Annotated in this window: 58 protein-coding genes and 1 tRNA gene (1 of these 59 cut by a window edge); 14 read left to right on the top strand and 45 right to left on the bottom strand. The window is 58.9% G+C overall.

Annotated features, from left to right (window positions below; all coding sequences use genetic code 11):
- Nucleotides 1–52: 52 nt before the first annotated feature.
- From guaA to HBO19_RS21795, 4 genes are all read right to left on the bottom strand, one after another.
- Nucleotides 53–1630, bottom strand: coding sequence for a glutamine-hydrolyzing GMP synthase (guaA, locus tag HBO19_RS21810; protein ID WP_029298509.1), 1578 nt, complete (start codon nt 1628–1630; stop codon nt 53–55).
- 81 nt (nt 1631–1711) lie between these two features.
- Nucleotides 1712–3181: an IMP dehydrogenase gene (guaB, locus tag HBO19_RS21805; RefSeq protein ID WP_016977684.1), complete on the bottom strand. Its 1470-nt coding sequence runs from the start codon at nt 3179–3181 to the stop codon at nt 1712–1714.
- 186 nt (nt 3182–3367) lie between these two features.
- Entirely contained in the window at nt 3368–3916 is a 549-nt protein-coding gene (locus tag HBO19_RS21800) for a sugar ABC transporter ATPase (protein ID WP_169956685.1), read from the bottom strand.
- Between the two features lie 154 nt (nt 3917–4070).
- Entirely contained in the window at nt 4071–4838 is a 768-nt protein-coding gene (locus tag HBO19_RS21795; protein WP_170058295.1) for a sulfite exporter TauE/SafE family protein, read from the bottom strand.
- Nucleotides 4839–4937: 99 nt separating this feature from the next.
- Here HBO19_RS21795 and HBO19_RS21790 point away from each other — a divergent pair, with 99 nt between their 5' ends.
- From HBO19_RS21790 to leuA, 4 genes are all read left to right on the top strand, one after another.
- Nucleotides 4938–5828 carry a LysR family transcriptional regulator gene (locus HBO19_RS21790; protein WP_170058294.1) on the top strand — a complete coding sequence of 297 codons (891 nt, stop codon included), beginning with the start codon at nt 4938–4940 and terminating at the stop codon, nt 5826–5828.
- A gap of 30 nt (nt 5829–5858) precedes the next feature.
- On the top strand, nt 5859–7238 hold the full coding sequence (gene xseA, locus HBO19_RS21785; protein ID WP_169956692.1) for an exodeoxyribonuclease VII large subunit: 1380 nt from the start codon (nt 5859–5861) through the stop codon (nt 7236–7238).
- Between the two features lie 3 nt (nt 7239–7241).
- A complete protein-coding gene (locus tag HBO19_RS21780; protein ID WP_170042968.1) occupies nt 7242–8063 on the top strand; it encodes a M23 family metallopeptidase in 822 nt (273 codons plus the stop codon).
- A 382-nt stretch (nt 8064–8445) separates the two neighbouring features.
- Complete coding sequence (gene leuA / locus HBO19_RS21775) at nt 8446–10125, top strand: 2-isopropylmalate synthase (RefSeq protein WP_169956696.1); 1680 nt, start codon at nt 8446–8448, stop codon at nt 10123–10125.
- 174 nt (nt 10126–10299) lie between these two features.
- Here leuA and HBO19_RS21770 read toward each other — a convergent pair whose 3' ends face one another.
- The 21 genes from HBO19_RS21770 to trmJ form a co-directional block, all read right to left on the bottom strand.
- Complete coding sequence (locus HBO19_RS21770) at nt 10300–11091, bottom strand: amidohydrolase (RefSeq protein ID WP_170058293.1); 792 nt, start codon at nt 11089–11091, stop codon at nt 10300–10302.
- Nucleotides 11079–12227 (bottom strand): pyridoxal phosphate-dependent aminotransferase, encoded by a 1149-nt coding sequence (locus HBO19_RS21765; RefSeq protein ID WP_170058292.1) that lies wholly within the window; start codon nt 12225–12227, stop codon nt 11079–11081. The genes HBO19_RS21770 and HBO19_RS21765 overlap by 13 nt, the downstream gene beginning before the upstream one ends.
- Before the next feature lie 220 nt (nt 12228–12447).
- On the bottom strand, nt 12448–13917 hold the full coding sequence (der, locus tag HBO19_RS21760) for a ribosome biogenesis GTPase Der (protein WP_057437955.1): 1470 nt from the start codon (nt 13915–13917) through the stop codon (nt 12448–12450).
- 134 nt (nt 13918–14051) lie between these two features.
- The gene (gene bamB / locus HBO19_RS21755) at nt 14052–15203 is read right to left on the bottom strand and encodes an outer membrane protein assembly factor BamB (protein WP_032858293.1); all 1152 of its coding nucleotides are present in this window, start codon (nt 15201–15203) and stop codon (nt 14052–14054) included.
- Nucleotides 15196–15837 carry a tetratricopeptide repeat protein gene (locus HBO19_RS21750; protein ID WP_057437951.1) on the bottom strand — a complete coding sequence of 214 codons (642 nt, stop codon included), beginning with the start codon at nt 15835–15837 and terminating at the stop codon, nt 15196–15198. Before HBO19_RS21750 ends, bamB begins: the two co-directional genes overlap by 8 nt.
- 41 nt (nt 15838–15878) lie before the next feature.
- Nucleotides 15879–17168 (bottom strand): histidine--tRNA ligase, encoded by a 1290-nt coding sequence (hisS, locus tag HBO19_RS21745; protein ID WP_099169878.1) that lies wholly within the window; start codon nt 17166–17168, stop codon nt 15879–15881.
- A gap of 23 nt (nt 17169–17191) precedes the next feature.
- The gene (gene ispG / locus HBO19_RS21740; protein WP_057437947.1) at nt 17192–18301 is read right to left on the bottom strand and encodes a flavodoxin-dependent (E)-4-hydroxy-3-methylbut-2-enyl-diphosphate synthase; all 1110 of its coding nucleotides are present in this window, start codon (nt 18299–18301) and stop codon (nt 17192–17194) included.
- A gap of 2 nt (nt 18302–18303) precedes the next feature.
- On the bottom strand, nt 18304–19293 hold the full coding sequence (locus HBO19_RS21735) for a RodZ family helix-turn-helix domain-containing protein (protein WP_169956317.1): 990 nt from the start codon (nt 19291–19293) through the stop codon (nt 18304–18306).
- On the bottom strand, nt 19293–20051 hold the full coding sequence (gene pilW, locus HBO19_RS21730) for a type IV pilus biogenesis/stability protein PilW (protein ID WP_170058291.1): 759 nt from the start codon (nt 20049–20051) through the stop codon (nt 19293–19295). The genes HBO19_RS21735 and pilW overlap by 1 nt, the downstream gene beginning before the upstream one ends.
- Nucleotides 20052–20063: 12 nt before the next feature.
- Nucleotides 20064–21212, bottom strand: a complete 1149-nt coding sequence (gene rlmN, locus HBO19_RS21725; protein WP_169956313.1) for a 23S rRNA (adenine(2503)-C(2))-methyltransferase RlmN — start codon at nt 21210–21212, stop codon at nt 20064–20066.
- Nucleotides 21213–21241: 29 nt separating this feature from the next.
- The gene (ndk, locus tag HBO19_RS21720; protein WP_017846179.1) at nt 21242–21667 is read right to left on the bottom strand and encodes a nucleoside-diphosphate kinase; all 426 of its coding nucleotides are present in this window, start codon (nt 21665–21667) and stop codon (nt 21242–21244) included.
- A 91-nt stretch (nt 21668–21758) separates the two neighbouring features.
- The gene (gene iscX / locus HBO19_RS21715) at nt 21759–21959 is read right to left on the bottom strand and encodes a Fe-S cluster assembly protein IscX (protein ID WP_057437937.1); all 201 of its coding nucleotides are present in this window, start codon (nt 21957–21959) and stop codon (nt 21759–21761) included.
- A gap of 14 nt (nt 21960–21973) precedes the next feature.
- Entirely contained in the window at nt 21974–22315 is a 342-nt protein-coding gene (gene fdx / locus HBO19_RS21710; RefSeq protein ID WP_016977666.1) for an ISC system 2Fe-2S type ferredoxin, read from the bottom strand.
- Nucleotides 22316–22318: 3 nt separating this feature from the next.
- Entirely contained in the window at nt 22319–24181 is a 1863-nt protein-coding gene (hscA, locus tag HBO19_RS21705; RefSeq protein ID WP_170042972.1) for a Fe-S protein assembly chaperone HscA, read from the bottom strand.
- Nucleotides 24182–24232: 51 nt separating this feature from the next.
- A complete protein-coding gene (hscB, locus tag HBO19_RS21700) occupies nt 24233–24754 on the bottom strand; it encodes a co-chaperone HscB (RefSeq protein ID WP_169956309.1) in 522 nt (173 codons plus the stop codon).
- A gap of 8 nt (nt 24755–24762) precedes the next feature.
- Nucleotides 24763–25086 (bottom strand): iron-sulfur cluster assembly protein IscA, encoded by a 324-nt coding sequence (gene iscA / locus HBO19_RS21695; protein ID WP_010565230.1) that lies wholly within the window; start codon nt 25084–25086, stop codon nt 24763–24765.
- 28 nt (nt 25087–25114) lie between these two features.
- Nucleotides 25115–25501, bottom strand: coding sequence for a Fe-S cluster assembly scaffold IscU (gene iscU, locus HBO19_RS21690; protein ID WP_028617851.1), 387 nt, complete (start codon nt 25499–25501; stop codon nt 25115–25117).
- A 99-nt stretch (nt 25502–25600) separates the two neighbouring features.
- Nucleotides 25601–26815, bottom strand: a complete 1215-nt coding sequence (locus tag HBO19_RS21685) for an IscS subfamily cysteine desulfurase (protein WP_169956307.1) — start codon at nt 26813–26815, stop codon at nt 25601–25603.
- 50 nt (nt 26816–26865) lie between these two features.
- The gene (gene iscR / locus HBO19_RS21680; protein WP_003210305.1) at nt 26866–27357 is read right to left on the bottom strand and encodes a Fe-S cluster assembly transcriptional regulator IscR; all 492 of its coding nucleotides are present in this window, start codon (nt 27355–27357) and stop codon (nt 26866–26868) included.
- A 299-nt stretch (nt 27358–27656) separates the two neighbouring features.
- On the bottom strand, nt 27657–28442 hold the full coding sequence (gene cysE / locus HBO19_RS21675) for a serine O-acetyltransferase (protein WP_170058290.1): 786 nt from the start codon (nt 28440–28442) through the stop codon (nt 27657–27659).
- A 2-nt stretch (nt 28443–28444) separates the two neighbouring features.
- Nucleotides 28445–29215, bottom strand: coding sequence for a tRNA (cytosine(32)/uridine(32)-2'-O)-methyltransferase TrmJ (gene trmJ / locus HBO19_RS21670; protein WP_170058289.1), 771 nt, complete (start codon nt 29213–29215; stop codon nt 28445–28447).
- A 145-nt stretch (nt 29216–29360) separates the two neighbouring features.
- On the opposite strand from trmJ, the gene suhB reads away from it, so the two are divergent.
- Nucleotides 29361–30176: an inositol-phosphate phosphatase gene (gene suhB, locus HBO19_RS21665; protein ID WP_003175971.1), complete on the top strand. Its 816-nt coding sequence runs from the start codon at nt 29361–29363 to the stop codon at nt 30174–30176.
- A 183-nt stretch (nt 30177–30359) separates the two neighbouring features.
- Here the strand turns inward: suhB and HBO19_RS21660 are convergent, their stop codons facing one another.
- From HBO19_RS21660 to queA, 6 genes are all read right to left on the bottom strand, one after another.
- Nucleotides 30360–30902: a glycine zipper 2TM domain-containing protein gene (locus HBO19_RS21660; protein WP_029298576.1), complete on the bottom strand. Its 543-nt coding sequence runs from the start codon at nt 30900–30902 to the stop codon at nt 30360–30362.
- A gap of 123 nt (nt 30903–31025) precedes the next feature.
- Nucleotides 31026–31940, bottom strand: a complete 915-nt coding sequence (gene secF / locus HBO19_RS21655; RefSeq protein ID WP_169956302.1) for a protein translocase subunit SecF — start codon at nt 31938–31940, stop codon at nt 31026–31028.
- A 9-nt stretch (nt 31941–31949) separates the two neighbouring features.
- Nucleotides 31950–33818 carry a protein translocase subunit SecD gene (gene secD, locus HBO19_RS21650; protein WP_169956300.1) on the bottom strand — a complete coding sequence of 623 codons (1869 nt, stop codon included), beginning with the start codon at nt 33816–33818 and terminating at the stop codon, nt 31950–31952.
- A gap of 62 nt (nt 33819–33880) precedes the next feature.
- Complete coding sequence (gene yajC / locus HBO19_RS21645) at nt 33881–34219, bottom strand: preprotein translocase subunit YajC (protein WP_003175975.1); 339 nt, start codon at nt 34217–34219, stop codon at nt 33881–33883.
- A gap of 43 nt (nt 34220–34262) precedes the next feature.
- Complete coding sequence (gene tgt / locus HBO19_RS21640) at nt 34263–35378, bottom strand: tRNA guanosine(34) transglycosylase Tgt (protein ID WP_170058382.1); 1116 nt, start codon at nt 35376–35378, stop codon at nt 34263–34265.
- A 5-nt stretch (nt 35379–35383) separates the two neighbouring features.
- Entirely contained in the window at nt 35384–36433 is a 1050-nt protein-coding gene (gene queA / locus HBO19_RS21635; RefSeq protein ID WP_170042975.1) for a tRNA preQ1(34) S-adenosylmethionine ribosyltransferase-isomerase QueA, read from the bottom strand.
- Nucleotides 36434–36541: 108 nt separating this feature from the next.
- On the opposite strand from queA, the gene HBO19_RS21630 reads away from it, so the two are divergent.
- The 3 genes from HBO19_RS21630 to HBO19_RS21620 all read left to right on the top strand — a co-directional run bounded on the left by HBO19_RS21630 (nt 36542) and on the right by HBO19_RS21620 (nt 37456).
- Nucleotides 36542–36626: transfer RNA gene (locus HBO19_RS21630), tRNA-Leu, on the top strand.
- Between the two features lie 94 nt (nt 36627–36720).
- A complete protein-coding gene (locus HBO19_RS21625) occupies nt 36721–37050 on the top strand; it encodes a hypothetical protein (RefSeq protein ID WP_169956296.1) in 330 nt (109 codons plus the stop codon).
- Between the two features lie 34 nt (nt 37051–37084).
- Entirely contained in the window at nt 37085–37456 is a 372-nt protein-coding gene (locus tag HBO19_RS21620; RefSeq protein WP_169956294.1) for a PH domain-containing protein, read from the top strand.
- Nucleotides 37457–37696: 240 nt separating this feature from the next.
- On the opposite strand, the gene ribD is transcribed toward HBO19_RS21620, so the two are convergent.
- The 11 genes from ribD to HBO19_RS21565 all read right to left on the bottom strand — a co-directional run bounded on the left by ribD (nt 37697) and on the right by HBO19_RS21565 (nt 49442).
- Nucleotides 37697–38836: a bifunctional diaminohydroxyphosphoribosylaminopyrimidine deaminase/5-amino-6-(5-phosphoribosylamino)uracil reductase RibD gene (gene ribD, locus HBO19_RS21615; protein ID WP_169956292.1), complete on the bottom strand. Its 1140-nt coding sequence runs from the start codon at nt 38834–38836 to the stop codon at nt 37697–37699.
- Nucleotides 38837–38843: 7 nt separating this feature from the next.
- Nucleotides 38844–40736, bottom strand: coding sequence for an aminotransferase class I/II-fold pyridoxal phosphate-dependent enzyme (locus tag HBO19_RS21610; RefSeq protein WP_170042976.1), 1893 nt, complete (start codon nt 40734–40736; stop codon nt 38844–38846).
- A 99-nt stretch (nt 40737–40835) separates the two neighbouring features.
- Nucleotides 40836–41492: a LicD family protein gene (locus HBO19_RS21605; RefSeq protein WP_170042977.1), complete on the bottom strand. Its 657-nt coding sequence runs from the start codon at nt 41490–41492 to the stop codon at nt 40836–40838.
- The gene (locus HBO19_RS21600; RefSeq protein WP_170058288.1) at nt 41489–42436 is read right to left on the bottom strand and encodes a methyltransferase; all 948 of its coding nucleotides are present in this window, start codon (nt 42434–42436) and stop codon (nt 41489–41491) included. The genes HBO19_RS21605 and HBO19_RS21600 overlap by 4 nt, the downstream gene beginning before the upstream one ends.
- A gap of 21 nt (nt 42437–42457) precedes the next feature.
- Nucleotides 42458–43006, bottom strand: a complete 549-nt coding sequence (locus HBO19_RS21595; RefSeq protein WP_170058287.1) for an NAD(P)H-dependent oxidoreductase — start codon at nt 43004–43006, stop codon at nt 42458–42460.
- Nucleotides 43007–43027: 21 nt separating this feature from the next.
- Nucleotides 43028–44371: an MATE family efflux transporter gene (locus tag HBO19_RS21590; protein WP_170058286.1), complete on the bottom strand. Its 1344-nt coding sequence runs from the start codon at nt 44369–44371 to the stop codon at nt 43028–43030.
- Nucleotides 44372–44406: 35 nt separating this feature from the next.
- Nucleotides 44407–45411, bottom strand: coding sequence for an SUMF1/EgtB/PvdO family nonheme iron enzyme (locus HBO19_RS21585; protein WP_170042979.1), 1005 nt, complete (start codon nt 45409–45411; stop codon nt 44407–44409).
- A 29-nt stretch (nt 45412–45440) separates the two neighbouring features.
- Entirely contained in the window at nt 45441–47123 is a 1683-nt protein-coding gene (locus HBO19_RS21580) for a hypothetical protein (protein ID WP_170058285.1), read from the bottom strand.
- Nucleotides 47120–47740, bottom strand: coding sequence for a GTP cyclohydrolase II RibA (ribA, locus tag HBO19_RS21575; protein WP_169956276.1), 621 nt, complete (start codon nt 47738–47740; stop codon nt 47120–47122). Before ribA ends, HBO19_RS21580 begins: the two co-directional genes overlap by 4 nt.
- 180 nt (nt 47741–47920) lie before the next feature.
- Nucleotides 47921–48523 carry an acyl-homoserine-lactone synthase gene (locus tag HBO19_RS21570; RefSeq protein WP_170058284.1) on the bottom strand — a complete coding sequence of 201 codons (603 nt, stop codon included), beginning with the start codon at nt 48521–48523 and terminating at the stop codon, nt 47921–47923.
- A gap of 199 nt (nt 48524–48722) precedes the next feature.
- The gene (locus HBO19_RS21565) at nt 48723–49442 is read right to left on the bottom strand and encodes a LuxR family transcriptional regulator (RefSeq protein ID WP_170058283.1); all 720 of its coding nucleotides are present in this window, start codon (nt 49440–49442) and stop codon (nt 48723–48725) included.
- Between the two features lie 326 nt (nt 49443–49768).
- Between HBO19_RS21565 and HBO19_RS21560 the strand changes: the two genes are divergently transcribed.
- From HBO19_RS21560 to phnX, 5 genes are all read left to right on the top strand, one after another.
- Entirely contained in the window at nt 49769–50143 is a 375-nt protein-coding gene (locus HBO19_RS21560; protein ID WP_169956271.1) for a VOC family protein, read from the top strand.
- Between the two features lie 143 nt (nt 50144–50286).
- Nucleotides 50287–51378: an iron-containing alcohol dehydrogenase PsrA gene (gene psrA, locus HBO19_RS21555; RefSeq protein WP_170058282.1), complete on the top strand. Its 1092-nt coding sequence runs from the start codon at nt 50287–50289 to the stop codon at nt 51376–51378.
- Nucleotides 51379–51471: 93 nt separating this feature from the next.
- Entirely contained in the window at nt 51472–52767 is a 1296-nt protein-coding gene (locus HBO19_RS21550; protein WP_170058281.1) for an MFS transporter, read from the top strand.
- 22 nt (nt 52768–52789) lie between these two features.
- Nucleotides 52790–53662: a LysR substrate-binding domain-containing protein gene (locus HBO19_RS21545; protein WP_169956265.1), complete on the top strand. Its 873-nt coding sequence runs from the start codon at nt 52790–52792 to the stop codon at nt 53660–53662.
- Nucleotides 53663–53745: 83 nt separating this feature from the next.
- The gene (phnX, locus tag HBO19_RS21540) at nt 53746–54573 is read left to right on the top strand and encodes a phosphonoacetaldehyde hydrolase (RefSeq protein WP_170058280.1); all 828 of its coding nucleotides are present in this window, start codon (nt 53746–53748) and stop codon (nt 54571–54573) included.
- A gap of 63 nt (nt 54574–54636) precedes the next feature.
- Here phnX and HBO19_RS21535 read toward each other — a convergent pair whose 3' ends face one another.
- Both HBO19_RS21535 and HBO19_RS21530 read right to left on the bottom strand, forming a co-directional pair.
- Nucleotides 54637–55020, bottom strand: a complete 384-nt coding sequence (locus HBO19_RS21535) for a cytochrome c family protein (RefSeq protein ID WP_170058279.1) — start codon at nt 55018–55020, stop codon at nt 54637–54639.
- Between the two features lie 54 nt (nt 55021–55074).
- Nucleotides 55075–55635, bottom strand: a complete 561-nt coding sequence (locus HBO19_RS21530) for a hypothetical protein (RefSeq protein ID WP_169956259.1) — start codon at nt 55633–55635, stop codon at nt 55075–55077.
- A 174-nt stretch (nt 55636–55809) separates the two neighbouring features.
- Between HBO19_RS21530 and HBO19_RS21525 the strand changes: the two genes are divergently transcribed.
- Complete coding sequence (locus HBO19_RS21525) at nt 55810–56529, top strand: SDR family oxidoreductase (protein ID WP_170058278.1); 720 nt, start codon at nt 55810–55812, stop codon at nt 56527–56529.
- 17 nt (nt 56530–56546) lie between these two features.
- Here the strand turns inward: HBO19_RS21525 and HBO19_RS21520 are convergent, their stop codons facing one another.
- Nucleotides 56547–56787 carry the end of a hypothetical protein gene (locus tag HBO19_RS21520; RefSeq protein ID WP_170042985.1) on the bottom strand. The gene runs 692 nt beyond the window's last position, so only the last 241 of its 933 coding nucleotides appear in the window; its start codon lies off the right edge, out of view; it ends in the stop codon at nt 56547–56549.

Genomic DNA, 56787 nt, shown 5'->3' with positions numbered 1-56787 from the left:
GGGCTTGAGGGTACTTTTTGCTAGGGGGTGCCGGACAATGCCGGACGCCCAATCATTCCCACTCAATCGTCGCCGGCGGCTTGCTCGACACGTCATACGTCACGCGCGAGATGCCTTCGATTTCATTGATGATACGGCCGCTGACAGTCTCCAGCAGTTCGTACGGCAGGTGTGCCCAGCGGGCGGTCATGAAGTCGATGGTTTCTACGGCACGCAGGGCCACGACCCAGGCGTAGCGACGGCCATCGCCAACCACGCCAACCGATTTCACCGGCTGGAACACGACGAAGGCCTGGCTGACTTTGTGGTACCAGTCGGCCTTGCGCAGTTCTTCGATGAAGATGTGGTCGGCGCGACGCAGCAGGTCGGCGTATTCCTTCTTCACTTCACCGAGGATGCGCACGCCCAGGCCCGGGCCCGGGAATGGGTGGCGGTAGACCATGTCGTACGGCAGGCCCAGTTCCAGGCCCAGGCGACGGACTTCGTCCTTGAACAGTTCGCGCAGCGGTTCTACCAGCTTGAGGTTCATTTCCTCAGGCAGGCCACCCACGTTGTGGTGGGACTTGATCACGTGGGCCTTGCCGCTCTTGGCGCCGGCCGACTCGATCACGTCGGGGTAGATGGTGCCCTGGGCGAGGTACTTGATGTTGTCCAGTTTGTTGGACTGGGCATCGAAGACGTCGATGAAGGTGCGGCCGATGATCTTGCGCTTCTTCTCCGGGTCGGACTCGCCGGCCAGGTTGTTCAAGAACTGATCTTCGGCGTTGGCGCGGATCACCTTGACGCCCATGTTCTCGGCGAACATGGCCATCACTTGCTCGCCTTCGTGCAGGCGCAGCAGGCCGTTGTCGACGAACACGCAGGTCAGTTGGTCACCGATAGCCTTGTGCAGCAGCGCAGCAACCACGGAGGAGTCAACGCCGCCGGAAAGGCCGAGCAGGACGTTGTCGGTACCGACCTGGGCGCGCACGTTGGCGATGGCGTCTTCAGCGATTTTAGACGGGGTCCACAGGGCTTCACACTCGCAGATGTCGAGGATGAAGCGCGACAGGATGCGCCCGCCTTGCTTGGTGTGAGTCACTTCCGGGTGGAACTGCACGCCGTAGTAACGACGCTCGTCGCTGAACATGCCGGCGATCGGGCAGCTCGGGGTGCTGGCCAGGATGTGGAAGTCTTCCGGCATCCGGGTGACCTTGTCACCGTGGCTCATCCAGACATCGAGGCCGAACAGGCCGTCGGCGTCGACGTGGTCTTCGATGCCGTCCAGCAGGCGGCTCTTGCCGACCACGTCGACACGGGCATAACCGAATTCACGCAGCTCGGAACCTTCAACCTTGCCGCCCAGTTGCTCGGCCATGGTCTGCATGCCGTAGCAGATACCAAATACCGGCACGCCCAGGTCGAATACCGCTTGTGGGCAGCGCGGGCTGTTGGCTTCGTGCACGGACTCGGGGCCACCGGCGAGGATGACGCCTTTAGGGGCGAATTCGCGGATCGCTTCGTCATCCATGTCGAACGGATGCAGTTCGCAGTACACGCCGATTTCACGCACGCGGCGGGCGATCAGCTGGGTGTACTGGGAACCGAAGTCGAGGATCAGGATGCGGTGGGCGTGAATGTCGAGGGCCATGAAGTCAGTCTCGTCTAATGAATCAGAAACAACTCGGGGCTGAAAGAACAGCCCCGGTTACTTAACGTTTTGCTGGAAGCCTCAACCTACGCGGTAGTTTGGCGCTTCCTTGGTGATCTGCACGTCGTGGACATGGGATTCAGCCATGCCGGCGCCGGTGATCCGTACGAACTCTGGCTTGGTGCGCATTTCTTCGATGTCGGCGCTGCCGGTGTAGCCCATCGAGGAACGCAGGCCGCCCATCAGTTGATGGATGATGGCGCTCAGGGTGCCCTTGTACGGCACACGGCCTTCGATGCCTTCCGGTACGAGCTTCTCGGCGCCTGCCGAGGAGTCCTGGAAGTAGCGGTCGGAAGAGCCTTGCGCCTGGGACATGGCGCCCAGCGAACCCATGCCACGGTAAGCCTTGTAGGAACGGCCCTGGAACAGTTCGATCTCGCCTGGCGCTTCTTCAGTGCCGGCAAACATCGAGCCCATCATCACGCAGGAAGCACCGGCCACGATGGCCTTGGACAGGTCACCGGAGAAACGGATGCCGCCGTCGGCGATCAACGGTACGCCAGTGCCTTCGAGGGCAGCGGCAACATTGGCGATGGCGCTGATTTGCGGCACGCCCACACCGGCGACGATCCGCGTGGTGCAGATCGAGCCAGGGCCGATACCGACCTTGACCGCGTCAGCGCCGGCTTCGGCCAGGGCCTTGGCGGCAGCGCCGGTGGCGATGTTGCCGCCGATCACCTGTACGTCAGGGAAGTTCTGCTTGACCCAGCGCACGCGGTCGATCACGCCCTTGGAGTGACCGTGGGCGGTGTCGACCACCACCACGTCAACCCCGGCAGCGACCAGGGCCGAAACGCGGTCGCCGGTGTCTTTACCGGTACCAACGGCGGCGCCAACGCGCAGACGACCTTGGTCATCCTTGCTGGCCAGCGGGTAAGCCTTGGCTTTTTCGATGTCGTTGACGGTCATCATGCCTTTGAGGGCGAATTTGTCGTCGACGATCAGCACGCGCTCGATGCGGTGCTTGTGCAGCAGTTCACGCACATCGTTCTTGTCGGCGCCTTCCTTGACAGTAACGAGGCGCTCTTTAGGCGTCATCACTTCACGGACGGTGACTTCAAGACGGTTTTCAAAGCGCACGTCACGGGAAGTGACGATGCCGACCAGGTCGCCATCGTGCAGCACTGGAACACCGGAGATGTTGTGCAGGCGGGTCAGGTCGAACAGGTCGCGCACGGTGGCGTCGGCTTCGATGGTGATCGGATCTTTCACCACGCCGGCTTCGTAACGCTTGACCTTGCGCACTTCGGCAGCTTGCTGCTCGATGGTCATGTTCTTGTGGATGATGCCGATGCCGCCTTCCTGAGCCATGGCGATTGCCAAACGGGCTTCAGTGACGGTGTCCATGGCAGCGGAAACCAGAGGAATATTCAGCTCGATGCCACGGGTTAGGCGGGTCTTGAGACTGACTTCGTTAGGAAGCACCTCGGAATAACCGGGCACTAGGAGAATGTCGTCGAATGTCAGAGCTTCTTGGCTGATACGCAGCATCGCGGGGGCTCCCGAGCGGGAAAATGGAAGCGCGTCATTATACTCAGACACCCCTCGGGCCTCAACGTAAAACTCTGACAAACTTGGTAATACTGATAGATGGGTAAAACCAGTCTCTGGTTTGGCGCACGGCCCAGGCTCCATCGCCGGCAAGCCGGCTCCTACAGGTAGGGGGCGGCAGTGGTTTTAGAGTTCGACTTTGACCCAACTGATTTTCTGATCGAGCCAATCGGCAAACTCGTCGATAAAGCTCTGCTTGAAGCCCGCTTCCGCCCAGTTGTTGAAGATAAAGCCCAGGTTGGAAAAGCCGCATTCCTGCAGGAACAGGAAACCGTTGATGTCATCTTCATGCCCACACAGCGGGCAGGTGAAGTTGTCGGTGTGGCCGGGCATCCAGTCTTCCAGGCTGTCGAACAGCGCTTCGCCAACTTCTTTAAGGCATTGCGGGCAGCCGGCTTCTTCGAGAAAACCCTTGGCGGGGGTATAGATGCAGCGTTTGTAGATGATTTCCAGGCCGTTGACCGGTTCGTTGAACGGCAGCGCCTCGGGGTGCAGCACCACCGCGCGGGCACCATCGGCCAGGGCATAGCCCATGCGGTTGCCGGTGCGCCCGCAGGTGGTCAGTTCTTCCTTGATGATGTTCTTGCGCACCAGCCAGCGCACGATGGCCCGGGCGCGGGGTTCGTGGACGGGCAAGGTGGAGATTTTCGGGACAAGGATGCTTTGGGAATTCATGGGAGTCCTGCGGTGTGGCGTCTGACGCCTTCGCGAGCAAGCCCGCTCCCATATTCGACTGCATTTCTCCTGTAGGAATGCAGTCGAATATGGGAGCGGGCTTGCTCGCGAAGAGGCCCTGAAGGCTGGCAGCTTAATCTCTGCCCCACACAGGTCAAGTACTCAAATACCGTCCAATCAAGGCAATGCCACTGGCCAGTACCAGCCACGTCACCAACCGCACAAACGCCTCGCGGGACATGCGCAGGGTCAATCGCCGCCCCGCCCACAGCCCCAGCGCCATCGCCGGCAGCAGGCACACGGCCAACATCAGCAGCGGCAACTCGGCATACACCCCGGCGATCAAAAACAGGCTCAGGCGTACCACCGTGCTCGCGCTGATCAACGCACTTTGGGTCGCTCGTGCCCCGTCCTTGGGCAGGCGGCTGTTCAGATAGATCGCATATAAAAAGCCGCCACTGCCAAACAAGGCACCAAACAGTCCGCCCACCACGCCCATCGGCACCGACCAGCCGGCAGCCAGGGCTGTGGGCTTGGCCCTTACCGTCAGGCTGTAGATGGCATAGGCGCTGATAAACAGGCCCATCAACAGCAGGAGCAGATCCGAATGCAGGTTGAGCAAGAAGATCACGCCGAGGGTGCAGCCAATCGCCATGCACGGCAGTAAGCGCAACAGCTCCGGCTTGACCACATCCCGCCGCGATTGCAGCAGGTTGCCAAAGGCCGCGACGAAATCCAGCAGCACCAGCAGCGGGATGATCTTCGACAGCGGCATAAACATAATCAGGATCGGCCCGGCCACCAGCGCCGTGCCAAAGCCGGCGATGCCAAACACGATATAAGCCAGGGCAATCCCCAGGCCGATTACCAGCCAGTCCACCGCCCCGAACGACCACTGCCCCATCAATTCAACCAGGCTCATGCAATATTCCTTGTCAGCGATGGCCCTCACTTTAGCCAAGCCGGTGAGTTGCGACTAATATCTTCCAGGCCCTCCACCCATCTCGAAAAGGCATGACTCGTGATTTCCACCCGGCAACTGCGTTACTTCGTTGAAATCGCCGAGAGCGGCAGCTTCAGCGCCGCCGCCGAGCGCCTGTTTGTCGCGCAATCGGCCCTCAGCCGGCAGATCAAGGAGCTGGAAATTATCCTGCACACCCCGCTGTTCGAACGCACTGCCCGCCAACCCAGGCTGACCGCCGCCGGCGAGGCGTTTTATCCACGGGCGCGCAACCTGCTGGGCGAGTTGCACAAGGCCAGTGAGCTGGCGACCCAGGTTGGCCACGGCCAGCTCGGCACCCTGCGCCTGAGCCACTCCAGCACGGTGCCGATGAGTGGACGTGTACTGCGCGGGATCAGCGCCTGGCTGGAACAGGGCCCCGGGGTGTCGCTGGATATCGTCAAACTGTCCTCTGAAGCGCAGTTGGAAGACATTGCCGAGGGTCGCCTGGAGGTCGGCCTGCTGCGCCTGCCGGTGCTGCGCCAGCGCGAGGGGGTACGCATCCTGCCTTTATATAAGGAGCCGCTACTGCTGGCAGTCCCGCCAGGCCATCCGTTGGCCCGGCATTCCTCGGCCATTGAGCTGGCGCAGTTACAGGACCAAGCCTTTATCTCGATCCCCCATCCGCAACGCGGCGGCCTGAGTTACCTGTCAGCCGAGTTGTGCATGCGCGCCGGATTTTTCCCCAAGGCGGCGCGGGTGATGTCGCGCAAGACCACCCAATTGCAACTGATCCAGGCGGGGTTTGGCATTGCCCTGCTGCCCGAGTCGATGCGCGATATCGCCCCGGCCAACATTCACTTCCTGCCCCTGGCCGACCCCGATTGCCACAGCACCGTGGCCCTGGCCTGTGCGCAGGCGCCGAGCGCGCTGGTTGCGCAGTTCTGTCAAACACTGGGCGAATGCCTATAAACTGCCGCCCATGACTAAAGATCGCCTCTCATGATTAAAGACCCGTTTGCCCGCCTGGGCCTGGACCGCGAAGTCCTGACTGTCAGCCAGCTCAACGGCCGCGCGCGGGTGTTGCTGGAGGACGTGTTCACCAATATCTGGGTCGAGGGCGAGATCTCCAACCTCGCCCGCCCGGCCTCCGGCCATGTGTATTTCACCCTCAAGGACAGTGGCGCGCAGGTGCGTTGTGCACTGTTTCGCAATAACGCTGCGCGGGTGCGCCAGGCGTTGAAGGATGGCCTGGCGGTCAAGGTGCGCGGCAAGGTCTCGCTGTTCGAGGGGCGTGGCGACTATCAGTTGATTCTCGACACTGTGGAGCCGGCCGGTGATGGTGCGCTGCGCCTGGCCTTCGATGCACTGAAGGAAAAACTCAGCGCCGAAGGCTTGTTCAGCGCCGAGCGCAAAGTGCCACTGCCGGCCCACCCGCGGCGCATCGGCATTATCAGCTCACCTACGGGCGCGGTGATTCGCGACATCATCAGTGTGTTCGGCCGCCGTGCGCCGAACGTGCAACTGACCCTGATCCCCACCGCCGTGCAGGGCCGCGAGGCCGTGGCGCAGATTGTCCGCGCCCTCAAGTTGGCCGATGCCCGTGGTTTTGATGCACTGATCCTGGCCCGTGGTGGTGGCTCGCTGGAAGACCTCTGGTGCTTCAACGAAGAAGCCGTGGCGCGGGCCATCGATGCCTGTGTCACGCCTATCGTCAGTGCCGTGGGTCATGAGACCGATGTGTCCATCAGCGACTTCGTGGCCGACGTACGCGCGCCCACGCCGTCGGCGGCTGCTGAGCTGCTGGCGCCGGATGCGAGCAACCTGGTGCGTCAGGTCGAAAGCCTGCATCGCCGGCTGGTGATGCTGATGCGCAATCGCCTGACCCACGACCGCCTGCGCCTGGAAGGCATGGCCCGGCGCCTGCGCCACCCCGGTGAGCGCCTGCGCCAGCAGGCCCAGCGCCTGGATGATCTGGATATGCGCCTGCGCCGCGCGTTCGAGCGCAGCCTCAATACCCGCCGCGAACGCCTGATCCGCCTGGAAACCCGCCTGGCCGGCCAGCATCCGGGGCGGCAACTGGCCCTGCTGCGCCAAAGGCTGGACAGCCTCGCCGAACGCCTGCCCCGGGCCATGCGCGAAGGCCTCAAGGCGCGCCGCCTGCAACTGCAAAGCCAGGTGCAGACGTTGCAGGTGGTCAGCCCGCTGGCGACCTTGGGCCGTGGCTACAGCATCCTGCTGGACGAGCGCGGCCAGGCCATTCGCAATGCCGCACAAACCCACACCGGCCAGCGCCTGACCGCGCGTCTCGGTGAAGGCCAATTGCAAGTGCGGGTGGAAGACAACCACCTGACACCCGTCACCCTTTCATTACTGGATTGATTGATGCCTCGTCTATTTAGCCTGTTGATGTTGCTGTGCCTGACCTTCAATGCCCACGCCGACAGCTACATCACCCGTACCCTGAACAAGCCGGTGCCTGGCGGTGTGGCCGTGGTCGACCTGGGCCCTGGAGCCGCCGCGCCGAAAGCCACTTACCAAGGCAAACCGGTGCTGGTGGTCAAGGAGCAGGACAACTGGCTGGCGATTGTCGGCATCCCGTTGACGGTCAAGCCCGGTAACGAGCGGATCAGCAGTGGCGGGCGCACCCTGCCGTTTATCGTTGGTTTCAAGAAGTATCCGGAACAGCGCATCACCCTGAAGAATAAAAGCCAGGTCAACCCTGAGCCGGCGCAACTCAAGCGCATCGAGGGCGAGTTGGCGGTGCAGCTCAAGGCTTACCGCAGCTTCAGCCCGAACCTGCCGAGCAACCTGGTGCTGGACAAGCCGGTGAATGGTCCGCTGTCGAGCAGGTTCGGCGTGCGCCGCTTCTTCAACGGTGAAGAGCGCAACCCGCACTCGGGCCTGGACTTCGCGGTGCCTGCCGGCACGCCGATCAAGACGCCGGCCAATGGCAAGGTGATCCTGGTGGGTAATTACTTCTTCAACGGCAACACGGTGTTCGTCGACCACGGCCAGGGCTTTATCAGCATGTTCTGCCATATGTCGAAGATTGACGTGAAGGTGGGCCAGCAATTGGTGCGAGGGGCGGTGGTCGGCAAGGTCGGGGCGACGGGCCGGGCGACCGGGCCGCATATGCATTGGAACATCAGCTTGAATGATGCGCGGGTGGATCCGGCGATCTTTATTGGCGCGTTCCAACCTTGATGTGATCGTTGAGCTTACTGGCGCCATCGCGGGCTTGCATGCGAGGGCGCCCGATCAGTCGCCACTGATTGCGCATCTGGAAACCCCAACGCAAATAGAACAAAGCCTCCCGACTTTTCCCACAATAAAATCTCGTTTCCTACAGCAATAGCAGAACTTCTCTCAATTTTTTCCGACTGCTTGCCATCTTTCACCCCGGCGGTTAGGGTTGAGCTTATGAAAACCTCTCACACCCTCATTCAGCTCCGCCAGCACCGCAGCCTGTGCCTCGTAAGCGCACGACTGCCAGGCTGAATCGATCTGCCTCGTCCCCGATTTGCATCCCTAATAAACGCTTTCTGGCAGGCCGCCTCTTCTCGGCCCTACAACAAGGATTCTTCTGATGAGCATGCTCAAAGACCCGTCTTCGAAATACCGCGCGTTCCCGACCATTGATATCCCGGACCGCACCTGGCCATCCAAGACCATCACCACCGCGCCGATCTGGTGCAGCTCCGACTTGCGCGACGGTAACCAGTCGCTGATCGAGCCCATGGATGCGGTGAAAAAACTGCGTTTCTGGAAAACCCTGGTCGCGGTGGGCGTGAAAGAGATCGAAGCCTCGTTCCCGGCCGCGTCGCAAACCGACTTCGACTTCGTGCGCACCCTGATCGAAGACAACCACATCCCCGAGGACACCACCATCCAGGTGCTGACCCAGGGCCGTGAAGACTTGATCGCCCGTACCTTCGAATCCCTGCGCGGTGCCAAGAAAGCCATCGTGCACTTGTACAACGCCACTTCGCCGTCGTTCCGCCGTATCGTGTTCAACCAGGACAAGGATGGGATCAAGGCCATCGCAGTCGACGCAGCCAAGCTGTTCGTCAAGTACGCTGCCCAGCAGCCGGAAACCCAGTGGACCTTCGAGTACTCCCCGGAGACCTTCAGCGCTACTGAACTGGAATTCGCCAAGGAAGTGTGTGACGCGGTGATCGAGGTGTGGAACCCGACGCCCGAGCACAAGATGATCCTCAACCTGCCGGCCACCGTGGAATGCGCCACGCCGAATATCTATGCCGACCAGATCGAGTGGTTCGGTCGCCATATCAACCGTCGTGACAGCGTGATCATCAGCCTGCACACCCACAACGACCGTGGCACCGGTGTTGCAGCGACCGAACTGGGCCTGATGGCCGGCGCCGATCGTGTCGAAGGCTGCCTGTTTGGCAACGGCGAGCGTACCGGTAACGTCGACCTCGTCACCGTGGCGTTGAACCTCTACACCCAGGGCGTGAACCCTGAGCTGGACTTCTCCGACATCGACGGCGTGCGCAAAGTGGTCGAGGAATGCAACCAGATCCCGGTCCACCCGCGTCACCCGTATGTTGGCGACCTGGTCCACACCGCATTCTCCGGCTCGCACCAGGACGCGATCCGCAAGGGCTTCGCCCAGCAGAAACCGGACACCTTGTGGGAAGTACCGTACTTGCCAATCGACCCGGCCGACATTGGCCGCAGCTACGAGGCAGTGATCCGCGTCAACAGCCAGTCGGGCAAGGGCGGCATCGCCTACTTGCTGGAGCAGGAATACGGCATCAGCTTGCCACGCCGCATGCAGATCGAGTTCAGCCAGGTGGTACAGGCCGAGACCGATCGCGTGGGCCTGGAAATGACCGCCGCGCAGATCCACGCATTGTTGCAGCGTGAATACCTGCAGGCCAACACCCCGTACGCGTTGGTCAGCCACCGCTTGCAGGAAGAGAACGGCAACAGCTCGGTAGAAGTTGAAGTGTCCGGCAAAGGTCAGGGCGAAACCAACCTGCGCTGGCACGGCAAGGGCAATGGCGCGCTGGAAGCGCTGGTGGCCGGCCTGCCGATTGGGGTCGAGATCATGGACTACAACGAGCACGCGATTGGCGCGGGTACTAACGCCAAGGCTGCCGCTTACATTGAACTGCGCGTGAACGGCGAGCGTCCGGTGCACGGTGTGGGGATTGATGAAAACATCACCACGGCCAGCTTCAAGGCAGTGTTCAGCGCGCTGAACCGTTCGTTGAGCCAGCTGGAAGCGAAAGCGGCGTAACTGCCTGCTGGAATGCAAAAGGCCCCTGGGTGAGAACCCAGGGGCCTTTTTTATTTGTGGTTGTGGTGGTGCTGATGGCCTTATCGCGGGCAAGCCCGCTCCCACATTTGCAATGCAGTACCCTGTGGGAGCGGGCTTGCCCGCGATAGCTACCTCACTGGCAACGGGCTCCTGTCAGACAAACTGAAAGCTATCGGCATCCAGATTCGCCGGAAACCGCGTGCGGTACTCCGCCAATTGCGCCGCCTCCAGGCACACCTGGAACACCCCGTCCGCCTCCCCCGCGCTCAGCAGGCTTTCACCCTGGAAGTCCAGGACCTGGCTGTCCCCGGTGTAGGCAAAACCCTTGCCATCCGTCCCCACCCGATTCACCGCCGCCACATAGCATAGGTTTTCGATGGCCCGGGCCGGCAACAGGCGGTTCCAGTGCTGGCGCCGCGCCCCCGGCCAGTTGGCGGTGTACAGCAGCAGGTCGGTGTCCTGGGCGTCCCGGCTCCACACCGGGAAGCGCAGGTCATAGCAGATCAGCGGGCGTATCCGCCAACCCTTGAGCTCGAACTGCACCTGACGCTCGCCAGGCGTGTAGTGATTGTGCTCGCCGGCCATGCGAAACAGGTGGCGCTTATCGTAGTGCAACACCTCACCGTCAGGCCGTGCCCACAATAGGCGGTTACGGTGGCTGCCATCAGCGGCCTGGATGATCACACTGCCGGTAATCACCGCGTCGTGCTTATGTGCCTGAGCCTTGAGCCATTCATGGGTCGGGCCGTTTTCGGCTTCGGCTAGCAGTTGGGATTCCATGGAAAAGCCGGTGGTGAACATTTCTGGCAGCACGATCAGGTCGGCGCCCGCGGCCTGCTCCAGCAGCAGCTCGAAATGCTCCAGGTTGGCCTGGCGGTCATGCCAGGCCAGGGTGGTCTGTACCAGGGCGATATTCAGGTCGGGTAAAGCACTTAGATCACGCATAGTTTCTCGGCTGCTTGGCGCAGCGTCTCCTCGCGTTTGGCAAAGCACAGGCGCACCAGGCGCTGGCCTTGGGGTGGGTTCTGGTAGAACACCGAGACCGGAATTGTCGCCACGCCATGCTCGCGGGTCATCCACAGCGACATGGCCACGTCATCCAGGTCCGGGCGAATCTGTGAGTAATCCACCAGTTGAAAGTAAGTACCGGCCACCCGCGTAAAACTGAAACGCGAGGGGGCCAGCAGATCGCAGAACAGGTCGCGCTTGGCCTGGTAAAAGGCTGGCAGTTCCTCGACATGTTCCGGGTGCTCGGCCATAAAGTCGGCCAGGGCGAACTGCAACGGCGTCACACCGCAGAAGCTGACGTATTGATGTACCTTGCGCAGCTCGGCGCTCAAGGCCGCTGGGGCCACCACGTAGCCGGTCTTCCAGCCGGTGACGTGGTAGGTCTTGCCAAAGGAGCTGACCACGAACGCGCGCTGATACAGCTCTTCGTGGGCCAGGACGCTGACGTGGGGCACGCCATCGAAAACCAGGTGTTCGTAGACTTCATCGCTGACTAGGTAGATATCGCGGTCGCGGATCAGCTCGGCCAATTGGTCCAGCTCGGCGCGGCTGATCAGGGCGCCGCTGGGGTTGTGCGGGGTGTTGAGGATGATCATCCGCGTACGCGACGACAGCGCCGCCTCGATCTGCTCGAAATCCAGGCTGAAGTCCGTCAGCCCCAACTGCACATGCACGCAACGCCCACCGGCCAGCTCCACCGCAGGTTCGTAGCTGTCGTAGCACGGGTCGAAGACAATCACTTCATCACCGCTGCGGATCACCGCCTGGATCGCACAGAAGATCGCCTGGGTGGCGCCGGGGGTGATGGTCACTTCGCTGTCGGGACTGACCTGCACGCCATAGCTGCGGGCGATCTTGGCCGCCACTTGCTGGCGCAGGGCCGGTAGGCCGGTCATTGGCGCGTATTGGTTATGGCCGCTGGCAACGTGTTTGCCCACCGCGTCGAGCAAGGCCTGGGGGCCATTGAAGTCGGGAAATCCCTGGGACAGGTTCAACGCGCCGGTTTCGGCAGCGAGTTGCGACATGGTGGTGAAAATGGTGGTGCCGACATTTGGCAGCTTGCTGGTGATCATTCGGTGGGCCCCTGGCGGTGAGTTACAAGTTGTAAGCTGCAAGCGCCGAAGGGTCAATCGTGAGGCACAAAAAAGGGCTCGTTCAGAGCCCCTTCTTGGGTAACGCCTAACTTACATAAGAGCTGGCTTGCCTGGGTTGGCGGTGGGTCAGTCAGCACATCGGTGTCTGACCTGTCGCTATCGCGGGCAAGCCCGCTCCCACACAAGCCTGCTCCCAGAGCTAGCGGCGATCTTTACGCTTTTTGTCAGCCTTCTTGTTGTGGCTCATCAAGCGACGTTTCTTGTTCACTTGGCGGTCAGTCAGGCTGTTCTTGTTGCCTTCGTACGGGTTTTCACCACCTTTGAACTCGATGCGGATCGGTGTACCGACCAGCTTCAGGACACGGCGGTAGGTGTTTTCCAGGTAACGCACGTAGGACTTGGGCACCTTCTCGATCTGGTTACCGTGGATCACGATAATCGGCGGGTTGGCACCACCCAAGTGGGCGTAACGCAGCTTGATCCGACGGTTGTTGACCATCGGTGGCGCGTGTTCGCCCACGGCGTCTTCGAGGATCTGGGTCAGGCGGTTGGTCGGCCAGCGGGTGACCGCCGACTTGAACGAGTTCTGTACCGACGCGTAGAGGTTGCCCACGCCAGTGCCGTGCAGCGCCGAGATAAAGTGGATATCGGCGAAGTCGACGAAGAACAACCGACGTTGCAGCTCGACCTTGACGAAGTCGCGCTCGCTCGGGGTCATGCCGTCCCATTTGTTGATCGCGATCACCAATGCCCGACCGGCCTCCAGGGCAAAGCCCAGCAGGTTGAGGTCGTGGTCGACCACGCCTTCGCGGGCGTCCATGACGAAGATCACCACGTTGGCGTCTTTGATCGCCTGCAGGGTTTTGACCACCGAGAACTTTTCAACTTCCTCGTGGATCTTGCCGCGCTTGCGCACACCGGCGGTGTCGATCAGCGTGTACTTCTCGTCGTTACGCTCGAACGGGATGTAGATACTGTCGCGGGTGGTGCCGGGCTGGTCATAGACGATTACCCGGTCTTCACCGAGCATGCGGTTGACCAGGGTCGACTTGCCCACGTTGGGGCGGCCGATGATGGCGATCTTGATCCCGTCTTTTTCACTCGGGCCAGGAATGCGCTTGGCTTCCTCGCCTTCGGCGACGATCTCTTCTTCACCTTCAACTTCTTCGGCGTCATCCTTGGGGAAGTCGCGCAGGGCGATTTCCAACATCTGGGTGATGCCGCGACCGTGGGCTCCGGCGACAGGAATCGCGTCACCCAGGCCCATCGGGCTGAATTCGGCACGGGCCGCCTCAGGATCGATGTTGTCGATCTTGTTGGCGATCAAATAGGAGCGCTTGTTACGCTTGCGCAAGTGCTCGCCGATCATTTGGTCGGCAGCGGTGTAGCCCGCGCGGGCGTCCACCAGGAACAACACGACATCGGCTTCTTCAATGGCCAGCAGCGACTGCTCGGCCATCTTTTCGTCCATGCCATGCTCGTCACCGGAGATACCACCGGTGTCGACAATAATGTAGGAGCGCCCTTGCCACTTTGCCTCACCGTATTGGCGATCACGGGTCAGACCGGACAAGTCGCCGACGATGGCGTCGCGAGTCCTGGTCAGGCGGTTGAACAAGGTGGACTTGCCGACGTTAGGTCGGCCCACCAGGGCGATTACGGGAACCATGCGGCTCTCCACTGCGTTATTTCAGAAAATACAAAAGCCGCTGCAAGGCAGCGGCTGGTGCTCGGGGCAACACCCGAAGGTGCCGCATGCCCTGCCGAAGCAGGGCCGCCTGGGGGTTACCCCAAGCATAGTTCTTACTTGATGGTCAGGGCTTCCAGCTTGCCGCTGTTACCAAACACATAAAGCATGTTGCCTACTACCAGCGGACGCGCACGCAGGCCGTCGCTGTCGATACGCTCACGGCCGACAAAGCGGCCATCCACCTGGCTCAGCAGGTGCAGGTAACCTTCCAGGTCGCCTACCGCTACATAGCTGGAGAATACTTCCGGAGCCGACAGTTGACGGCGAGCCAACGAGTCGTTGCTCCACAGGGCTGTGGTGGAACGTTCGTCGACGCTTTCAACGGTACCGGATGCCAGGCTCACGTAGACGCTGCCAAACCCTTGGGCGACACCGGCGTAGCTGGAAGCATCACGCTGCCAGAGGACACGACCGCTTTGCAGGTCCAGCGCCGCAACACGGCCCTGGTAAGTGGCGACGTACAGGGTTTCGCCCGACAGCAGCAAGCCGCCGTCGATGTCCACGACACGGTCCAGCTCGGAGCGACCTTGCGGAATGGCGACCCGCGATTCCCAGGCCGGCACGCCGTTCTGGGTATCCAGGGCGACCACTTTACCGGTCGAAAGACCTGCCAGCGCCAGGTTATTGGTCACAACCGGACCACTGGTACCGCGCAACGTCAACACCGCAGGGGTGCTGTCATACAGCCAGCGCTGCTCACCGGTGTTGGCGTCGAGGCCGATGACACGGTCATCCTGGGTCTGCACCACGACGATGTCGCCGTTGGTGGCAGGCGGTGCGAGGACTTCACTGGTCACGCGAGCGCGCCATTTCTCTTCACCGTTGCTCGAATCCAGGGCCACGACTTCGCCTTTCAGCGTGCCGATCATCACCATGCCGTAACCCACGCCGACGGCGCCGGAAACCGGGAGCTCGAGGTCTTTCTTCCACTTGACGTCGCCGTTCATGCGATCCATGGAGATCACCACGCCCGTCACGTCAGCGGCCACAATGTTGTCACCGTCGATTGCCGGTACCAGCATGTTGTAGGTGTCGCCCTGGCCGTCACCGATGGAGCGGCTCCACTGCTTTTGCAGGACCACTTCTTCCTTGAAGCTGGTCAGCTCGGCCGGAGGCAGTTCTTTTTTGCTGTTGCTGCTGCAACCCGCGGCCAAAACGGCCAGAGCCAGCAATGCTGCATGTTTCCAACGGATCACGTCACGCATCCCCTTTGGCCAAGTCGTCCAGCTTGATTTGTAAGCCACCGACCGCTGCTTCATCAGACAGCGCAGCCTTGGCTTTTTGGTACGCAGCATTGGCTTCGTCGGTACGACCCAATTGGACCAGCAGGTCGCCCTTGAGCTCTTCGCGAGTGGCTACAAATGCCTTGTCAGCATCGCCGTCGAGCAGTTTCAGTGCTTCGTCGGCTTTGTTCTGTGCGGCCAGGACCTGGGCCAGGCGCTGACGTGCGATTTCACCCAGGGTCGGGTTGCTCGGTTTGTCGGCGATGGCTTTGAGCTCGGAGGCTGCATCATCCAGCTTACCGGTATCGACCGCGACTTTCGCGACGAACAGGCTGCCGTATTGGGCGTAGGTGCTACCACCAAATTCGTTTTTCAGCTTGCCGGCCAGGTCCGCCACTTGGGCAGGATCAGGCTTGCCAGTGGGCGTCAGCGTGGTTTCCAGCAGTTGCTGATAGAGCATCGAGGCGCCTTGCGACTGATTGCCCTGATACTTCTGGAACGCCTGCCAACCGAACACCACCACCAGCGCCAGCAGGCCGCCAGTTACCAAGGGTTTGCCGTTACGCTGCCACCAGTCTTTGAACTCGGCCAGCTGATCATCTTCAGTACTCGACACCCCAATACTCCTTAATCGCTAAATTCGGCTGTTTGACAGCTTCAACCCTGCACGATGCAGGTGGCCAAGTGCGCGGCAAGCGCATCAAAGGCAATGCTTTGTTGTTCGCCCTGGCCACGCAGGGGTTTGACACTTACCACTTGCTGGGCCAGTTCATCGTCGCCCAGGATCAGCGCGTACAACGCGCCGCTCTTGTCGGCTTTCTTAAATTGGCTCTTGAAACTGCCAGCGCCGGCATTGACCAGCAGGCGCAGGCTCGGCAGTTGGTCGCGCAGCTGCTCGCTCAAGGCCAGGCCAGCCAATTCAGCTGCCTCGCCAAAAGCACACAGGTACACGTCCACCTGACGGGAAATTTCTTCAGGGATCTGCTCCAGGGTTTCCAGCAGCAGGATCAGCCGCTCGATGCCCATGGCAAAACCCACGCCCGTGGTCGGCTTGCCGCCCATCTGCTCGACCAGGCCGTCGTAGCGCCCACCGGCACACACGGTGCCCTGGGCGCCGAGCTTGTCGGTGACCCACTCGAACACGGTCTTGCTGTAGTAATCGAGGCCGCGCACCAACTTGGGGTTGATCACGTAGGGAATACCGGCCGCATCCAGGCGAGCCTTGAGGCCCTCGAAGTGGGTGCGGGATTCGTCATCCAGGTAGTCGGCCATTTTCGGCGCGTCGACCAGCACGGCCTGGGTGTCGGCGTTCTTGGTATCGAGGACGCGCAACGGGTTGGTCTTCAGGCGACGCTGGCTGTCTTCATCGAGCTTGTCCAGGTGGGCCGACAGGTACTCGACCAGGGCTTCACGGTAACGGCCACGGGACTCGCTGGTGCCCAGGCTGTTGAGCTCGAGCTTGACCGCGTCGCGGATGCCCAATTGGCCCCACAGGCGCCAGGTCAGCACGATCAACTCGGCGTCGATGTCCGGACCATCGAGGTTGAAGACTTCGCAACCGATCTGGTGGAATTGGCGATAACGGCCTTTTTGTGGGCGCTCGTGGCGGAACATCGGGCCGATGTACCACAGCTTCTGGGTCTGGCCACCACCGGTGATGCCATGCTCAAGCACAGCGCGCACGCACGCAGCGGTACCTTCCGGACGCAGGGTCAGGGAGTCGCCGTTGCGATCTTCGAAGGTGTACATCTCTTTTTCGACGATGTCGGTCACTTCACCGATGGAGCGTTTGAACAGCTCGGTGAACTCGACGATTGGCATGCGGATCTGCTTGTAACCGTAGTTATCCAGCAGGCGCGCGACCGTGCTCTCGAAATAGCGCCACAGGGGCGTCTGCTCGGGCAGGATGTCGTTCATGCCACGAATGGCTTGCAGAGACTTGCTCACATCAAATCCTTAAATTCGTTCGATCAGCCGCGAGCGATAAGCGCTGCGTCAGAGGCGACCTTCTCGGCCGCTTTCTCGCGGATCAGCCGTTCCAACTGATCCACCAGATTATCATTCGTCAATTTCTGCGACGGCTTGCCATCGATGTAAATCAGGTTCGGGGTACCGCCGGTCAGGCCCACATGCGCCTCCTTGGCCTCACCCGGCCCGTTGACCACGCAACCGATCACCGCGACATCCAGCGGCACCAGCAGGTCTTCCAGGCGTACTTCCAACTCGTTCATGGTTTTCACCACGTCGAAGTTCTGCCGCGAGCAACTCGGGCAGGCAATAAAATTGATGCCACGGGAGCGTAAATGCAGGGATTTGAGAATGTCGTAGCCGACTTTCACTTCCTCTACCGGGTCCGCCGCCAGGGAGATGCGAATGGTATCGCCAATCCCGTCGGCCAGCAGCATACCGAGACCCACCGCAGATTTCACTGTGCCTGAACGCAAACCACCGGCTTCGGTGATGCCCAGGTGCAACGGCTGCACGATTTCCTTGGCCAGCAGGCGGTAGGCTTCTACCGCCATGAACACGTCGGAAGCCTTTACGCTGACCTTGAAGTCCTGGAAATTCAGGCGCTCAAGGTGCTCAACGTGGCGCAGTGCAGACTCGACCAGGGCTGCCGGGGTAGGCTCGCCATATTTTTTTTGCAGGTCTTTTTCCAGGGAACCGGCGTTGACGCCGATACGGATCGGGATCCCGCGATCACGGGCCGCATCGACCACGGCACGCACGCGGTCTTCGCGACCGATGTTGCCCGGGTTGATCCGTAGGCAGTCGACACCCAGTTCGGCCACGCGCAACGCGATCTTGTAGTCGAAGTGGATATCGGCGACCAGTGGCACCTTGACCAATTGCTTGATGCGGCCAAACGCCTCGGCAGCGTCCATATCCGGCACGGAAACCCGCACGATATCGACGCCGGCGGCTTCCAAGCGGTTGATCTGGGCCACTGTGGCAGCCACATCATTGGTGTCGCTGTTGGTCATGCTCTGTACGGCGATGGGGGCATCGCCACCCACCGGCACCGAGCCGACCCAGATCTTGCGCGATACGCGACGTTTGATTGGAGATTCGCCGTGCATGACTATTGTCCCAACTTCAGGCGAGCGGTCTCGCCACTGGTGAACGGCGCCACGTCCACAGGCTGGCCGTTGTAGGCCACTTGCGCGCCACGGGCGAAGCCCAGACGCAGCGTCAAAGGAGGCTTGCCGACCTGATCAAGCGTATCTCCCTTACGCTTCAAAGCACTGAACAGGACCTTGCCATTGCCATCGGTGACTTGTGTCCAGCAGTCAGCGACGTAGGTAATCTGAAGACGGCCATCGCCCGCCACGCTGGCAGGCGCCTGGGCGGCAGGTGCGGCGACCGTTGGTGCGACGGGTGCGACCGGTGCCGGCACAACGGGGGCCTGGGCCGCAGTGGCCGGAACCTGACTTGCGGGCGCGGCTGGGGCCGCTGCAACGACGGCCGGGGCCGACTCGGTGCCGGCTTCGGCAGGCGGTTGGCCTGCTTGCAGGTCAAGATTGGTTTCAGCCGTGGCCTCGCCCTGGGCGACAGCCTGGTCTTCCGGCTCGTCCAGGGGGTGAATCTGGGTGGTGCCGTCGGCGCTTTCGACTTCGACGTGCTCCATAGCGTTGCTGATCAAGTCCTTGCTGCGCAGCGAGGTCTGGTCCTGCCACCAGACAAAACCACCACCGATCACCGCAATCAGCAACAACAGGCTGACAATTCGCAAAATCGTGTGGGAAACACGCACGGGCTCTTCAATACGACCAAGACCGTGTACGTTGCTGCCCTGGGAATCGGTACCGGTGAATTGGTCGAATTGCTGGACCAGGATGGCCTGATCGGTGCCCAGCAGCTTGGCGTAGGCACGGATATAACCGCGGGCGAAGGTATGCCCGGGCAGTTTGTCGAACGCGCCGTTTTCCAGGTTGCCCAGGGAAGTGGTGGTCAAATTGAGCTTGAGGGCCACTTCTTCGAGCGACCAACCATTGCTTTCGCGGGCCTGACGCAAGGTCTCGCCTGGGTTTACGCGATTAGCGGCTACAACTTCCGGGTGCGCGGCTTTCATCATTGCTCCGACAGGTATTGCTGATATTCCGGCGTACCGGGATAGAGTCGTTCTAGTTGCTGGCCAAAACGTGCGGCCTTGTCGCGTTCTTCATGAACTGTGGCCAGGCGCACACCAAGCAATAGACTACGTGCATTTTGCCCACTGAGCAGGCTAAAACGCTCGTAATAGTCACGTGCCGGCACATAATGCCTGTCTTCAAACGACAACTGGGCCATTTCAAGCAAGGCCCGTGGCTGGCGCTGGTTCAGGTGCAGGGCTTTTTCCAGTTGCCGGCGGGCGTCTTCACGTTGGCCAAGGCGCATGGAGGTCACTCCCAGGTTTTCGAAAACCCGCGAACGCTCAGGATATAGGGTATCAGTAGCTGCTTGCTGGAAATAACCGGCCGCGTGCTTATAACGCTCCTGCTGAAACAGGAAGCTGCCGTAGTTGTTAAGCAGGCGCGGATCATGGGGGCGAACCGCCAGGGCCTTCTGGAAATACTGGTCGGCCAGCTCGGGCTCGGCCTGGGCCTGGAACACCAGCGCTAGCGCAGCATTGGCGTCGGCATTCTGATTATCGAGGGCCAGGGCCTTTTGCAGCGGAACCTTGGCCTGCTCGCTCAAGCCCTGGCGCAAGTAACCCAACCCCAGCTGCACATAGGCAGCACGCGCTTCGTCGCGGCCCTTGCCAGTTTGCAGCGGGCTGTCAGAGCCCGATGAAACACAGCCAACCGAGAGGCTGGCAATAAGCAAAAGCAGCGCAAGGCGCAGGGGCATAGAGTTCCTCTCTCAGGTTCGTGTCGCGGCGTTCTGCGCCAGATCGCTGTCGGCGCTCAACTCGCGCACGGCGATATAACGCTCGCTACGACGGGTGCGATCCAGCACCTGTCCTACCAATTGACCACAGGCGGCGTCGATGTCTTCACCACGGGTGGTGCGCACAGTGACGTTGTAGCCTGCCTGGTGCAGTTGATCCTGGAAACGACGAATGGCGTTGTTGCTCGGCCGCTCGTAGCCAGAATGGGGAAACGGGTTGAACGGAATCAGGTTGATCTTGCACGGGGTGTTCTTAAGCAGTTCGATCATCTCGACCGCGTGTTCGACCTTGTCGTTGATGTCCTTGAGCATGGTGTACTCAATAGTCAGCACGCGCTTCTCGCCCAAGGTCGCCATATAACGCTGGCAAGATTCGAGCAGCATCTTAAGCGGATACTTCTTGTTGATCGGCACCAATTGGTTACGCAATGCGTCATTGGGCGCATGCAGCGACAACGCCAGGGAGACGTCGATGTGCTTGGCCAACTCATCGATCATCGGGACCACGCCGGAGGTCGACAGGGTCACACGGCGCTTGGAAATGCCGTAGCCCAGGTCGTCCATCATCAGATGCATGGCCGCAATCACGTTGTCGAAGTTCAGCAGCGGCTCACCCATGCCCATCATCACCACGTTGGTGATGGCACGGTCGACGGTTGCCGGTACGCTGCCAAAGGATTTGTTGGCAATCCACACCTGGCCGATGACTTCGGCGGCGGTGAGGTTGCTATTGAAGCCTTGCTTGCCGGTGGAGCAGAAACTGCAGTCCAGGGCACAGCCTGCCTGGGACGAAACGCACAAGGTGCCGCGTTTGCCCTGGGGAATGTAGACGGTCTCGACGCAACTGCCGGACGCCACGCGCACCACCCACTTACGGGTGCCATCGCTGGAGATGTCCTCGCTGACAACCTCGGGACCACGAACCTCGGCAATCGCCTTGAGCTTGTCGCGCAGGGCCTTGCTGACGTTCGTCATGGCGTCGAAATCGTCGACGCCAAAGTGGTGAATCCACTTCATTACCTGACCGGCACGGAAACGCTTCTCCCCGATTGAGTCGAAGAATTTTTCCATTTCCTGTTGAGTCAGACCCAGCAGGTTGGTTTTTACAGTCGATGTAGTCATGGATTCACCTTCACTCTTTAAGCCAATGCTTAGCGAGTGGTTACTTCAGTAGCTGCGAAGAAGTACGAAATTTCGCGAGCAGCAGCGGCTTCGGAGTCCGAACCGTGTACAGCGTTGGCGTCGATGGAGTCAGCGAAGTCAGCACGGATGGTGCCGGCAGCAGCTTCTTTAGGGTTGGTAGCGCCCATCAGCTCACGGTTCAGAGCGATAGCGTTTTCGCCTTCCAGAACCTGTACAACAACAGGACCGGAGATCATGAAGGCAACCAGGTCGCCGAAGAAGCCACGAGCGCTGTGCTCAGCGTAGAAGCCTTCAGCTTCAGCCTTGGACAGTTGCTTGAGTTTCGAAGCTACAACCTTCAGGCCGGCTTTTTCGAAACGAGTGGTGATCTCGCCGATGACGTTTTTTGCAACAGCGTCAGGCTTGATGATGGAGAAAGTACGTTGAACAGCCATGGTGTAACTCCAGAAACGGTAATTTGCGAAAAATTAAACCCGCGAATTATACGCGGGTTCTTGGGTATTGCCTAACTGCGTGAGGGAGGCTTCAGTCCTGTTCTTCTTTCCAGGCAGTCTGGATAGCTTCAAGAACCTTTTCACCGCCGCGATCCCGCTCGTCTTCGAACCCTGGCAAGGCCATGACCATGTCACGCAAAGCTACAAAGTTCACGGAATAGGGATCCGTATCCGGATGGCCATCGGCCAGCAGAATAGCGATCTCTTGCACATCAACCCATTTAAGACTCATGACACTTCCTTGAATCAATGCGGCGCTTCGGCCGCATGGTTGAGCGAATACTTCGGAATTTCGACGGTAAGGTCTTCTGTTCCCACCTTGGCCTGACAGCTCAGACGCGACGTCGGTTCCAGGCCCCACGCCCTATCAAGATAGTCCTCTTCCAGCTCATCGGCCTCTTCAAGGCTATTGAAACCTTCGCGGATAATGCAGTGACACGTGGTACAGGCGTTAACGCCACCACAAGCACTCTCGATCTCGATGTGGTTGTCGTGGGCAACTTCGAGAATGGACTTGCCGGTCTCAGCCTCCACGACCATACCGTCCGGGCAATGCTCGGCGTGTGGCAGAAAAATGACCTGCGGCATCAGTTATTCCTCGATTTCATTCAGGTTGCGTCCCGCCAGGGCGGCTTTCACCGTCTGGTTCATACGACGGGCGGCAAAGGCATCGGTTACTTGTGAAAGGCGCTTGGTCTGTTGTTCGATGGCATAGCCATCGGTGCCTTTCATCAATTGGGCCAGCTCCTGCATCTGCAGGTCGATGACCAGGCGTTCTTCAGCATCCAGCAGGCGCTCACCGTCCGCCTCAAGCGCGCCCTGCACCGCTTCAAGCAGACGCTGGGCATCGACTTGCTGCTCACGCAACACACGGGCGACCTTATCGTCACCGGCATACTGGAACGAATCCTTGAGCATCTTGGCGATTTCGCCGTCAGTCAGGCCGTAGGACGGCTTGACCTGAATGCTGGCCTCAACGCCCGAACCCAGTTCGCGTGCAGCTACGCTGAGCAGGCCGTCGGCGTCGACCTGGAAGGTCACGCGGATCTTCGCCGCACCCGCGACCATGGCCGGGATGCCGCGCAATTCAAAACGCGCCAGGGAGCGGCAGTCGCTGATCAGCTCGCGCTCGCCCTGCAGCACATGGATCATCATGGCCGTCTGGCCATCTTTGTAAGTAGTGAAGTCCTGGGCGCGGGCGACGGGAATGGTGGTGTTGCGCGGAATCACCTTCTCCATCAGGCCACCCATGGTTTCCAGGCCCAGGGACAACGGAATCACGTCGAGCAGCAACAATTCGCCACCGTCACGCTTGTTGCCAGCCAGGGTATCGGCCTGGATCGCAGCCCCAATGGCCACCACTTGATCCGGATCGATTTCGGTCAACGGCTGGCGGCCAAAGGCTTCAGCCACCGCTTCGCGAACCCGAGGCACACGAGTCGAGCCGCCAACCATGACCACCGCACCCACTTCTTCCAGCTCAATGCCGGAATCACGTACCGCACGACGACAGGCTTTCAGGCTGCGGGCAACCATTGGCTCGATCAGCGCATCGAAGGCGTCACGGGTCAGTTGGGCCGACCAGGAGCCGTAGGAAACTTCAACAGATGCGGCGTCGGTCAGGGCTTCCTTGGCGGCGCAGGCGGTTTGCAGCAGATTGCGCTGGGCGCCAGGATCCAAGTCGGCGGACAAGCCGGCGCTGGTGATAATCCAACCGGCGATGGCGTGGTCAAAGTCATCACCGCCCAGGGCACTGTCGCCACCGGTAGCCAGCACTTCAAACACACCGCCGGTCAGGCGCAGGATCGAAATATCAAAGGTGCCGCCGCCCAGGTCGTAAATCGCAACCAGGCCTTCAGCGTGCTGGTCCAGGCCGTATGCCACGGCGGCCGCAGTCGGCTCGTTGAGCAGGCGCAACACATTGAGGCCAGCGAGTTTCGCTGCATCCTTGGTGGCTTGGCGCTGAGCATCGTCGAAATAGGCAGGAACAGTGATTACCGCGCCAACCAATTCACCGCCCAAGGTGGTTTCTGCACGCTGGCGCAGCACCTTGAGGATATCGGCCGACACTTCCACCGGGCTTTTCGGCCCCTGGATAGTGTCGATGAACGGCATATGGGATTCGCCGCCGACAAAGCGATATGGCAGTTGGTCGCCCAATTGCTTGACGTCGGACAACCCACGACCCATCAAGCGCTTGACCGACAGCACGGTATTGAGCGGGTCGGTAGACGCCGCCAGTCGAGCGGACTCGCCCACTTCGGTGCGATCCGCGTGATAGCGCACCGCCGACGGCAGGATCACCTGGCCATCAGCATCGGGCAACGGCTCGGAGAGACCGCTGCGCAGTGCGGCGACCAGTGAATTGGTAGTACCCAAGTCGATGCCAACCGCCAGGCGACGCTGGTGCGGTTGAGGACTTTGGCCGGGTTCGGCGATCTGCAGTAGAGCCATGGTAATCAGGTCTTATCTGTCTATCAGGCGTGCAATCTGTGCAGCACTGGGTTAATCGTCGAGGCGCTCTTCTAGCTGGCGCACTTCGTAAGTGAGCTTGTCGAGGAACTGCATGCGCCGCATCAGGCGTTCGGCCTGCTCACGTTGCGCTGCATCGTCCCAACAGGCTGCGAAGCTTTCGTTGAGTGCATCCTGGGCCACTTTCAGACGCCGCTTGAAGACCGCGACGCCAGCCAGATCGGCCTCGTCCTGCAGGTCTTCGAGCTCTTCACGCCATTGCATCTGCTGCATCAGGAAATCAGGGTCATGGACCGTGACTTCCAGCGGCATTTCGCCACCACCCATGGCGAGCAGGTAACGCGCGCGCTTGGGGGGGCTTTTGAGCGTCTGATAGGCTTCGTTGAGGCTGGCTGACTGCTCCAGCGCCAGGCGCTGCTCACGCTCGGAAGCGTCGGCAAAGCGATCCGGATGCACCCCACGCGCCAATTCACGGTAGCGCGTGGCAAGCTGCTCGAGGTCCAGGCGAAAACTCGGCTGCAACTCGAATAAAGCGAAATGACAAGGAGTACCCACAAATAGCCTCAGATGTTGAAGCTTTCGCCGCAGCCACATTCACCGCGCACGTTAGGGTTGTTGAACTTGAAGCCTTCGTTCAACCCTTCCTTGACGAAATCGAGCTCGGTGCCGTCCAGGTAGGTCAGGCTTTTCGGGTCGATGATCACTTTCTCGCCGTGACTTTCGAACACCTGATCTTCCGCAACCACCTCGTCGACGAACTCCAGCACATAGGCAAGGCCGGAACAGCCTGTGGTGCGCACACCCAGACGAATCCCCTCACCTTTACCGCGCCCATCCAGGGAGCGTCGCACGTGCCGCGCAGCCGCTTCTGTCATGCTGATAGCCATCGTTGACTCCTTACTCGTCGCCAAATGCTTAGATCAAGCCTTTCTTCTGCTTGTAGTCGCGAACGGCCGCCTTGATGGCGTCCTCTGCAAGTACCGAGCAGTGAATTTTCACGGGCGGCAGGGCCAGCTCTTCAGCCAACTGGGTGTTGCTGATAGTGACAGCCTCATCCAGGGTCTTGCCTTTCATCCATTCGGTCGCCAGGGAACTGGAGGCGATGGCTGAACCGCAGCCGTAGGTCTTGAACTTGGCGTCTTCGATAACGCCAGCGTCGTTGACCTTGATCTGCAGGCGCATGACGTCGCCGCACGCCGGGGCGCCGACCATGCCGGTGCCCACATCAGGATCTTCCGCGTCCATCTTGCCGACGTTGCGCGGGTTTTCGTAGTGGTCGATGACCTTTTCGCTGTAAGCCATGGTACTGAATCCTCACTCATCAGGGCCGCTCTGGAACCCTGTAAAAACGCCTGCGTTTTCCGCCACGTTCCTACAGAGCTTGGGTGGCGGCTTCTATATTTAGTGTGCCGCCCACTCGATCTTGGAAATATCGACACCGTCTTTGTACATGTCCCACAGCGGCGACAGGGTGCGCAGCTTGGTGACCGCTTCGCAGACTTTCTGCGCTGCGTAGTCGACTTCTTCTTCGGTGGTGAAACGGCCGAACGTAAAGCGGATCGAGCTGTGTGCCAACTCGTCGTTGCGGCCCAGGGCACGCAGGACGTAGGACGGCTCGAGGGAGGCCGAGGTGCAGGCCGAACCGGACGAAACCGCCAGGTCCTTGAGCGCCATGATCAGCGACTCGCCTTCGACGTAGTTGAAGCTCAAATTCAGGTTGTGCGGTACACGGGCGGTCATGCTGCCGTTGATGTACAGCTCTTCAAGGTTCTCGACCTGCTTGTAGAAGCGATCGCTGAGGGCCTTGATGCGCACGTTTTCGCCAGCCATGTCTTCCTTGGCTACGCGGAAGGCTTCACCCATGCCGACGATCTGGTGGGTCGCCAGGGTGCCAGAACGCATGCCGCGCTCGTGACCGCCACCGTGCATGGTGGCTTCGATACGCACGCGAGGCTTGCGGCTCACGTACAGCGCACCAATGCCTTTAGGGCCGTAGGTCTTGTGGGCCGAGAACGACATCAGGTCGACTTTCAGCTTGGACAGGTCAATGTCGACCTTGCCGGTAGACTGGGCAGCATCGACATGCAGCAACACGCCTTTGGAGCGGGTCAGCTCGCCAATGGCGGCGATGTCGTTGATGGTGCCGATTTCGTTGTTCACGTGGATCACGGAAACCAGGATGGTGTCTTCACGCATCGCGGCTTCGATCATGGCCGGGGTGACGATACCGTCAGTGGTGGGCTCGAGGTAAGTCACCTCGAAACCTTCACGCTCCAGTTGGCGCATGGTGTCGAGGACAGCCTTGTGCTCAATCTTGGTGGTGATCAGGTGCTTGCCCTTGGTCGCGTAGAAATGCGCGGCGCCCTTGATTGCCAGGTTGTCGGACTCGGTGGCACCGGACGTCCAGACGATTTCACGCGGGTCGGCATTGACCAGGTCGGCGACCTGGCGACGAGCGTTTTCCACCGCCTCCTCGGCTTTCCAGCCGAAAACGTGGGAACGGGACGCCGGGTTGCCGAAGTTTCCGTCAACCAGCAGGCATTCGCTCATCTTTTGCGCGACACGCGGATCAACCGGGGTGGTCGCTGAGTAATCAAGGTAAATCGGCAATTTCATGGACTTTCTCCTAAATCAGGCTGGCTGGCGTGCCGTTAGCTCTTCGGCTGTCACTCGACGGCGGACGCTTCAATCTTGTCCAGACGCGGCGCCTTGGTATTGCATCGGCGCTGGTCCTGACGCTGGGCTACTTCCTGCACCTCACGGCGAGTCACAAGATCAGCCAAGCTGATACCGCTCAAAAACTCATGGATCTGCAGGCTCAGGTCACACCACAAGTGGTGCGTCAGGCAAGTGTCGCCGGCATGGCAATCACCCAGGCCCTGGCACTTGGTGGCATCGACGGATTCATTGACCGCATCGATCACCTGGGCAACCTGGATGCCCTGCATGTCGCGGGACAATTGATAACCGCCGCCCGGGCCACGCACACTGGAAACCAGGTTGCTGCGGCGCAACTTGGCGAACAGTTGCTCAAGATAAGACAGGGAAATGCCTTGGCGCTCGGAGATATCGGCCAGGGACACCGGCCCGTTTTGCGCGTGCAAGGCCAGATCGAGCATGGCGGTCACCGCGTATCGGCCTTTTGTAGTCAGTCTCATGGACAAGTACCAAGGTGTTTCAGAATGGGAGCAAGTATGCGATTCCCGAGTATTTAAGTCAACTATAAGACCTAGTACTTTAGTCAGGAATACCCGTAAAAAGGGCGCGCGAATCATAGCAGGGTGGGGTGGAATCGAACAGCAGGAACCTGGCGAGGGCCCAACCTCAAGACCAACGGAGGTCAAATGCTGGAGCGGGTTAGCCTGCGATGGCGGCGGATCAGCCGCCCATGGGGTGACTGGCAGACCGCTATCACCGGCAAGCCAGCTCCCACAGGGGACTTTATCAATCTTAAAACCTAACCCACCTTGGTGGCACCGGCCTCATCCTTGATCTCGGCGAAGTCTTCTTCGCGCAACTCAGGCAGATCTTTCGCACAGTAAGGACTACCCAGATCTTTCAACGCGCCGCACATGCCATCCAGCTTGCCGTCCACCGCCTGCAGGTGGTCGAGCAACTGGCCAATGGCGCGCGCCACCGGATCCGGCATGTCTTCGCTGACGCCATAAGCGTCGAAGCCGATCTTCTCGGCCATGGCCTTACGCTTGGCCTCCTGCTCAGTGCCGACTTCCGGCTTGACGATGATCCGCCCCGGAATCCCCACTACGGTTGCGCCTGGCGGCACAGCCTTGGTGACCACGGCATTGGAGCCAACCTTGGCACCGGCACCGACCGTAAACGGGCCCAGGACCTTGGCGCCCGCCCCGACCACCACACCATCTTCAAGGGTCGGGTGACGCTTGCCCTTGTTCCAGGTGGTGCCGCCCAGCGTCACGCCCTGGTACAGGGTCACGTCATCACCAATCTCGGCCGTCTCACCAATCACGATGCCCATGCCATGGTCGATGAAGAAGCGACGACCGACCTTGGCCCCCGGATGAATCTCGATCCCGGTCAGCCAGCGGCCAAAGTTCGACACCAGCCGCGCTAACCACTTCCAGCCCATGCCCCACAAGACGCCGGACAAGCGGTGAATCCAGATCGCATGCATGCCCGGGTAGCAGGTCAGCACTTCAAAGGCGTTGCGCGCCGCCGGGTCACGATGGAAAACACTTTGGATATCTTCTCGCAGACGCTCGAACATTTTTAATCCTTCCGCTTCAGAAGCTCGCCACGGGCCGCTTTCTGGGTCTCCGTGAGGATGCCACGCAATATATTCATCTCTGCCCGGCTGACCGAGCTACGTCCGTAAAGCCTTCGCAGGCGCGCCATCAAGTGCCTCGGTTTTTCCGGATCGAGGAATTCGATGGCCACCAGGGTTTGCTCCAAGTGCTCATAGAACCGTTCCAGCTCATCCATGGTGGCCAATTCGCCACTTTTGGTGGATGCAACCTCGTCCTTCTCCATTTTGCTCGGCTGGCCTTGTGCTGCCAGCCAGGCCATGCGCACTTCATAACTCAACACCTGCACCGCTGCCCCGAGGTTCAGCGAGCTGAATTCGGGGTCTGATGGGATGTGCACGTGATAATGACATCGCTGCAGCTCGTCATTGGTCAGGCCAGAGTCTTCACGACCAAACACCAAGGCGATTTCAGCGCCACCAGCCGCCTCTTCGACCACTTTGGCCCCGCATTCGCGGGGATCGAGCAGCGGCCAGGGGATGCGGCGGTCGCGGGCGCTGGTGCCAAGCACCAGATTGCAACCCACCAGGGCATCTTCCAGGGTGGCGACGACCTGGGCTTTTTCCAGAAGGTCATTGGCGCCGGAGGCACGAGCGTCGGCTTCGTGGTGCGGGAACACACGCGGCTCCACCAGCACCAGGCGCGTCAGCCCCATGTTTTTCATGGCCCGCGCCACCCCGCCGATATTGCCGGGGTGACTGGTATTGACGAGGACGACACGAATGTTTTGCAGCAAGGGAGGCGCTCGCGGACACGGGAAAGGGGAGCAAATCTTACAGAACAGCCTAAGGTTATGCCATGAAAGCGAACGTCGTCCTTCACCTGAAGAAAGTTTCTGCTAGAATGCTCGGCTTTCTTTAACAACCTTAGGTGACACATCCATGCAGCCCATGCTGAATATCGCGCTGCGCGCCGCCCGCAGCGCCAGTGAATTGATCTTCCGCTCCATCGAGCGCCTGGATACCATCAAGGTCGACGAAAAAGACGCCAAGGATTATGTATCCGAGGTGGATCGCGCCGCCGAACAGAAAATCATCGACGCCCTGCGCAAGGCCTACCCTACCCACGGCATCCTCGGTGAAGAAACCGGCCTGCACAAAGGTAGCGGCGAAGGCGAAGACTACCTGTGGATCATCGACCCACTGGATGGCACCACCAACTTCCTGCGCGGCATCCCGCACTTTGCCGTAAGCATTGCCTGCAAATACCGTGGCCGCCTGGAGCACGCCGTGGTCCTGGACCCGGTTCGCCAGGAAGAATTCACCGCCAGCCGTGGCCGTGGCGCCCAATTGAACGGTCGTCGCCTTCGCGTCAGCGGTCGCACCAGCCTGGACGGCGCCCTGCTGGGCACCGGTTTCCCGTTCCGTGACGACCAGATGGACAACCTGGAAAACTACCTGGGCATGTTCCGCGCCCTGGTTGGCCAGACCGCCGGCATCCGCCGCGCCGGTGCCGCCAGCCTGGACCTGGCGTATGTGGCCGCTGGTCGTTTTGATGCGTTCTGGGAGTCGGGCCTGTCCGAGTGGGACATGGCTGCAGGGGCCCTGCTGATTCAAGAAGCCGGCGGCCTGGTGAGCGACTTCACTGGTGGTCACGACTTCCTGGAGAAGGGTCACGTGGTTGCAGGCAACACCAAATGCTTCAAGGCAGTCCTGACGGCGATCCAGCCGCACCTGCCGGCTTCGCTGAAGCGCTAAGCGAGCGAGCACAAAAAAGCACCCTTAGGGGTGCTTTTTTTATGCCCGGGATTTGGCCAAGAACCAATGCCCACTGACCCCACTGTGGGAGCTGGTTTGCCGGCGATAGCGGTTGGCCAGCCAACTTGCTTAATACTGACCCGCCGCTATCGCCGGCAAGCCGGCTCCTACAGGATATGTCGGTTACTGCTGATTCTGGCCGAGGATCAGGCGACCCTCTTTATCCACTGGAATCTGGCTACCCGGATCACGCTCCATGCGCACCGATCCTTCCTTGCCATCCAGGTTGTAACGCACGTCATACCCGACCACCTTGTCGCTGATGTCGTTGACGGTGTTACAGCGAGTTTGCGTGGTGGTGTAGGTATCACGGTTCTGCATGCCTTCCTGAACCTTGTTACCGGCATAACCGCCACCCACTGCGCCGGCTACGGTGGCAATCTTCTTGCCAGTACCGCCGCCGATCTGGTTACCCAGCAGGCCGCCTGCCAGGGCGCCGACCACCGTGCCGGCGATTTGATGCTGATCCTGCACCGGACGCTGCCGGGTCACGGTGACGTCCTTGCAGACCTCACGGGGAGTTTTGATCTGGGTCTTGACCGGCTGCACCGCCAGCACTTGCGCATACTCAGGGCCGCTTTTTACCAGGCTGTAGGTGGCAACAGCACCCCCGGCAGTCACACCGACAGCACCCAATACCGCACCAACCAGTAACGACTTGTTCACGTGAACCTCCTGACCATCACAAGCGGACTGAAACGTCCGCGCTATACCCAGCCTTGGAGCAAAAAAAAAGGCGCGAGTTCAATACTCACGCCTTCTTTGCAACAGTGGATCAACAAACACCCATCAAGGGCGGTCGTCGACCTCCTTGTCGGTCGCAACAGGAGGAATCAGGTCTTCGCTGTTGAGGTTCAGCCAGATCAGCACCACGTTGGCGATGTAGATCGACGAGTAGGTTCCCGCCAGGACGCCGATAAACAGCGCCAGGGAGAAGCCCCACAGGTTGTCGCCACCGAAGATCATCAGCGCGGCAATCGCCAGCAAGGTGGAAATCGACGTCGCCATGGTGCGCAACAGGGTCTGGGTGGTGGAGATGTTGATGTTCTCGATCAACGTCGCCTTGCGCAGCACCCGGAAGTTCTCGCGAACCCGGTCGAATACCACGATGGTGTCGTTGAGGGAGTAACCAATGATCGCCAGCACCGCCGCCAATACCGTCAAATCGAAGGTGATCTGGAAGTACGCCAGGATACCCACGGTCACGATCACGTCGTGGATCAGCGAGACAATGGCCCCGACGCCGAACTTCCACTGAAAGCGGAACGCCAGGTAGACCATGATGCCGGCCAGCGCCATCAGCATGCCGAGGCCGCCCTGGTCGCGCAGCTCTTCACCTACCTGCGGGCCGACGAACTCGACGCGCTTGACCGAAGCCGGGTTATCGCCACCGACCTTGAGCAAGGCCTCGGCCACCTGGTGGCCCAGTTGCGGGTCTTCACCCGGCATCCGCACCAGCAGGTCGGTGGTCGCACCAAAGCTCTGCACGATCGCCTCGTGGTAACCGGCCTCGTTCAGTTGGGTACGCACCTTGGTGACATCGGCCGGCTTCTCGTAGGTCAGCTCGATGAGCGTACCGCCGGTGAAGTCCAGACCGTAGTTCAGGCCCTTATGGAACCAACTGAACAACGCCAGGACGGTAAGGAGCACAGTGACGCCGAACGCAACGTTGCGAACGCCCATGAAGTTGATTGTACGTAACATGGCAGCCCCTTAAATCCACAACTTCTTGAAGTCACGCCCGCCAAAGATCAGGTTGACCATTGCGCGGGTCACCATGATGGCCGTGAACATCGAGGTAAAGATACCGAGGGACATGGTCACCGCAAAACCCTTGACCGGGCCGGTGCCCATGGCAAAGAGAATCCCGCCGACCAGCAATGTGGTCAGGTTGGAGTCGAGAATCGCGGTAAATGCCCGGCCGAAACCTTCGTTGATTGCCCGTTGCACGCTCATGCCCGCCGCGATCTCTTCACGAATCCGCGAGAAGATCAGCACGTTGGCGTCCACCGCCATACCCATGGTGAGTACGATACCGGCGATACCCGGCAGGGTCAGTGTAGCCCCCAGCAGCGACATCAAGGCCAGCAGCAGCACCATGTTCACCGCCAGCGCAACCGTGGCAATGATGCCGAAGAAGCGATAGATGGCGATGATGAACAGCGAAACGAACAGCATGCCCCACAGGGAAGCGTCGATACCCTTGGTGATGTTGTCAGCACCCAGGCTCGGACCAATGGTGCGCTCCTCGGCGAAGTACATCGGTGCCGCCAGGCCACCGGCCCGCAGCAGCAATGCCAGCTCGGAGGACTCACCCTGGCCGTTCAGGCCGGTGATACGGAATTGAGCACCCAACGGCGACTGGATGGTCGCCAGGCTGATGATCTTCTTCTCTTCCTTGAAGGTCTGTACGGCTACGTCTTTCTCGACGCCATTGACCATTTGCTTGGTGTAGGTGGTCACCGGGCGTTGCTCGATGAAGATCACCGCCATGCTGCGACCGACGTTGCTGCGGGTGGCGCGGCTCATCAGTTCGCCACCATGACCATCCAGGCGGATGTTCACTTCAGGCGTGCCGTGCTCGCCAAAACCAGCCTTGGCATCCGTCACCTGGTCACCGGTGATGATCAGGCCACGCTCGATCTGCGCTGCTGGGCGATTGCCCTCGCGGAACTCGAACATTTCGGAAGTAGCCTTGGAAGCGCCCGGCTCGGCAGCCAGGCGGAACTCAAGGTTGGCGGTCTTACCGAGAATCCGCTTGGCTTCAGCGGTGTCCTGCACGCCTGGCAGCTCAACCACGATGCGGTTGGCGCCCTGGCGCTGGACCAGAGGCTCGGCCACACCCAGCTCGTTGACGCGGTTACGTACCGTGGTCAAGTTCTGCTTGATGGAGTATTCACGGATTTCCGCCAGCTTGGCCGGGGTCATCGCCAGACGCAGCACCGGCTGACCATTGAGGTCGGCAGGAACAATGTCGAAATCGTTAAAGCTTTTGCGAACCAGGGCGCGTGCCTGTTCACGGGTGGCTTCGTCAGCAAAGCCCAGCTGGATGGCACCGTTGAGCTGCGGCAGGCTGCGATACCGCAGGCGCTCTTTGCGCAGCAGGCTCTTCACATCGCCTTCGTAGACTTTCATGCGTGCATCGAGGGCTTTGTCCATGTCCACTTCCAACAGGAAGTGCACACCACCGGACAAGTCCAGGCCCAGCTTCATCGGGTGCGCGCCGAGGCTGCGCAGCCATTGCGGAGTGGTTTGTGCCAGGTTCAGTGCGACTACATAGTCATCACCCAATACCTTGCGCACAACATCCTTGGCCGGCAATTGGTCTTCTTGCTTGGCCAGGCGCAACAAACCGCCCTTGCCGTTGGGCGTCAGGCTGGAAGCCTTGACCGTCAAGCCGGCTTCGGTAAGCGCCTTGCTCGCGCGCTCGAGGTCGGCATCGGTCACTTGCAACGACGTGCTAGCGCCGCTGATCTGGATCGCCGGGTCATCTGGATAGAGATTGGGAGCGGAATAAATAAAACCGATCGCCAGCACCGCCAGGATCAGTACGTATTTCCACAGAGGGTATTTGTTCAGCATCACGCCGCCCGCTTATGACGCGGGGCGCCTTGCGCGCCCCGTCGATTGGTAAAAGTTGTTACTCAGATCGCTTTGAGCGTGCCTTTTGGCAGCGTGGCGGCGATGGCGCCTTTCTGGAACTTCATTTCAACGGTGTCGGAGACTTCCAGTACCACGAAAGCATCGGAAACCTTGGTGATCTTGCCAGCGATACCGCCGGTGGTGACCACTTCGTCGCCTTTTTGCAGGCTGCCCAGCAGGTTTTTCTGCTCTTTGGCGCGCTTGGCCTGTGGACGCCAGATCATCAGGTAGAAGATGACCAGGAAGCCGACCAGGAAAATCCACTCGAAACCACCGCCCATAGGACCGGCAGCGGCCGGTGCAGCGGCGTCAGCCATAGCGTTAGAGATAAAAAAGCTCATTTAGCACTCCAGTTGCAAATAGTGAATCTTAGGGTCGGGAAACTCAGTCCAAGGGCGGCACAAGCAGCCCGCGCTTGGCATAGAAGGCATCGACAAAGGCGGCCAATGTACCCTGTTGAATAGCCTCGCGCAAACCAGCCATCAGGACTTGGTAGTGACGCAAATTGTGGATGGTATTCAACATGCTACCCAGCATTTCCCCGCATTTGTCCAGATGGTGCAGATAAGCACGGGAGAAGTTCTGGCAGGTGTAGCAATCACAGGTGGGATCCAGCGGCGAATCATCATGGCGATGGAACGCGTTACGGATCTTCAGCACGCCTGTATCAATGAACAGATGCCCATTGCGGGCATTACGGGTTGGCATCACGCAATCGAACATGTCCACACCGCGGCGCACACCCTCTACGAGATCTTCTGGTTTGCCAACGCCCATAAGGTAACGAGGTTTGTCAGAAGGCATCAGGCCTGGCAGGTAGTCCAGCACCTTGATCATTTCGTGCTTGGGCTCGCCCACCGACAGGCCGCCAATGGCCAGGCCATCGAAGCCGATCTTGTCCAGGCCTTCGAGCGAGCGCTTGCGCAGGCTTTCGTGCATGCCGCCCTGGACGATGCCGAACAACGCGGCAGTGTTGTCGCCGTGGGCATTCTTCGAACGCTGGGCCCAGCGCAACGACAACTCCATGGAGATCCGCGCCACGTCTTCATCGGCCGGGTACGGCGTGCACTCGTCAAAAATCATCACAATGTCTGAGCCCAGGTCACGCTGGACCTGCATCGACTCTTCCGGGCCCATGAACACCTTGGAACCGTCCACCGGCGAGGCGAAGGTCACGCCCTCCTCCTTGATCTTGCGCATGGCGCCCAGGCTGAACACCTGGAAACCACCGGAGTCGGTGAGGATCGGGCCTTGCCACTTCATGAAGTCATGCAGGTCGCCATGCTTCTTGATCACTTCGGTGCCCGGGCGCAACCACAGGTGGAAGGTGTTGCCGAGGATGATCTCGGCGCCGGTGGCGACGATGTCACGCGGCAGCATGCCCTTGACCGTGCCGTAGGTGCCGACCGGCATGAACGCCGGGGTCTCCACGGTGCCACGGGGGAAGGTCAGGCGGCCGCGACGGGCTTTACCGTCAGTAGCCAACAATTCAAACGACATACGACTCATAGTTGTTCCTCTGGGCCGCGCGGCGCCGGATTACGGGTGATAAACATCGCATCACCGTAGCTGAAAAAACGGTACCCATTATCGATGGCGGCCTGATAGGCGGCCATGGTCTCGGGGTAACCGGCAAATGCCGACACCAGCATCAACAGCGTGGATTCCGGCAAATGGAAGTTGGTGACCAGGCAATCGACCACATGGAACGGCCGGCCTGGGTAGATAAAGATATCGGTGTCGCCACTGAACGGCTTGAGCACGCCATCGCGCGCGGCACTCTCCAGGGAACGCACGCTGGTGGTGCCCACCGCGACCACCCGCCCGCCACGCGCCTTGCACGCGTTGACCGCGTCCACCACGGCCTGGCTGACTTCCAGCCATTCGCTGTGCATATGGTGATCTTCGATGTTCTCCACACGCACCGGCTGAAACGTCCCGGCCCCCACGTGCAGGGTCACATAGGCCGTCTCGACACCCTTGGCGGCAATCGCCTCAAGCAGCGGCTGGTCAAAATGCAGCCCAGCCGTCGGCGCGGCGACGGCGCCGAGGCGCTCGGAGTAAACCGTCTGATAGCGCTCGCGGTCCGAATCTTCGTCGGGGCGGTCTATATAAGGAGGCAACGGCATATGGCCGACACGCTCCAGCAGCGGCAACACTTCTTCGGCAAACTTGAGTTCGAACAGCGCGTCATGGCGCGCCACCATCTCGGCCTCGCCACCGCCATCAATCAGAATGCTCGACCCCGGTTTCGGCGACTTGCTGGAGCGCACATGGGCCAGCACACGATGGCTGTCCAGCACCCGTTCCACGAGGATTTCCAGCTTGCCGCCGGAAGCCTTCTGGCCAAACAGCCGCGCCGGAATCACCCGGGTATTGTTGAAGACCATCAAGTCGCCTGGGCGTAAATGCTCAAGCAAATCAGTAAATTGACGGTGTGCAAGGGCACCGTTGACCCCGTCCAGGGTCAACAGTCGGCTGGCGCGACGCTCGGCCAAAGGGTGGCGAGCGATCAGCGAATCCGGCAGTTCAAAAGTAAAGTCAGCAACGCGCATGATGGGGTTCGTCTAGCAGGGCCGGGAAGTCTAGCGGAAATAGTGAAAATAGACCATGAAACGTGATTGACCAACGGTAATCACGTCTCTATACTTCGCCGCCATTGAGCCCTGATGGCGGAATTGGTAGACGCGGCGGATTCAAAATCCGTTTTCGAAAGGAGTGGGAGTTCGAGTCTCCCTCGGGGCACCATCTTAAAAAAAGACCTTGAAATTCAAGGTCTTTTTTTTCGCCTGCAGAAAAGTGATCATCTCCCCCCGCACCAGACAGTAGAGGCCCCAGGACCATGGAATTGACACTCGAAGCCGTTGCTCTGTTCGCCCTCAAGCTGGTGCATGAGACGGAAGATGGCAGCCCGATCCTGCGCGACGATCTGGTGATGGACGGGTACGAGCGGGAGGTGTTTGGGCTGTTGGTGCGCAGTGGCGACCTGGCAACTATCCAACGCAAGTTGGATGAATGCATGAAGTTGGCCTTGGAGACGTTGGGGGGTGCCAACACGGTAATGGGCCGCGAGTTGCAAAAGCTGGCGGCCCAAGTCCGGCAAGCCTCGACGCTGGAGGAACTAAAGCCCCCACTCGCCGCACTTAAGGACTACCTCAAGGCCATCTTGTAACGCACCCTCCCTGCCCCACCACAAGGACCGCCCAATGATCGACTTCAACAACAAAGGCTTCTTCAAGCTCAAGCAAAACAATGAATACGCCGAACGCGTTGCATCCATGCTGCTCGATGACGAACACGTGGTCGATGCCTACAAAGCCATGCGCGACGGTGTGGTGTTTACCACCAAGCGCATCATCGCTGTGAACGTGCAAGGCATCACCGGCAGCAAGAAGGACTTCACTTCCCTGCCGTACAAAAACATTGTCGCGTACTCGGTGGAAACCTCCGGCACGTTCGACCTGGATTCGGAGTTGGAGATCTACTTCTCGTCATTGGGCAAAGTGAAGTTCGAGTTCACGGGCAAGACCTCGATGGTGGAAATCTCCAGGCTGATTTCCAAGCACCTGCTGGGTTGATCGGCCGGTAAAACCAAGGTCTTTTTACCGCAAGCCGTGTGATTCAGCGGCTGTATGCCATCAAATGTGGGAGCTGGCTTGCCGGCACCCTAGAACTACCCGCCTACACCAACTCTCTCACCCAGCGCTCAATTCCTTCCTCCGTCAACCATACCGGACACTTGCCCTTGACCGCCAACACCTCGTTCCGTTGCTTCATTGAGGACGGTAAACAGTGCGTGCATGAGGCGTTCTATTACATCAATCCTGATGGCACGCCTTGTTATCCGGATGCAGCACTGCAGAACCCGCCGGCCGCGCAATCACACAAATATCATCCCCCAACGGTCTGACACTCGTGAATTCAAGCCTCACAGCTTCACCCAGTTTGTCGATCGGCCACTCCAACGCAGGCTTGGCAGTTGAACCCAGGAACTTGGCAGCAATATGGAATATGTACTCATCCACCAGGTTCAAACGCGCGAACGCCGCCACCAGCCGCGAGCCGGCCTCGATCAGTACCTCGTTGGCTCCACGGTTTGCCAAGGTCTTGAGCAATGCTTCAAGCGGCACCTGCCCGTCGACCGCGTCAAACATCAGTAACTCCTGGCCCTCGCCCGGATCGGTCAGCGAGGTCGAAGTGGTCGCCACCAACGTCGGGCCGGCGGTGAAAAAGGCAGCGTTCGGGGGCACTCGTCTTTGGCTGTCAATCAGCACACGCAGGGGCGGTCGCTCCATGGCCAGGCAAGCCTGGGACTCCTCCAACTGCAACTCGGCCTTACGTATCGTCAACCGCGCCTGATCCCGCAGCACCGTGTCCGCACCGGTGATGACGGCACTCGACTGCGCCCGCAGGCGCTGGGTTTCTGCCCGCGCCAGCGGCCCGGTAATCCATTGGCTTTCACCGCTGTGCATGGCGGTTCGGCCATCCAGGCTGACACCCATTTTCACCCGCACCAGTGGCAGGCCAGTGACCATTCGTTTGATAAACCCTCGATTGAGCTGCCGTGCCTGTTGCTCCAGCAGGCCAAACGCGACACTGATACCCGCAGCACGCAGGCGCCTGACGCCCTGGCCGGCAACCTGCGGATTGGGATCGACCATGGCGATAACCACCTGTTTCACCCCGGCGCTGATCAGTGCATCGGCGCAAGGCGCAGTGGCGCCAAAATGACAACAGGGCTCCAGCGTCACATAAGCCGTTGCGCCGGCAGCGGCGGCGCCTGCCTGGCGCAGGGCGTGCACTTCAGCATGGGCGTGCCCTGCCCGGACATGCCAGCCCTCGCCGACAATGCGCCCGTAATTGACGATGACGCACCCGACGCGCGGGTTGGGGCTGGTGGAATACAGTCCCAACTGCGCCAGCTCGATTGCCCTTTGCATGCACTCAATCGGGTTCATAGGGTCATCACTCGCTGAGCGCTGCATCTTGACTGAGGGCTGTGCGGGTCAGTTTGACGCCAGTTCGAACGCACAGTGTGTAGTCGTCCAGAAGCAATACATGTTTTAACGCGTCAATAAGCCTGTCGTTCTGCTCACGATTCCTGGAGGAAATGCGCAAGTATCGATCGGCGTCATCCATGACTTTTCCGCTGCATTCCTTAATGAAGATGCTGAAGTCATCAACCAGCAACGCAGCCAGTTCCGGGGCCGACGGGTAGCCCGGTTGCAAGCGGCACAACACAAAGTTGCTGGCCGTAGCGAATACCTCAAAGGCCTCGATTTCACGTAGCTGCGCAACCAGATCATCCGTCTCGCTGCGCACCTGGGCGCAACTGGCCGCATATTCTTTACGGTATTGCGGAAGGTTGAGCATGAACTCCTCGGCAAATCCGTTGATGTTCCAGATCGGCAGTTCCTTACGCAAAGCGTCCAACCAGTCCTGGTCCGCACTGGCCGCGTACCCCAGCCTCAGGCCGCCAATACCGAAGGTTTTGCTCATGCTCCTTAGTACGATGATTCTTGGCAAAACCAAGAGGTCGTGGAGCAACGATTGATCCCGTGCATCGCCGGAAAAATCAAGAAATGACTCGTCCACTATCAGATAGGGCGCCTGATCCCGGGTACGCCTATAGAGTTCCAGGATCGTATCCTTGGGAATAAGCCCGCCCGTGGGATTGTTCGGCGTCACCAACACAATCGCACTCGGCTTTTGTTGCTCAATGACGCGCAGCGTGTGCTCGATATCCAGCGCAAACTGATTTTGCGCAGTCAATCTGATCGTCGTAACACGCTCCACGGGGAAGGCATTGGCAAATTCATTGAACGAAGGTTCGAACACCAGCAAATTGCCGCCAAAGAGCCTGGGCATCAGACGAATGATTTCCGAGACACCGTTGGCAATCACCAGGTTTTCGGTAGGCACCCCCAGGAAGTCCGACAATAGCGGCAGGCTCGCACCCGCCGAGGCAGGATAGTTGAGGGCGATGTCAGCGAAGCGGTCAACCATCAGCTTCTTCAGCCCCGCAGGCGGGAAGTGCAGGTTGTAGATGAGGGCGTGGTCGGTCACAGGGAAGCGCCAATACCCCCCATGCTGGCTGGAAAGCAACGCATGCTTATGCTCGGAAAACTGATAAGACGCGATACGCAGGTCATATAAGTTATCTATTTCAATCCAGGTGCCCGGATCGACTTCAATTGCCTTGAACCCCATACCTTGCGTACACGCAGTTTTGAAAGTCACTTCGTAATAGTCATTCAACCGGTTGTTCCTGACGTTCCGTTCAAGTTCTCCGATCAAATAATTTTTGCAGAATTGGGCTGACAAGTAATAGATATTGGCCGTTTTGAGTGGCCTATCGGCGGTCAGATGATCATCAGCTTTGCTGCTACCAAACTGTCGGATAAGTCCATGGGCATCCACCTCGGCAAAGGTGCCTTCCATCAGTGGGGTAAGTGGTGAGACAACTGCCAGGCATTCGCGACCGCTTTGTGCGTCCAAAGCCGTAATCACCGAGGCACGAAAGAAAATATCGCCCTCCAGCAACGTGACCCCCTCCTCGCCTTCCAGTTCATGGGAGGCCAGATACAACGAATACAAATTATTGGTAGTGGCCCACTCTGCGTTTTCGATAAATCGCACGGTCACCGGCAACTCCAGCGCCGCGACAAAGGCCCGTATCTTCAGCCCCTTGTAGCCGATCACCACTACAACCTCCTGGTAACCCGCCTCGACGAGAATATTCAGTGCATTAGCCAGGATACTAAGGCCATTGACCTCAGTCAGTGGCTTGGGAGTAGAGTCAGAGGCTCGTCCAAGACGAGACCCCATGCCTGCGGCAAGGACAATAGCTTTTTTCATCACAGTTCACCTGTTGCAGAGCAAAAGCGAAGTAGCGAAACCTGTTGATTACCTAAAGGCGCCCTGTAACGCTGGACTATCAACAGGGACGGCCTGGGTTCAGGCTCGGGTTTTTACCGCACACCGAAAGTCACTCAGGGTCACTTTCTCGGTATCCAGATCAACTTCATACCGATGGTCAAACCCCTTTGCTGCATGGCTACTCCATTCGTTACCGTACGCACGCTCCAGATAGCGCCTGGAGGCCAATGCGTCAGGAGCCGGTAAATCGAGATGCCCAAAACGCATAGCGCCTCGGGAATGCCAATCCTCCACTGTCAGATACTCGCGGGGCCAATTAGCCAATGCCAGCTGACTGGTATAGCGAAGATACCCGTCCTGTTCGGACAACGGAAAGATGTCCACAGAGGGATATAAGTAATCGCGATTGTTCTCTTCCGGCGTGGAAATGCCCGCTGTCGAGAACACCTTATAACCGCCCCATAGTTCCCAAGGCTGTTGACTGAGGCGATAACCCCGTTCGGCAAATTGCTGTTCCAAAGAAAAAAACTTTTCGATATCGGCCTCGAGAATATAGAGATCAGCATCGTCGTCCCAAGGAATCAAACCGGTATGACGTACGCCCCCCAGCAAAGTACCCGCCGCCAGGCAATACTCGAGCCCATTGGCGGTAAAAATGTCATTAATCACTTCAAGTCCATCGTAGAGCTGATCGACAAACACCTGGGGGGTCTTTCCAAGTTTTTCTTGACTCATATCCCTTTCCTTTTGGCAGACAACGCGCGAGTGAAGACCGTAGTGGCTTGCTCTGAAACTATCTCGAAGCCCAACTCATCCAGAAGTTTCGCAAGTTGATCCCGGCCATAGACTCTCGCCCCACAATTAACCAGCATATCCAACGACATCAATGCGCCTACTTTCGTATCGGTATCGAACTCATTGATTACCAGCACACCGTTGTGTACCAGGCCATGACAGATATTCCCCAGAATCTGCTTCGCCTCGGTTTCGTCAAAGCCCATCAACAGTCGCGAAATAACAATACAATCGGCCTCTATCGGCAACTTCCCGAGCACGATGTCATGGGGTAGGAAGTTCACATCAAACTGTTTATAAGCACTCAGGGTCCCCCTGGCTATGTCCAGGGTTCTCGCAAAATCCACCAGCGTGTACTTAAGATCAGTCGCCGTTCCCAACACTTGTTCAATCAACAATCCTGGTCCGCTCCCCACATCCACGATATGCCGAGGGGCATGGGCTAGCAGCACTTGGGCCAAACGCACATTCATCTCGCCGACGCCCTGTTGCATGGCCACCGCAAAATTGCTCTGCCGGTCATAGGCAAACGACGTGGCCTGCCCCGGACGGAAGAAGTCCTCCGCCACCGACCAGTTCGACCAATGGTTGGCGTCCAGCAATAGCAAGTTGGCGATCGACCCCGCGGTATCCCGGCGCAACGTGGCCCGAAGATCCTGCGCAACGCTGTAGTGCATGCCTTGTTTGTTCAGGATGTTGAGTTGCACAAGGGTTTCCAGGAGGATCGTTGTAGACACACGATGCAATTCAAGCCGGGCAACGAGTTCATCAATCGTCAGGTCTTCCTGGCAAAGCTCTTCAAAAAGGCCTGCCTGTACCGCGAACATGACAGCACGAGCCGCCCTGAAGTTGAACACCAACTGGTGAAGTTCTTGTGGTTTCATAGTCGATCCAGCCCATAAGGATTACATGCCGTAGCTGATCGCCGCACCAACCCCCAACAGGGCAGCACGAACAACCGAAAGTTGGCGCGCGTACAACTCCAGCATTTGCACGCAGGCGCTGATACGCCGCCCCAGACCAGGATGAAGACTGCTGCTCATATCCGCCCCAAAGTTATGCACTTCACGAATAATCAGGTGATCCGGCATGTAGCAGATTTTTGTATTTTTATAAGTAGTGGCACGTAGATCCAGGACGGGGTAACTCCCCCCCATGCCGCTGGAAATTGAAACAATCAATGCCGGTTTGTGCGCCAGCACCGGGTACTCGCTGGAAACAAAAAACTCCTTGAGTACCGGCGGAGCCATGCCTGAGTGCTCCGGCGCGATAACAATGAAGGCCTCGGCCCTGCTTGCAAGTTCATCACTCTCAGGGCCGATGGGCTGTGTTGCCAAATTCAGGACTGTCGGTGTAAATACTGAATAGTCACGTAAATAATCTTCCAGGATTCTACTAACCCTCAAACTTTGCGAATCCATTCTTGGGCTACCAGCGATAATCAGCACTTCCATAGTCGCATCCGTCGGTAAATATCAAATAGTTTCCATCGGCCGGTGCTGCGTTTTCGACATGGGCAGGGAGCGCCGGGCGCCTCTAGCCACCCAGACAGCCAGCACGCCTCCCAGCAGATTCAACGCCAACAACATCAGCAGGGCCAGATTGAAATCGTTAAACAGATAACCCACCCAATAACAGCCTGTGTGAAGCAACAGGACATACACCGCATCAATCGCCATGGCGGTCCTGGCTCTTTCAATCGCTGGCAACCCATGAACGGCCAGGTACAGCATGCCTCTGCCGAATACCGTGATCGGGATGATCATCAAGTACGTCACTACAAAGGGCAGTGCATCTTCATATCCACCCAACATGAAACGCGCCACCGGCAGGGCAAATACAATGAACGGCAATGCCACGACGGTTTGCCACACCAGGACCAGTCCATAGCCGGACTTGAAAATCATCCCTACCTGGCCCTGCTGCTGTTGAACGAATGCCTTGCTCAGCAGCACCGTGGTGACCGCTGACAGACCCCACACGGGAATCATGATCAAGGGTTGCAGTTTTGAAATAACCCCCATGGTTGCAACTTCCGCGTCTCCCAGTTTAGAGATCAGATAAGTGGCCACGATTCCAGAAATGGGCCAGAAGGTTGCGGTGGAACTGGTCACCCAGGCCAATCGGGAAATGTTCGCGGCGGCCTTGATTATCTTGCCCACCCCCAGATTGCGGGGACCGGTGGCACGGGTTTTCCTGACGCCAAAGTAAATGCATACAAGTGCCCCGAAGGCCTGTGCCAGCCAGGCGGCATACACCGAACCGACCAGGCCAAATCCGTCGAAACCACCCACGCCAAACATCAGCAGTGGATCGAGCACAATGTTCATCAGGCAAACCACCGCAACCACGATGGCCTGGGTTTTGAACAATGACAGACCACGCAGGTATGCCGTGGAAATGGCAAACGTGAGGGTAATGATGAAGCCGTACAGCCAAGTCTTTAAATAGCCTTCGCTTTGCTCATAAATGGATTGCGCTGCCCCCATCGCTCCAAGCACTGCCTCAAGGTTCAGGCCCGCGCCCAATAGCACGACCCCATAGACCACGGCACCCATCAGCAGGCCAGGCAGCAACACATCGATAACGGTATTGCCCTCGGCCCTTTCCTGCCCTTTGGACACATGGACACTGATCGCCAGGGCAATGCCCATGGCAATCGTGTTCATCAACCACATGAAAGGGCTGGCCAGGCTTGCTGCCGTCAGAGACTCATGACCAAGGTGAGCGATGAACACCATGTCGATGGCATTCGCGATCATCAGGGCGCTGAACGACAACATGGTGTGCATGGCCTGGCTGTTGATATCTTTGCTCAACCGCCACAAGTCCTGGGCTCCGAACGCGCGCAGTCTCACTCGGCAACCACTCGAAAACCCACGGCATACAACGAGGCATAGGGGGTAATGCTCAGCCCGTGCCGCCGGGAAACCCGGCATAGATCGGCAAAACGGCCAAAACAACCGCCCCGGGTGATTCGATAGGTCGGCCGGCTCTCGGAAATCAAGTCGTCCATGACAAAAGGACCATTGGGATACGCGTCGTAATCATTCGATGTGTATTCCTCGACGTTCCCGCCCATGTCCATTAGGCCGAACGGCGATGCGCCCTGAGGGAAAACACCGACCGGCGTCGTGGATAACAGACCAAGCTCGGCGGTATTGGCGTTTTCGGTCCTGGCCTCGTTGCCCCATGGGTACTCAAACTCGCCGGCACCGGCGGCGTATTCCCATTGCGCCTCGTCAGGCAAGCGCACGGTCCTGCCGGTCCTGGCCGAAAGCCAGGCGCAGAACGCATCCGCCGCGCCCGCACTCACCGAGTACACCGGATGGTTGGCGTAGTGCAGAGGAAACGCCCGCAAAGGCCAGGAGGTCGGCACCTCAGCGTTGGGGCAATCCCGTAAAAACGCCAGGTACTCCAGGTTGGTCACCGGATACTTCGAAATATTGAAGCCCGCCAGGGACACCGTATGCCGAGGTACTTCCTTGAGAATCCAGTCGCGAATAACCCCCACATCGGCATATTCACGCACGACTGCATCGATTTTCGACTCATCGATACCAATATGTGCCTCGCCCGCAGGAATCGACACCAGATTATTCAGCGCGCCCGCGATGATCCGGGGATCGCCCTTGATCGCCAACTCCGTGCCCAATTGCAAACGCCGGGACAAGTCGGTCGACTCCTCGAAACTGCGCAGTAATGCTGCGGCTTCTGGCGTTTCCCGGAAACGGTTCATCCGCTCCAACGTTTCAAGCAACCCGGTTTGAGGTTGATAGACTGCAGGTTGTTCACAGGGATCGAGCGGTGATGTGACCGTACATTTCTCTGCCACAACTACTTTTTCTCGTGCATTCATTGTTATAAGTCCACGCTGAAAATTAAAGGTCAGCCAAGCTCGACGGCGTAAATACGCCCGTCATAGGACGACGCCAGGAAACGCTGTTTTTCGTCGTCCCAGGTGAGGGAGGAAATACCTGCCGCACTGACTTTTCGCACATTGCCCAACCACTCCCGGGCCGTGCAGTCGTAAACATCGACGGTGCCTCCATAACTGCCAGTGGCGATAAAGTTGCCGTCGTCGTTCGACGCGATGCACTTGATGGAGTGAGTGTGACGGCTGGGAATCGCCGCCCTCGGCTCACCCCATAACTTCAGGGTCAGATCCCGGGACACCGTGGCAACACCGCTTGCATAGGAACAGAGGTCATTCAATATGCCCTCATGGGCATGCGTGATCTTGTTGACCACTTCATAAGAGCGGATATCGGTTACGCCGATTTCACCATCGGCGCACCCGGTATAAAGGCAGTTGCCATGCAACGAGATGCCCTTGATCGCGTTTTCATGAATCTTGTGGCAGGACACAAACTCCAAGTGCCGATCGTTAACCTTGAAGATGATGATATCGCCGGAATAACTCCCCACCGCCAGGCGCTGCTCGCCATCCAACTCAAAGTTCACCCCGCAGTTGAGAGGGGCGTGATGGGCATAAGCCACACGGTTTTTCAGGACATCAAACACTTGTCCGGTCTGTCCGCCACATACCAGGACCGGTCCGGTCTTCACCACAAAATTGCACAGCGATTGTGGCCCGCCCATATCTTTGCCATCGGCCTTTAACAGACCCGCATCGCCAATACTGTAGATAACGCCTTCTGCCGCATGCACCGAGTTCAAGCTGGCCGAAGGGACAAAGCCCTCAAGGTCCCAATGGTTGCGGGCGATATCCCAAATGGCGAACGTAGAACCAAACGTCGCGAAATAGATTTTGTCGCGTCTTTGAAACTCCGCCGAGCGCGCCCAGATCTCCTTCGGATACTCAGAACGTTTCCACTCCACCAGAGTCTGCCCCTCGATCGACCACAGCACCGCGATCCCGTCATACCCCAGGCTCAGCAGACTATTGTCGAACTTTGACTTCACCAGCTTCTTGACGCTGGAGCGGTGCCCCTTATAGGTATTTACAACCGTATTACCATTGATGACCTGAAGTTCACCGTCATTATTGCCAACGATAAAGACCCCCGCCGAGAGCGTCACCAAGGCGTCCATATCGTGGCCTTCCGTCTCCTTGATCGCCAGGCACTCCCCGGTGGCCGCGTCCCAGGCACGAATGGTCCCATCGGTGCCGCAGGACAAAAGTTGCAGGCTGTCGGCTGTCCAATCGAAGCTCTCTACCAGGCCACTATGCCCTTGCATCTTGCAGATGAAACTTCCATCTTTGTGATGCACCGACAAACTACTGTCGTAAGAGCAACTGGCGATTTTCTCACCATCGGGAGAAAACTTGGCCTGCATGACGTCATCACTGTGGCTGGTCATGACACATTGCAATTTAAACTCAGGCACGCTCCAAAGCCGGGTCGAACCATCACTGCTCGCCGTCACCAACAGGCTGCCGTCAGGGGAAAAATCACAGTAGTTGGCCAAATGGTCATGCCAGCCGCGTTGCAGGGGTTGGCGTGTTTGTGCATTCCACAAAATTATCTGGTTATCGTAGCCTGCCGTTGCAATGTACTGTTGCTCAAACAGTGAGAGACCGCTGATAGGTGCCTGATGCTGAATCATTGAGTACCCCCTGCCTGGGCAGTGAACTGGTGATTGGTTACTTCTATTTTTGCTTTTATATAGCCTTCGTTATGCTTGCCAATATGCATGGCAGTGGACTTGACCTCGATAATTTCGATACCCAGGTTTCTTAGCTGCAACTCTTTTTCCGGGTTATTCGTAAGCAAGATTATTTTCGGGCAACCCAATGCTTGCAGCATCTGTGCAGCATCAAAGTAATCGCGCAAGTCATCGGCAAATCCGAGCATATTGTTGGCTTCATATGTATCCACACCTGAATGCTGCTGCAGTGCATAGGCCTCCAGCTTCTTATACAAACCGATGCCCCGGCCCTCCTGGCGCAGGTAAATCAAATACCCACCTACTTCGTTAATCAGGCGTAGTGACTCTGAAAGTTGGTCGCCACAATCACACTTCATGGAGTGAAAAATATCACCGGTCAAACACTCGGAATGCAATCTGACCAACGGCAACTTCTGACCGTCGGCCATGAACCCGCCCAGGCGAATAGCAATATGCTCAACAGGATCTTTCAAGTCATCGAATGAAATGAAAGTGGCAACCACTTCGCTGTCCAACATGAGTGGTATATCGACTTCCTTAATAATCGTAGCCATTTTATTGTTTCCCTGGACGACAGTTATTCGGCAAGGCGGTTCGCCCTGCAGCTTTTTATAGGAAGAGTACATTTACGAAGACAAACCAATCCGGGCACACCACTTCGAACGACTTGAAGTTTCGTACTCTGGTTAGCGATGCCGACCGATTGCTCTGGCCGCCACCCTGCGGATCGTTAGCTACTGCAACGTAGCGCCACAACAACTTCTGGATACGCCAAACAGCGCGCGTTGAGTCACCGCACCCAGATCTATTTCCAGGGCAATGGCCTTTTCCTGGCCAATGACACGTACCGGCCCAAGCCGGGTGATCACCAGGCCAGCCCTGATCAACATTCGCTCTACCGCTATCGTTGTAACCGTCACATAACCCTGGATATGTTGCTCGACACCATAGGCAACGATGGCCTTTACGGCCTCCAGGGTAAAGTCGGAAAACCCCTTGTTACCGGGATATCGAGGGGTTACGGCAAATCGACTGAGTTCCCATACCTGGGAAGAAACAGGCGCTGGTCGCCCTTCAAGCAACTCGGAGAAAGTATCCCTGAGCATGTAGGGGCCCGTAGTAGGTAATAAACGCCAGCACCCTTTGATCTCACTGTCTCCGCCATCCTTGATCAGCATGTAGAGAGGCTCCAGTGCGTCATAACCATCAATTTCCATATCGGCAATGATTGCAACATCCCAGCCCTTACGCTTTTTAAAAACATCTGCGCGCAGCCTATGCATGGCGCACAGTTGCTCACTATCTATTTCATCCCGCCGACCGATTGTGAAATGCACTGGATTCCCTTCCCTACGAACACTTAAACCTCAATCTATCCGCCTTAACAGAATGGTCATACTAGTAGGGTAACCAGTTGCATTGATTTTGGATCCAATGCATGATGGCCGGTTGCCCCTCCTTCAAAAAACCACAGATAACCCGCTGACCGTGAAGCCAGAGCGGGTGCCTGGATATAGAAAGGAGATTGTGGCAGCGCTAGAGGCTGATCAGCCCGAGCGAAACAGCTTTCACTGCGGCAGCCCGACGGGACGCAACGCCAAACTTGGTGTTGATACTCGCAAAGTGATAATTGATATTGGCTTCCGAACAGCCACAGATCCTGGAAATATCCCAGGAGCTTTTCCCGACGGCGCACCACTTGAGAATCTCTTTCTCACGAGTCGTCAGGGAAATCACCCTTGCTCCAGTCAACTTGCCCGCACCGTCCAAAGCGCTTTGCAGAATGACATCTTTGAGAATGGATAATTTTGGAATCATGGCATTGATATGACGTGTCGTTCCAGCAATGTCTTGAGCGTCTACCGCCAGACTGAAAGTACCGAACTGTCCCTGAGGTCCATGCAGGGGAAAAGTGATCCCCCTGGAAAGTCCATAAGCGTTGGCCTCTTCGCGAAACTCTCGTTGGCGGGGCGTGCAATACAATGACTCATCCCAGACAACGGGCCTGACATTTTTAAACGAATAAACAACCACAGGATCAATAGTTGCATAACGCAATTGGTCATAGCGACTTCGCCAGGCCATCGGATAGTTACTGACAATCATCGCAGCACTCAAATCGGCATCATACTTGGGCAACAACCCGATCAGGACTTTGGTAAACCCATACTTGTCGTTGATTTTTTCGATAGCTGAAAACCACTGATCCTGGGTTTCCAACCCATTCAACCGCACAAGTTCATCAATAAAATCCATTTAATAATCACCTTAGGTATTGTAGTAATTTCCCGACCAGTCACTGGTGGATTCCTAATAATGACGGCTATAAATACGACTTTGAATTATGGCCAACTGCACTGATGAAACAGCACTGCTTCGTGCACTGAAGGATGAAGGCCAGTACCTGGTGGTACCTGTATTTCTACGAAGCACTGCGCATCCATGCACTCTCATAGCTCCTGATGTAACCTGATCATTGCGAACCGACGCTGAGCAAGCTAGCTGAGGTATACGACCTTCGCAAGCACACAGGTCGTCAGCGGTCATCGCTGGACTTTTCAGCGTTTCCTGAGGAATCAACGATGAATATGAACCAAGTGACCTTGCCCGTGACGGATATGCCGGCCGCCGTCGCGTTCTATTTAACGCTGGGTTTCACCCAGATAGTCTCCACCGATCACTACTGCCGATTTTCGTGCCCCGGCAATGGAGCGACATTTTCCTTATCCCTGGTTGAAACCGCAGGGGGTAACAACGCGGTAATCTACTTCGAGCATGAGCCGCTGGATCGCTGGGTGAGTGACCTGATCAGTAAGGGGATAACCTTCGATCAACTACCCACCGATATGCCCTACCTGTGGCGCGAAGCAATCCTTCATGACCCGTCAGGCAACTGCATCAAACTCTATTGGGCAGGTGAAAACCGCTTGAACCCGCCCTGGAAGGTCAACCGCTAAAAAGACCTGGGCACTGCCCCAGTGCAGCTGCGTGTCCCACTATCGGCCCAACCAATCCATCCCCCCAATCTATCGATTTGAGCTCTGCCCCACCCTCCCCGACTATTGGCGCCACTTCCTACAACAAAAACCAGGAACCCGCCATGACCGCCCGATTCCATAACCCGGTAGACACCCGCTTCGGCTGGGGCTGCCTGCAAGACCTGGCCAGTATCACCGCCCAGCAGACTGTCGCCCTTGTCACCTTCCCGGAGGCCCGTGGGCTGGGGTTGGTGGAGCGGATCCAGGCATTGCTGGGCGAGCGTCTGGTGTATGTCGTCGAGGATGTGCAGCCCAATCCCGATGTCGCGCAGTTGCGTGAAACCTACGAGCGCTTCTGGCTGCAAGCCGGGGATTGTGATGTGGTGCTGGCCGTCGGTGGCGGCAGTGCGATTGATACGGCCAAGGCGCTGATTGTCGGCACCGAGTCCGGGCAGTTCGATGAGTTGCTGGCATTGCTGGCGACCGGCCAGCCGTTTGTGCCGGCACACTGCAAGACCCTGATCGCAGCGCCGACCACTGCGGGCACCGGCAGTGAGGTGACGCCCTGGGCGACGATCTGGGATTCGGCCAGCCACAAGAAGTATTCCCTGCACCTGGATTGCACCTGGCCGAAGGTGGCGATTGTCGACCCACAGCTAATGCTGACCGTACCGGCCGGGGTCACGGTATCGACGGGGCTGGACGCCTTGTCCCACGCGCTGGAGGCGATCTGGAACATCAACGCCAATCCGATTTCTGACACCTTCGCGGTATCGGCCATCGAAGACATCCTGGAGTGCCTGCCGCAACTGCGGCGTGACCTCGGCAATCAGGAATTACGCTCACGCATGGCCCTGGCCGCGCTCAAGGCCGGCCTGGCGTTTTCCAACACCAAGACTGCGCTGGCCCACTCCATTTCCTACGAGATGACCCTGCACCACGGCCTGCCCCATGGCATCGCCTGCTCCTTCACCCTGCCGCTGGTCCTGGGTTTGGCGTGGGGGCATGACGCGTCCCGGGATCGCACCCTGCAACGGGTGTTCGGCGATGACCTGGATAAAGCCCAGACCCGGTTGCGCAACTTCCTGCACAGCCTGGAGGTAAAAACCGAGTTTGCCGACTACGGCGTCACGCCCACCGAGGCCGCCGCGATGATCCGCTTCGCCCTGCAAGGCGCGCGCGGCAAGAACTTTATCGGTACCCAAGCCGCCTAGGCGGCAACGCAATTCAGTCTTTCCTCTTGCACCTGTAAAGGGTGCCTCCCCGTCGCTGCGGCCTCGGGGGCGAATAACAATAAGGAAAACATCATGAATCGTGCACACACCCTGCCTGTCCCTGCCGTTCGCTCGGCGTCGTTCCGTGTTGCCCAGTGGCGCATGCTGCTGGCGGCGATGTTTTGTTACCTGTTTTTCTACACCGGGCGCCAGACGTTTGGTTTCGCCATCCCTGGGATACAAGCCGAGTTCGGCCTGACCAAGGAAGTGCTGGGCTGGATCTCGGCCGCCATGCTCTGGTCCTATGCCATCGGCCAGGCGATCAACGGCAACCTGGCCGACAAGTTCGGTGGCCGGCGCATCATGACCCTGGGCGCCGTGCTGTCATGTGGCGCGAACTGGGTCACCAGTTTTGCCAGTGGTTTTGCCGGGTTGATTCTGCCGTGGGGCATCAACGGTTATTTCCAGGCCCTGGGCTGGGCGCCGGGCAGCCGCCTGATCTCCAACTGGTGGAGTGCCAGCGAGCGCGGCCGGGTCTATGGCTTCTATGTATTCGCCGCGGGCTGTGCGTCGGTGCTGTCTTATGTGACCTCCATCGTGGTGCTGGAGGTGCTGCAACTGGAATGGCGCTGGATCTTCCGCCTGCCGGTCCTGCTGATGTTGGCCGGCGGCATCCTGTTTTACCTGGTGGCCCGCGAACGCCCGCAGGACCTGGGCTTCGAACCCCTGGCCGATACCGGCGTGGCCAACGCCGCGGACAAGGGCCATGAAGTGGCCCAGGGCGAAGAGGAAACCTCGGCCCAGCGCTACAAGGCGGTGCTGAAAAACGCACGCCTGATCATTGCCGCCGTGTCCCTGGGTTTCCAGAACGCTGCGCGCTACGGCCTGATCGTGTGGGTGCCGGTGCATTTCCTCGGCGCCAACTGGAAAAGCGGCGACAGCATGGTCGATCCGAAGTGGATCACCGTCGCCCTGCCGGTGGGCATGGCCGTCGGCGCCCTGAGCAATGGCTGGGTGTCGGACAAGCTGTTCGGCTCCAAACGCTACCTGGCGATCATGCTCTATATGTTCCTCGGCGCCGCCACCAGCCTGTGGATGTGGAGCCTGCCGCCCCATAGCGCGATCGGCCTGGTGGCGCTGTTTCTCTGCGGGTTCTTTGTCTACGGCCCGGCGTCCAGCTTCTGGGCGCTGTGCCCGGACCTGGTGGGCGCCAAGCGCGCAGGCACGGCCACGGGTGTGATGAACTTCTCGTCTTATCTGTTTGCTGGCCTGGCGGAACCCCTGATCGGCAGTATGCTCGACAGTACCGGCAATACGTCGCTGATCTTCATCGTCGTCACCTCGGCCTGCCTGTGCAGCGCGGTGGTGGCCCTGTTTATCCGCCGTTGATGCCCCTGGAACAGGATGCGTTATGTACCAGTACCACAAGTGGCTACGTTCCTTTCATGCGGTGGCGAAGACCGGCAGTTTCACCCTCGCCGCCGAGTATCTGAGCGTCGGCCAGCCAACGGTCAGCGAACAGGTGAATGCCCTGGAAAAGCAGTTCTCGGTGGAGTTGTTCCACCGCCGTGGGCGCTTTATCGAGATGAGTTCGGCCGGCCATGCGCTCTACGGGATCACCCAGGGCCTGTTCGGCCAGGAGGATGAAGCCATGCAATTGCTGCACAGCTTCAAGCAGCGCAAGACCGGGATGTTGCGCCTGGGCGCGGTCTCGCCGCCGATCGCCATGAACCTGACGTACGAGTTGATGCAGCGCCATCCGGATATCGAGCTGGAAACCTCGTTTTCCCCAGAGAAGGAGACCCTCGACCGCCTGTTCAATTTTGATATCGACGTGGCAATCCTGGCCCTCTCGGAGTTTGACCAACGCTTCGATACGCAGTTGTACCGGCGCTACCCGATCATCGCCGTGGTGCGCGACGACCATCCCTGGGCAGCGCAGAAAGAGGTGCACGTCGCGCAAATCAGCCAGGAGCGCTGGGTCATGCGTGAACGCAGCTCGCGTACCCGGCAACTGGTGGAAGAAAGCTGCAAGCGCCTGGGGGTGGACCTCAACTGCGTGATGCAGCTCAACAGCCGCGAGGCGATCGTGCACGCCATCGCCAAGGGCATCGGCATTGGCTTTGTGTCGGCGGTGGAATATGCCCAAACACCGGGCACTACACCGATCACCTTTGTCGACCACCCGTTTTCCATCGACTACCACCTGTGTTGCCTGGGCATCCGGCGCAACCGCCCGATGATCGCCGAACTGTTCGAGGCCAGCCCCATACCGGCTACCTGATTGGCTTCACCCTTTTTGCACTCAACCGGCTTACCTCATTTATCGAGGGACGGCCTGCTCATACCCGAAAATGGAGATCCACCATGAACTACCAACCACCTTCCAAGCTGCAAGCCGTGGTCCTGGACTGGGCCGGCACCGTTGTCGACTTCGGCTCCTTTGCCCCCACGCAGATTTTTGTCGAAGCCTTTGCCGAGTTCGGCGTCGCCGTATCCCTGGAGGAAGCGCGCGGGCCGATGGGCATGGGCAAGTGGGATCACATCCGCACCCTGTGCAATCAGCCGCAGATTGCCGAGCGCTATCGTGCGGTGTTCAACCGCCAGCCGACCGACGACGACGTCACCGCCCTGTATGAACGCTTCATGCCGCTGCAGATCGAGAAGATCGCCCTGCACTCGGCGGTGATTCCCGGCGCGCTGGAGGCGATTGAAACCCTGCGAGGCAAGGGCTTGAAGATTGGCTCGTGCTCCGGTTACCCGGCGGTGGTGATGGCCAAGGTGGTCGAGCTGGCGCGGCAAAATGGCTACGTGGCCGACCATGTCGTGGCCACTGACGAAGTGCCCAATGGCCGCCCGCATCCGGCCCAGGCCCTGGCCAACGTGATTGCCCTGGGCATCAGCGATGTGGCGGCGTGCGTCAAAGTCGATGACACCTGGCCGGGGATCCTGGAAGGACGCAGTGCCGGCATGTGGACGGTGGCGCTGACCTGCTCCGGTAACGCCCTGGGCCTGACCTACGCGCAATACCAGGCGCTGCCAGCCGCCGAGCTGGCGCAGGAGCGCGAGCGTATTAGCCAGATGTTTGAAGGGTCGCGGCCGCATTACCTGATCGATACCATCGTCGACCTGCCGGCGGTGATCGACGACATCAATGCGCGGCTGGCGCGTGGGGAAACCCCACAAGGCAGTTGAAATCGACACCTGACCTGTAGGAGCCGGCTTGCTGGCTCCTACAATGGATTTGGCTGAACCCGGCTACTGCCCCTGGAAGGTCTCAAGATACGCCAGCAGATTCTCGATCTTCTCCTGATCGCTGATCCCCCAGAAAATCATGCGCGTGCCACTCACCACTTTCTTCGGGTTCTCGATATAGGCCGCGAGCTTTTCCCGGGTCCATACCACGCCCGAATTTTTCATCGCGTCGGAATACTGATAGTCCGCCGTGGTGCCCGCCAGCCGCCCGATCACCCCATTGAGCTGTGGCCCGAAGCCGCCACGGGCATTCAGCCCGACACTGTGGCAACCGCCACAAGTCTTGGTGAACAGCCTGGCGCCTGCCTCGGCGTCGCCTGCTGCCGCCGCCCAAGTGTTGAAAAGCATGGCAGTGAACAACAGGGTCAGTAAGGCAGCGGGTTTCATCAGGGGCTCCAGGTCGGGGCTTCAGGCAGTAAAGGGGGCAATTATGCCTGCGGTTTACTTGTTCTCGTCCACGTTGTTGAAGCGCGCCCGGTTGATCTGCCAAGGCAGGGCGGGCTGTACGCGTTCTCTCTTGTGTTTGCCACGGCTGAAAAAGTGCGTTTGCAGCTCCAGGAAATGCCGGTCGCGCCCAACCTGTTCAAAGGTCACGATGAAGAAAATCAGCGGTTTGCTGGCCTCGGCCCAGAGCCTGGAAGCCTTCTCGATCGCTGCGGGCAAATGGTCGATGGTGCTGTAGGAAATGAAGGTGGAAAACGCCGCAGGTTCCGATTGCTCAAACAGCTTGGTGATTTCCTTCACTTTTTTGTTATGTGGCTCATCCCACTCCCATTCGACATGGGACAGGACGCTTTTGTCGGGAAATCGCAAGACGGCATCCGTGCGCCGACTCTGTTCGAAATAGGCCCGCGCGCCGAGCAACTTCGCGCACTCGCGCACCACCAGCCCCACATGAATCGTCCAACCGGAACGGTTGGTGACAGCATCGACGTCCACCGGAAAATCCTGATACCACAAGCAATTAAACAGGGTGATGAAGTCGCGTTCGATCCGTTTCATTTTCTTCCTTGGCATCAGCCGAATAAGTAGCAAAGAGCCATCATTCTAAATCAGCCGAAGAAAAATCGCGCCCTGCCCCGGCAAAACATTTGGATACAGCCATTCAATTGCCATCACTCTCGCCCTCTGTTTGCATGCGCACTTTCCATCAGCACGTCAGTTCAGGAGAGATCGATGAGAACCATGGTGGTCGGTGCTAGCAAGGGTTTGGGCAGGGCTTTTATGGAGGGTCTGGGCGGCGTGGGGGATACCTTGATCGGTGTCTCGCGCAGCCGTCCAACCGACCTGCTATCCAGCACCGGCGCCGAAGTGTCATGGGTAGAAGCCGATCTTGGCCAACCGGCGCCGGCCGCGCAGTTCATCGAGCAGGCAGTGGCACAGGACGGCCTGGACACGCTGATCTATAACCTGGGTATCTGGGAAGAACAGGCATTCGATGCGGCCTACAGCTTCCTCAAGGATGAAGACACGCAGTTGGAAGCCATCGTCAGTTGCAACATCACCGCCCCCCTGCTGTTGATCAAGCGCCTGCTACCCGTGCTGTTAAAAAGCTCCAACCCACGCATCATCTTTACCGGCTCGACCTCAGGCCTGCCCCAGAGTGGGCGCCCGGAGGTGACGTTCGGTGCGTCGAAGTTCGCCTTGCGCGGCATGGCCGATGCCTTGCGCGAAGGTTATCGGCACCAGCGCCTGGGCGTGACCTGCCTGAACCTGGGTTACCTGAATACCGAGGATCCATTGAGCACCTCCCGGCTTGAGGCCGAGCAGCGCGGCGACGGGCAATTGATCCCGGTACACGACGTGGTGCAGGTGGTGCGCATGGCGTTGAGCCTGTCATCGGCCAGTTTCGTCAAGGAACTGACCTTGCCGGCCCTGATGGATGAGCGCTTCTGACTGAATGAGCCGAATCTTCAGACGGCCAAATAAATAGCCATCAGACACAACGGCACCAACACCAGCCCCAACAGCATCATGAACACCACACTCATGGCGTTGGTCCGGGGCGTGCCGACGTGACTGACAAAGCCCATGCACAACCGTCGCAGCAGGTCGGCGCCCCTGGCGAACTGGTAGGCCACGGTGATGGTCAGCAGCGAGAGTGTTCCGGTGACTGCACAGTAAAACAGGATCGGCTCGGGCATGAAGTAACTG

The organism is Pseudomonas sp. WS 5021 (assembly GCF_012985535.1).
Taxonomy (GTDB): Bacteria; Pseudomonadota; Gammaproteobacteria; order Pseudomonadales; family Pseudomonadaceae; genus Aquipseudomonas.
Note: the sequence above shows the minus strand (reverse complement) of the source record. Positions and strands in the feature narration are given on the sequence as shown.

Coding starts and splice junctions, on each gene's coding strand:
- guaA (WP_029298509.1), bottom strand. CDS start 1,630: ATGGCCCTCGACATTCACGCCCACCGCATCCTGATCCTCGACTTCGGT.
- guaB (WP_016977684.1), bottom strand. CDS start 3,181: ATGCTGCGTATCAGCCAAGAAGCTCTGACATTCGACGACATTCTCCTA.
- HBO19_RS21800 (WP_169956685.1), bottom strand. CDS start 3,916: ATGAATTCCCAAAGCATCCTTGTCCCGAAAATCTCCACCTTGCCCGTC.
- HBO19_RS21795 (WP_170058295.1), bottom strand. CDS start 4,838: ATGAGCCTGGTTGAATTGATGGGGCAGTGGTCGTTCGGGGCGGTGGAC.
- xseA (WP_169956692.1), top strand. CDS start 5,859: ATGATTAAAGACCCGTTTGCCCGCCTGGGCCTGGACCGCGAAGTCCTG.
- HBO19_RS21780 (WP_170042968.1), top strand. CDS start 7,242: ATGCCTCGTCTATTTAGCCTGTTGATGTTGCTGTGCCTGACCTTCAAT.
- leuA (WP_169956696.1), top strand. CDS start 8,446: ATGAGCATGCTCAAAGACCCGTCTTCGAAATACCGCGCGTTCCCGACC.
- HBO19_RS21770 (WP_170058293.1), bottom strand. CDS start 11,091: ATGCGTGATCTAAGTGCTTTACCCGACCTGAATATCGCCCTGGTACAG.
- HBO19_RS21765 (WP_170058292.1), bottom strand. CDS start 12,227: ATGATCACCAGCAAGCTGCCAAATGTCGGCACCACCATTTTCACCACC.
- der (WP_057437955.1), bottom strand. CDS start 13,917: ATGGTTCCCGTAATCGCCCTGGTGGGCCGACCTAACGTCGGCAAGTCC.
- bamB (WP_032858293.1), bottom strand. CDS start 15,203: ATGCGTGACGTGATCCGTTGGAAACATGCAGCATTGCTGGCTCTGGCC.
- ispG (WP_057437947.1), bottom strand. CDS start 18,301: ATGCACGGCGAATCTCCAATCAAACGTCGCGTATCGCGCAAGATCTGG.
- HBO19_RS21735 (WP_169956317.1), bottom strand. CDS start 19,293: ATGAAAGCCGCGCACCCGGAAGTTGTAGCCGCTAATCGCGTAAACCCA.
- pilW (WP_170058291.1), bottom strand. CDS start 20,051: ATGCCCCTGCGCCTTGCGCTGCTTTTGCTTATTGCCAGCCTCTCGGTT.
- rlmN (WP_169956313.1), bottom strand. CDS start 21,212: ATGACTACATCGACTGTAAAAACCAACCTGCTGGGTCTGACTCAACAG.
- ndk (WP_017846179.1), bottom strand. CDS start 21,667: ATGGCTGTTCAACGTACTTTCTCCATCATCAAGCCTGACGCTGTTGCA.
- iscX (WP_057437937.1), bottom strand. CDS start 21,959: ATGAGTCTTAAATGGGTTGATGTGCAAGAGATCGCTATTCTGCTGGCC.
- fdx (WP_016977666.1), bottom strand. CDS start 22,315: ATGCCGCAGGTCATTTTTCTGCCACACGCCGAGCATTGCCCGGACGGT.
- hscA (WP_170042972.1), bottom strand. CDS start 24,181: ATGGCTCTACTGCAGATCGCCGAACCCGGCCAAAGTCCTCAACCGCAC.
- iscA (WP_010565230.1), bottom strand. CDS start 25,086: ATGGCTATCAGCATGACAGAAGCGGCTGCGCGGCACGTGCGACGCTCC.
- iscU (WP_028617851.1), bottom strand. CDS start 25,501: ATGGCTTACAGCGAAAAGGTCATCGACCACTACGAAAACCCGCGCAAC.
- HBO19_RS21685 (WP_169956307.1), bottom strand. CDS start 26,815: ATGAAATTGCCGATTTACCTTGATTACTCAGCGACCACCCCGGTTGAT.
- iscR (WP_003210305.1), bottom strand. CDS start 27,357: ATGAGACTGACTACAAAAGGCCGATACGCGGTGACCGCCATGCTCGAT.
- cysE (WP_170058290.1), bottom strand. CDS start 28,442: ATGTTCGAGCGTCTGCGAGAAGATATCCAAAGTGTTTTCCATCGTGAC.
- suhB (WP_003175971.1), top strand. CDS start 29,361: ATGCAGCCCATGCTGAATATCGCGCTGCGCGCCGCCCGCAGCGCCAGT.
- secF (WP_169956302.1), bottom strand. CDS start 31,940: ATGTTACGTACAATCAACTTCATGGGCGTTCGCAACGTTGCGTTCGGC.
- secD (WP_169956300.1), bottom strand. CDS start 33,818: ATGCTGAACAAATACCCTCTGTGGAAATACGTACTGATCCTGGCGGTG.
- yajC (WP_003175975.1), bottom strand. CDS start 34,219: ATGAGCTTTTTTATCTCTAACGCTATGGCTGACGCCGCTGCACCGGCC.
- tgt (WP_170058382.1), bottom strand. CDS start 35,378: ATGTCGTTTGAATTGTTGGCTACTGACGGTAAAGCCCGTCGCGGCCGC.
- queA (WP_170042975.1), bottom strand. CDS start 36,433: ATGCGCGTTGCTGACTTTACTTTTGAACTGCCGGATTCGCTGATCGCT.
- HBO19_RS21625 (WP_169956296.1), top strand. CDS start 36,721: ATGGAATTGACACTCGAAGCCGTTGCTCTGTTCGCCCTCAAGCTGGTG.
- HBO19_RS21620 (WP_169956294.1), top strand. CDS start 37,085: ATGATCGACTTCAACAACAAAGGCTTCTTCAAGCTCAAGCAAAACAAT.
- ribD (WP_169956292.1), bottom strand. CDS start 38,836: ATGAACCCGATTGAGTGCATGCAAAGGGCAATCGAGCTGGCGCAGTTG.
- HBO19_RS21610 (WP_170042976.1), bottom strand. CDS start 40,736: ATGAAAAAAGCTATTGTCCTTGCCGCAGGCATGGGGTCTCGTCTTGGA.
- HBO19_RS21605 (WP_170042977.1), bottom strand. CDS start 41,492: ATGAGTCAAGAAAAACTTGGAAAGACCCCCCAGGTGTTTGTCGATCAG.
- HBO19_RS21600 (WP_170058288.1), bottom strand. CDS start 42,436: ATGAAACCACAAGAACTTCACCAGTTGGTGTTCAACTTCAGGGCGGCT.
- HBO19_RS21595 (WP_170058287.1), bottom strand. CDS start 43,006: ATGGAAGTGCTGATTATCGCTGGTAGCCCAAGAATGGATTCGCAAAGT.
- HBO19_RS21585 (WP_170042979.1), bottom strand. CDS start 45,411: ATGAATGCACGAGAAAAAGTAGTTGTGGCAGAGAAATGTACGGTCACA.
- HBO19_RS21580 (WP_170058285.1), bottom strand. CDS start 47,123: ATGATTCAGCATCAGGCACCTATCAGCGGTCTCTCACTGTTTGAGCAA.
- ribA (WP_169956276.1), bottom strand. CDS start 47,740: ATGGCTACGATTATTAAGGAAGTCGATATACCACTCATGTTGGACAGC.
- HBO19_RS21565 (WP_170058283.1), bottom strand. CDS start 49,442: ATGGATTTTATTGATGAACTTGTGCGGTTGAATGGGTTGGAAACCCAG.
- HBO19_RS21560 (WP_169956271.1), top strand. CDS start 49,769: ATGAATATGAACCAAGTGACCTTGCCCGTGACGGATATGCCGGCCGCC.
- psrA (WP_170058282.1), top strand. CDS start 50,287: ATGACCGCCCGATTCCATAACCCGGTAGACACCCGCTTCGGCTGGGGC.
- HBO19_RS21550 (WP_170058281.1), top strand. CDS start 51,472: ATGAATCGTGCACACACCCTGCCTGTCCCTGCCGTTCGCTCGGCGTCG.
- HBO19_RS21545 (WP_169956265.1), top strand. CDS start 52,790: ATGTACCAGTACCACAAGTGGCTACGTTCCTTTCATGCGGTGGCGAAG.
- phnX (WP_170058280.1), top strand. CDS start 53,746: ATGAACTACCAACCACCTTCCAAGCTGCAAGCCGTGGTCCTGGACTGG.
- HBO19_RS21535 (WP_170058279.1), bottom strand. CDS start 55,020: ATGAAACCCGCTGCCTTACTGACCCTGTTGTTCACTGCCATGCTTTTC.
- HBO19_RS21530 (WP_169956259.1), bottom strand. CDS start 55,635: ATGAAACGGATCGAACGCGACTTCATCACCCTGTTTAATTGCTTGTGG.
- HBO19_RS21525 (WP_170058278.1), top strand. CDS start 55,810: ATGAGAACCATGGTGGTCGGTGCTAGCAAGGGTTTGGGCAGGGCTTTT.